Genomic DNA, 57,671 nt, shown 5'->3' on the forward strand with positions numbered 1-57,671 from the left:
CTTTCAAAAGAAGAGAAAACCTGTTGGCAGTCAACCCTTCTTTAACAAGAAAGGGTTGCACTTGTTACTTGAATCCAAGTATAATAATTCGACTTTCCCATCTATATAATTTTTATAATCCGACAGAGTAAAACGTCATTATAACTGTTTTCCTGTTTCTCTACGGCGGTAACTTCAAAGATAAATGTTTTAGTTTCAAGCCTCTCGGCTTTTTTTAGTTCAGAAAATTCGTCTATATTCTCCCATTTAAAGATCAGGGCTTTATGCGCAATATGGGCTTCATGCATCGTCGTCCAATTGTTATCTCCAGCATAACGGACCGTAGTCTGATATTTTTTACCTGCTGTTACCTGATGGGCAAGGCCATTACTGTTAATTTTCGGGTATTCATTTTCGTCGTGCATAATTTTTCTACCCATTAAATAAATCAGGATTATTAGAGGTTAGAGCCGGGACCGATTGTTCCGGGAAGGCAGGGATTTTTTATACTTTAAACAATGATCGCATAGTTTGATTGTCCTTTTCCTATCATGTTCCCGATAAAAATCCACTCTCACGATCAGTCCATATATCCACGTTTCCGCAGGAATGCCGCGTAGTGTATGAAATGTGAAAGCGCCTTAAACCCGTAGACGGGATGTTCAATATAATAGACTTCTTTTTCCCGGAAGTATTCCCTGGCGTATTCCGACACCTCCTTGAATACAACAGGTGTTATGGGCTTTTTCCCTTCACGGACAAAATCCAGGAAGGAATTGTTTATCAGGTGTGCGAAAGGATCTTCTGGGCTCTGCGGGGGGATGCAGACCGGGGCGACAATATCGATATTTTCATCTTCGAGCATGGCCCTGACCATTTCCTTCATGCCGCCCAGGAATCCCGAACCGGTTACATCGAGGGGATTGTCGGGCATGGCAAATTCCGGAAGGATCTCCCTGAGCCGGGCCTCTGTTTTTTTTGAGAGATGAGGAAGTGATATTCCTTCCGATTCGCAGAGGTCGGCATAGAGCCCGCAGAGCCCGCCTGAAAATGTGCAGATGCCGAGACCCTTGCCCCGGGGCAGTTCGCACCGGGAAAAGATGGCGGCCGTATCAACCATTTCCTCAACGGTATCAACACGGATAATGCCCGTCTGCGCGAAGAAGCCGTCCAGTATTTTATCATTGCCTGCCAGGGCCCCGGTATGCGACTGTGCCGCCTTTCGTGCCTTTTCAGAGCGCCCGACCTTGAGAAAAATGATGGGGATTCTTTTTTCCAGGGCCTGGAGCGCCAGAGCTCTCAATTTCCCCGTATCCCTGAACTGCTCGATAAAGCCCGTAATAATTCTCGTATGTTCGTCATGAATGAAATATTCGAGACAATCCTCCACCGTAAGTCGGGCCTCATTCCCCGTTGTTGCGCAGAGGGACACACCCGGCGTTTTCGCCAGCATCTTGGTCATGATCAGTTCCGTCGTGGCCCCGCTCTGTCCCACGATTCCTACGGGACCTGCCCGGAGTTTCCCTTCTACACCGCGGCCGCAGAAGACCGAAGTATCACGGGCGAGGTTCAGGAAGCCGAGACAGTTCGGCCCCATCATGATGACGTCGTTTTCTTGACAATAGGTCTTCAGTTCCTCCTGTTTCTCCCTGCCTTCCTGGCCCACTTCGGAGAAACCCGACGAGATCACGAGAATATGTTTTATGCCCCTGTTCCGGAGCTCCATGACTGTTTTAAGGACGATGCCGCTTTTTACAATGAGCACGGCGAAATCGATAAGCCCTTCGGGAAGCTCGCCAATGCTTCTATAGGCTTTGAATCCATAAAGCTCGTCCAGCTTGGGGTTGACGGGATAGAGCTTACCGGTAAACCCCGATTCCATGGCGTTCGCAAAGATATTACCAAACCATTGATTATTGGGAGTCGCTCCTATGACGGCGATATGCCGCGGTGAAAAAAAAGACTGCAGTTCATTAAGTCTGTTTTGGTCCATAATTATTTCATATCCGGGTCAGTAGAGATTTTTTCGATCGTGTTTTGGGGATATGGAGATGGCAAGTCTTTTTTATAACGCAGCCGGTCATGTTCCTGGCGAACAATATATTTAATTCTCAACAAAAAGTTCCATGGACAACTCTATCAGGCGCCGTGCTCCCCGTTTCCCGGATACACTTCCGGGGTAAGGCGGTTATAGGCCGTCACTATACCAAGGATGAAGAGCATGACCCCGGACCCGAGGGCTGCGTCATAATAGGGCGGAGCGGTAAGGGCAATGCGGATAAGCACCGTTGCCAGGGCGAACCCGGTATTGCGGAAGACTACCATGTAAGTGTGCGTATACCGTGTGGCGATTAAGACAATGAGGATGTCACTGAAAATCAGGATAGTGTAAAACAGGTTAAAAATATCAAGTGTTTCTGTACCCGTGACAAAGAGACAACAATTATAGATTATGATATAGACAAAAATACTGAGCAGGAGCAAGGACACTATCTTTTTCGCAATAATAAAATTGGACTGCTCATCGGCATCCACGGTAAAAAGATGGTTCTTTATTGACCGGTAATAAAAAACAAGCCCGATAAAAATGAAGAGAGCGCCGCTGGCGTCAGAGATAATGGGAAGAACCGATGCTGACACTTCCGTCCACTTGAGGGGTTCATGGTACAGGGAGAACTCCTTGAAAGACTGGCGAAGCAGAATAAGGGAGAATATTTCGAACTGTTTCCCCACCGATCGCGAAACAGACTGGGCAATTCCCAGAATGAGTTCGATCACCTCGATTATAAGAAGGAGGGTAAAGGCGATGCTGATGGCATGAAGGTGGTTGCGGGGAATGAACGCTCCCAGGGAGCGGGGAAGAATATCCCTCATGTTCAGATCGATAAGAACCAGTGATACAAGATATACCACAACAAGAACAATACCGAGAAACTGCCGGGTAACATTTTCTTCCCATAACTCATTGATGACGTCAAAAATTCTTGAGAGTCCCGTCAGCAGTATTCCCATATTCTTCCTTATGGCTTTATAATTAGACGTGCATACGGCATGAGCCGTTATTATTACAGTGGATTACTCCCTTCCCTGCTCTACTATTATAAATATCACTCTACCGAGGACCTTGTCAATAATTAAATCCCCCTTTGAAACTTGGCCATTCCACATAACTTTTCGGCGCCGGCTGATGTAGTGACGATCAGCCTGGGATACTCTTCTGTGGTTCCCGGACCCGATATTTTTCCTGAGAGCCTGATTGAAATGGCCGACCAGGCTCTCTATCATGCGAAAAATTCCGGGCGCAACAGAATTTCTGAATAAAATAAAAATACAGTATAATACTTTTAGATATACTCTATTGTAAATAAAAAACCGGTTCATGAGACCGAATGTCTCATAACGGATTTCCCGCGCGATTCTGATGAACAGTTCCGCCCGTGGTTCGTTCTTCTGTCCTTTTGTATCCGCTTTAGAATTTGCCTTGACTATTATGGCAATTAATTTCTATACTTTTACCGAGTTTTCCATAAAACTGTTATTGTAAGTTCGCATACGAATAATGAGTGCATACCAGAAAGTTAATTCCATTCTATTCTGAGGTGATGACATGATCTTTAAAATAAGGTACTTTGCTTTTTGTTTTATAATTATTTCAGGACTTATTTTTGCAGGATATGCTAAAAACATTATAATCAAGGGAATCTGGTCCGCTAAGGGCCATTATGATCAAATCATATCTGTTGATTTCAATTATAATAACGAGATTGTTGCAACCGGTTCAGATGTTAGAGATAAAACTGTTAAATTATGGGATTCCAAAAATGGAAAGCTTTTAAAAACAATAGAGACCGATGCAAACTGGCATGTGGCTTTTCATCCAAAAAAAAATATTCTGGTCAGTTCCGGTAATAATACAATTGTTATATGGGACGTAGACGGCTCAAAAATAATTAATAAAATTGATGATAAAATTTTTTCTGTGAGGACACTGGCATTCTCGCCTGATGGAAAATATTTTGCCACCGGAGATTTAAGCAATGTAATAAAGTTGTGGGATGGAGATACGGGAAATTTTATAAAAGAGTTTAAAACAGGCGGGGGCGATTGTTTTACTCTTGATTTTAGTCCTGACGGAAAATATGTAAGTGGCGGAGGTAATCCGGACTTTTACATCTGGGATATCAGTACCGGCAATATTGTTCATACACTAAAAACATATACGGAAGACATGAGATATGACGCGAATATCGATACTTTTTCCGTAGCATTCAGTCCCGATACTAAAATGCTCGCTTCAGGCGGCGCTGATCATAAAATAAGATTATGGGATGTTACGACAGGTCTATTATTGAAAGTCTACAAGGTTCCTCCCGCACGTATAAATAAAGTTGAATTTTCTCCAGATGGGAAAATATTGGTTTTCGGCACTTATAAAATACTTGGAGTATTAAATGTTTCTACCGGGCAAATATCTGAGATAAAGAATGCCCACAAGGGTGCGGTAACCGACCTTGATTTTAGTTCAGACGGAAAGTTTTTCGCTACCGGTGCCAAAGATAAAATATTAAAGATGTGGCGGGTTTTACCCTGACGAGAGGACAAAAATTTTATATTTTTAGAAGTATATACTTACGGGCAGGCTAAAGGATGCTTTTTTTATAGCGTTAAAAAAAGGGGCGCGGGCCGCGTCCCGGCCTCCAGGGATAATCCACTTTACCACACATTAACCCCACGATTCCGCTTCATGCTCTCTTTGCATTTCTTTAGGCAGTCATATTTCATGGACGGGTCCAGCATGCCGCAGCGCTTTTCGCATACTGCATCGTCGGGATTCTTTTTCAGGGGTTCCACGGAATCATCACTGTCGGTCGTTCCCCTGAACTTATCCAGGCAGATGCGCATACACCGCAGGTTCTCCACGCCCTCGAAGGAGGAGCATAGCTGTTCGCATTCCTCCATATGTTTCGATACCTTGCCGGCTCCGGGTGCCCGGTTTTTTTTCATGGTACGCACGCACGTTTGCACACATTGATATTTGCCCTGGCCCGTCATGGAGCTGCAGCGCTCCAGGCATATGGCATAAGGATCTTCCCCGGACAAGAGGCGCTCCGCGGGAAAAAGCAAAAATAAAGCCGAGGCGATTATTACACATATCCTTGCCATAATGGGTGATTATAAAGTGGTCCCGTGTAAATGGCAATGAATTTTTGTCTGTTCAGTTTTCTGTAGACGTATATTCCGCCATCGTTAGCTTCAGTTCCTCCATCCCAAAAGGTTCACCATGGGCGGGATAGATAACCCTTGCGCCAGAATCTGCGAGGCGCTCCCAACCTGTATAGACCTCGCCCATATCGGCAAGCCATATGGGCCGGCGTCGGCAGAAGCAGTAATTTAAAAGATTCATGGCCGCATCGCCGACAAAGGCCCGTCCGTCATCCATGACCACTGAAATCGAATCATCGGTATGCCCCGGCGTATATACGATCCTCCCTTCGACGCCCAGGGACCTGAGCACATCATTGTCGTTTCCCGGTACAATGTGGTCCTTCATGGTTATTTCAACGGGCGGGTAGGAATGATCACTGCTGTCCTTGAAAAGGGAAAAGACCCTGAATGAATAATAGGTGCAAGCATTGAGGGGGTGCATGTTCATATCGGGCTTCCCGATTTTCAGGTTATCCACAGCATTCCGGTGAAGTATGAGACGCGCCCCGCTCTCACGGCGCAGGCGGGCCGCAAACCCGCAGTGATCGTCGTGGTGATGGGTGAGCAGAATATAACTGATATCATGGACATCGATACCGAGACCCTTCAGACCGGAAAGAAATTTGTCATAGGAATGGGGATAATAGGTATCGATGAGGATATATCCGCCACGGCAGGGGAGCAGGTACATCCTGGAAAAACCGATTTCAACAAAGGCCGTATCACCGCCATGGCGCGGCTTGACAAGTACCGCGATTATAAGGCACAGTATGAGAATCCCGGCCAGAAGAAACAGAATTCTTTTATTTTTCTTTTTCATAGATCAGCTCCTGTGAAAATTGGCAGGATAACGATATGGCCTTTGCCACTATTTACTTTCAATATATGAACTTTTGTTCATATTGTCAAGAAAAACATGAACTTTAATTCATAATTTTATTGAAAAAATTCCCGATTCCTGTTACAGATACCGGCATAAAGCCCCTGCCATCAAGGGGCTCTGTCCCCTGAAAAAGGGGACTGCATCCTTATTAGAAAAGGGGGAAATATCCATGGCGTCACAAACACGGGAGCCGGTACAGGAACGGGGCATCGAGACCCGGAACAGGATAATCGAGGCGGCGAAGAAGCTTTTTTCAGAAAAGGGCTTTTACCGGACTAACACCAAGGAAATCGCAAAGGAGGCTGGCGTGGCCGTGGGGTCCTTCTACATGTATTTCGAGGATAAGAAACCCCTGTTCCTGGAAATATTCCGATCCTATTACCGGGAAATCACCGAGGAGGTTCTGAACCGGGACCTACAGCTGCTGACGGCTGAGAAGGATACAAAAATTCTTATCAATTCCCTGATAGACATGCTCTACAGAGCCCATACCCTGGCGCCGCAGTTTCACCGCGAGGCCATGGCTATGATCTACGCCGACGAAGAAGTCCGGGCAATAAACGATGAGGAAGAGGAGCGGGTGATCTCCCTGCTCATGAATTTTATTGAACTGCACCGGGACAGGGTCAGGGTCAAAGACTTTGAGGCCGCAGCCCGTGTTGTCCATAAATCCGCCGAGGAAGTGATCCATGCCATGAAAATTTTCGGTCCAAAAATCAGCGAGGGAAGAATGCTGAAGGAACTCAAGGAGATGATACACCGCTATCTTTTTGAATAAAATAATCCAGATTCTTGCCATAGATACGGGCAAAGGCCATCAGTTCAATGATGTCGATACGCCGTTCACCCGATTCACATTTTGAGATGTAGGACTGGTGCCGCTTGAGCAAATGTGCAACCTGGACCTGGGTCAGGCCCGATTCAGACCGTGCTTTCCTGAGGCGCAGCAGGAATAAACGGTATTCTTCTGTGTAAATTGACTTATTCAAGTTCTGGTAACTTATTTTTTTTTACTTGTAATTATAATAAACCTATATTATTATCCCAAACTAGGATAGAGTTAAATATTTCAAAAAATTGAATTTTTTCTCTTTTATGGCGTCTTTTTATCATAAATAAAACTATATTGCAATAAATAAATGCACTCTAAGCAGTTATGAGAATACTTGATACTTTAATACAGCGCCTTCCAAAAATCTTTCCGGCCCGGGATACTGAAACCCTGCAAAAATCGCAGGCGCTGTTAATCATTATTCTCATCCATGTTCTTTTACTGCAGCCCTTTCTGATATTACACATCATGCTGTTCGGTCTCTGCAAGTTTTTACTCTTTCCCTTCGTCATGACACTCCTGTTCCTGGCTTCCATTTACATGCTGAAGAAAGGATATTATGAAATAAGCGCCCACGGCATTATCATTTCTTTTATGGCCGTAGTCTGGATTTCATGCCTCTACAACATTATGCTCGGTGAATCTATTTGGATCATCATGACCCATTTCATGTATATCCTAACCTCCTTCGGCCTGTTTGCCCTGCATCTTTTTAAAAGGAAATACACCATCAGCCTGTATGTTGTCGTCAACCTGCTGATACTGCTCATCACCCTTAGCCTCATGGACAGCAGATACTCCCTGGCGAAAAACGAAAGATTCGCGCTTTTTGTCTATCCCGTCGTCTGTTTTTTATATGCAGGAGTAATAGCCCATCTCAACTTCAGGGCAGGACGGCACATGCTGGAGAAATACGAGTCCGCCCTTGATCAAGTCAGAATAAGCGAGGGCAGGTATCACAATCTCTACAACAATACTCTTACGGGCATGATCTGTGTGGAAACACCCACGGGAAGAATTACCTCCGCCAATGAAACGGCGGTTTTACTTCTTGGATATACAACCGAGGATGAAATACAAAACGAGATACTGTTTCAATCACTTCTCGTCGACCAGAATGCTTTCCCAAAAATACTGGCATCCCTGCGTGATAATAATTCCTATTATGTCATGGAAACCAATCTAAGGAAAAAAGACAATGGCATCTTCTGGGCGGAACTCGCACTGAAATATTGCTCGCAGAGCCGCAGAATCGATATTTGTTTCGTTGATATAACGGAAAGAAAAAATGCCGAGCAAAACCTTCACCACCTGAAGTATTTTGACCAACTGACGTCGCTTCCCAACAGACTGTCTTTCCTGCAGAGAGTTGATTCTGAAATTGAGAAGGCCGGCAGGAAAAACCGCAGTTACATCAGCGCCGTCCTCTGCGTCGGTATCGACAACTTCAGGAAGATAAACGACGTTTACGGCGCAGTCGCGGGCGACGCGGTACTCGGTGAAATGGCGTTTCGCCTCATGCAACTGATCCGTGATGATGATATCGCGTCACGTCTCAGGGGAGACATGTTTCTTGTCTTTCTCAACGAGCTTGGCGGGCACGATGAAATCAACCATGTAATGGAAAAAATAACTAAAACTGCGGGCACTCCCTTCTCCGTGGAATCAAATATAATCGATGTGACGGTTTCCATGGGGTTATGTTTTTTCCCCGATGACGGCAGGACGGCAATGGAGCTCGTGGAAAAAAGCGAATCAGCTCTCTATATCGCAAAAAGCCGGGGCAGAAACACCTGCCATGTGCATGACAGCAGGCTCAACACTCTCATGATAAATAATTTTAAACTCGAAAAGGATCTGACAAAAGCGATACGGGAAGAGGAGTTTGTTTCTTTTTATCAGGCCAAACTTGACAGGCAGGGATTCGTAAGCGGAATTGAAGTTCTTATCCGCTGGAATTCACCGGAACGCGGACTTGTTCCCCCCGGAGCATTTATTCCCCTGGCGGAAAAAAATGGCATGATACGGGATATCGGCCGTATAGTTCTCCGTCAGGCCTGCGTTCAGATGAAAGACTGGGTTGACAGGGATATCTTCACGGGATCTATTTCGGTCAACGTATCTCCATTAGAGTTCCACGACCCCGCTCTCATGGACAGTATTGAAACCATCCTGAACGCCACCGGCCTGAACCCCCGTTTCCTTGAGCTTGAAATAACCGAATCAAGCCTTGTAATCGATGAAAAGGAATGCATCGATAAGCTTACCAGGCTCCATGATATGGGTATCGCCATTGCTATCGATGACTTCGGAACCGGTTATTCATCGCTGAACAAGCTACGCGACCTCCCCATTGACACGCTGAAGATAGACAGATCCTTTGTTGAAAAACTCCCCGATGATATACGATCCTGCACCATTACTCGGGCCATAGTAGATCTTGCCCATAATCTCGGCTTTGCCATAGTTGCCGAAGGAGTAGAAACAAAAGATCAGTTCCAATACCTGAAAAATCTTGAGTGCGACAGTTTCCAGGGCTATTATTTCTCAAAGCCCGTTCCGGCGAAGGAATGCGAAAAAATACTCGCGGAACATAAAGGATCATTAAAAAACTGATATACGCCGCACCTGTTACCGGTTCTGTTTTTATCTTGCCAAAAATACAAACGGTCATGCTATAATACCCGCATGAAAAAAGTCCTTCTCGCAGCTATCAATGCCCGGTACAGCCATTCCAACCTGGCCCTGCTCTATCTCCGCGGTCATGTTTCCGATCTGCCCTTTGAAATAGAAATAGCGGAATACTCCATCAATCTTGATACAGAGAACATTCTCCGTGATATCCGTGAAAGAAATCCCCATGCTGTAGCTTTTTCCGTGTACATATGGAACACGCTTATTATTCAAAAAATAATGGCCTCCCTCCACGAAGGGGATCCCGCCTTAAAAATAATACTGGGCGGGCCCGAGGTGACCTTTAACGCGCCGTACTGGCTTAGCGTGTTCCCTTTCATCACAGCAATAATAACCGGCGGCGGTGAAACGGGTTTCCGGAAACTTCTCATTGATGATCTGTCCTGCCAGGAACAGATCATCAATGAGGTCAATCCGCCCTTTCGCGAAATTTCCTTTCCCTACCGCCATGAAGATTTCATGAAGCTGGCAAACCGGTACCTCTACTACGAAAGCAGCAGGGGATGCCCCTTCCGGTGCAGCTACTGTCTTTCGTCGCGGCACGATCACAAAACTGAATTCAGGGACATGTATCAGGTCAGGGAGGAAATTGATTTTCTTGTCAACCACGGTCCGCGCCTCGTTAAATTCGTAGACAGGACCTTCAATGCCAGGCCCGGCCGCAGCAGGGACATATGGAAATACATTATAGATGCGCATTCCCGTACAGGAACCTGTTTTCATTTTGAAATATTTCCCGCTTTTCTCACGGAAGAGGATTTTAATGTAATGGCAAAAGCGCCCCGGGGTCTCTTCCAGTTCGAGATGGGCATCCAGTCCATTCATGAAGAGACACTGCAAATGATAAACCGTTATGGAGCATGGGAGGAAACGGCTGAAAAAATACACAGGGTCCTTGCCCCGGGGAACATCCATGTTCATACGGACATAATTGCCGGCCTTCCCGGCGAGAACATTTTTACTTTCGGTAAATCCTTTGACGCCATTTACCGGCTTGGCGCCCATCACTTCCAGGTGGGCATACTCAAGGTGCTGCCCGGCACGGAGATGAGGGAGCGGACCGACGAATACGGCATGAAATACGACAGTGCCCCACCCTACACTATCATCCATAACCAATGGATAGGCCGCAATGACATGGACATCATCAAGACCATCGGTGAAGCCGTGGACAGGATATATAACCCGGGAAAATTCCAGGCCACCCTGCACGGCCTGGAAAAACTGCATGCTTCCCCTTTCAGTCTTTTTGCAGATCTTGCCCGCTTTACCGCTATTACCAGGTGCGATCTTCACGACATGCACGAATGGAAGGACATCGCCGGCATGATTCTTGAATATATTTCGCATAACTTTCCTGGAACAGCTCTCTACATCACGGATTGCCTGCGCTGGGACTGGTTTACAACGGTAAAGGACCGCCGGTATCCGTCCCTGCTGGCGGGCGATATAATCAGCAGCGGGAAAAAGCGTTTGGCCGCCCTGCTGCAGGACAGGTCCTTCAGGGAAAAGCAACTGGAAAGGGGCGTTCAGATATCGTTACATGAACTGAAAAGGGCAAAATTCTTCATTGCTGAAACCAGGGAATTCCGCGAAGAATATACGGAAGGGATGGCCTATTGCCTGACGATCCCCGGTAAAGAACTCATTTTTCTTGACAATTGTTGACAGGGTACAATGACGGGAGGCAATGCGGAAAATCTTCTGCGTGCAAATATCCTGCTACTTCCGTTCAGCCGATGCACGGCTCTTCAGGTTTTTCAATGTATTGAAGGGATAACCGGTGAGAATGCCGTCGATAACTGATCGCGACAGGTCTATGAGGGGATCAACCTTCATGGTGAGGCTAACCCTGGTGAGAGAAGGTTCAAGACGATTGAATACGAAATACCCCTCCATGTCCCTGATACGGACATAGGAACTCTTTTCCGGGGCATAGCCCAGGTCTATTGATTTCAGGAGCACCTCGCCTCTGCCCCTGGTATGGTCAAAGTTCATGGTGAGCCGCACCGTCACGTCCCGGTCGGCCACGGGCCAGGGGGAGGCAATGACATAATAGAGAATAGTCTCGTCGGCGTTAATCTCCCTGACGACCTTCACCTTCCGGGACATGGCAAACCAGTCCCTGTAATTTTCGAAATCACGCATGATGCGTTCCAGAACATCCAGGGGGGCCGGGATGAGACATTCCCCCCTGAACTGGTTCACCGAAAAGCCCGGCAGCGGCCGGGAGAACACGGTAATTTCCTGTGATTTTTTCACTACTTCCCAGGATTCACCGGCCATGACCAGCGTTGATGCAAACATCATGACCGTGGCTGCAAGGGCCATAATGCGCCTGTTCATACCATGCGCCATCACTCGGCCCCCAGGTTGGCGAATCCCGGTATGGAAAAAGGAACCTGCCTGTCGGCGTTGACGAATCGGCTCACAAACCTGCTGAAATCATCGGGGCCGAAGGCCTGGAGAAGGTTTTCCAGCATACCAACCCTGGGCCGTATAAGGGGATACCAGAGATATTTTTTGAAAAAATAGACCCGCTTAAAATACCTGATAAAACGGTCAAATTCCACCTGCGCCGCCCGGGGATCGCTCACGGCCATGGCGGCAATCTTTCCCGAGATGAGGGCGCCCAGTATGCCGAACCAGCCGAAGGGGTCCATGTAGCCGCTCACCGTTCCGCACATGATGAGATTTTTGTGAAACAGGCGGGGATTGTTCCTGCTGGCAATGGGAACCACTCCCTTCACATATTCCCAGTTGTCGTGTTCGACCCCTTCATTGCGCACCATGAAACGCTTGTACCTGTCGAGGGCCTTACGGTCCAGGGGCCTTATCGAAAAAAGAAGGTCGAAATAATAATTATTGGCCGAGCTCAGGTAGCCGTACTCGGTAATACATTCGTCCCACCAGATCCACGAATAATCGCTAAAACCGATCTCACCCCGGGAAATCCAGGCATACCAGGTGAGGCTGGGAATCTCAAGAATTGAATAGGCCGCGGGAGTGAGGCCGCAGGCGGCAATGGTCTGGGGGGGCAGCTTGTCGATGGCCTCCTTTTTCAGGGGCGATTTGAATTCGAACTTTACTCCCAGGTCCAGGGCCTGTTTATACAACAGCGTGTCAAGGCTCGTGGGCCGGTTCCCCCTTTCAACGGAATAGAGAATGTCGTGGGGCGCGTTGGACCTGGTGTCGTGAAAATAAAAGGGACACTCTACCAGGGGGTAGAACACCGACGATACGTCGATGCCTATATACTCCGAGGTCCGCTTCACGTCTATGGGGGTACAGTGGGTAGACGGGTTGTACATCGAATCACCGCCGTACTGCGCCTCTTTATCGTGGAGAGTCACTTCGTACCCGTCCCTGGCGAGGTTTATGGCCGCCACCAGCCCGGACATGCCGGCACCGTATATGGTTACTTGACTGTTTTCCTTCATGGTGTTTTCCTTCCCGTTATATTAACCTGAGAACCCTTTCCCCGGCATCGATGCCGCTCTGGGCGGCACCGTTTACCGACGGCATGTACAGGTATTCGCCGGCGAGTTGCAGGCCCCTGACATCACCAATCCCCTGCTTCTTCAGGGTGTTCACTTCTGTAAGCATCCCGGGAGGAGACAGGCACACCGCTTCCTTGTAGCGCACGATCTCCCTGTGGAGATATCCCCGTGACATGGAAGGCACGAAACGCTTCATGTCATTGAACAGGATTCCCGTGACCTTGTCGTCGGACATGCCGTTCAGCTCATGGGCATGCCTTCCAAAGGTGAAGCAGTGGATCATGCCCGCTCCGGCAGGGGCATAAAACCGTGACTTGATGGAATTGTCAGCGAAGCCGGCCATGGGTGAACCGGTATTTCGGGGAATGGCAGCGGCATACCAGCCTTCGGGGAAAATACGCTTCCCCAGGGCAAACATGGCGTGACAGCATTCACTGTACCTGACGTTCTTCAGGGGCCCCGTGATAGATTCCGGCAGATCGGGTGCAATTTTCCTTAGCGTTGTTACAGTCGTTGTGCAAATCACCCGGTCAGCCTTGATGAATCCGTTTTTGACCTCTACGCCTTTTACCTTTCCCTTCTCGATGACTATTTTTTTCACCGGTGTATTCAGCTGTATACTATCCCCGTATTTTTCCTGCATCCTTTCCGACAGGGACCCGATGCCGCGGCGCAGGGTCCACAACCCATTGATCATGTACCAGAAGAGTCCCAGGCCGTAGCCGGCAGCGATGTCCTCGGGCTCTCCCAGGGTCATGCACGAGGCTATGGGCTGGATCACGTGTTCCAGAACTTCCCGGCCGCCTTTGCGAAGGGTAAAATCCGCAAAGGATTCATGGTCCATATCAAGGCTGCTTTCATAATCAGTAAAGCGAAGGCTTCTATTGCGCGTCATGAGGGTCGGCGCCAGGGGCAGGAGCTGTGCTACGGCCTTCAGGGGCACGCCCCGGAATCCTGCCAGGTCCATGATCACCCGCGGCAGGTCCCGGGGCCGAACCGAGGCAAGGATGGGGGTGAGCCTGTTGGTTTTCCTGTTCGGAAGTGCAGCCCTGAAAGGAAATCGCACCAGCTCATCCCCCATGCCCAGCTCGCGGCAAAGGGTAAAGTAAGTATCATAATATCTGAAAAAAAACTGCGCGCCCAGATCATAGGTAAAACCGTCGATCCTTTTGCTCTGGACACGGCCTCCGGCAGTTGTGCCGGCCTCGAGACAGAGAACATCAACACCATTCTTTTTAAGCGTATGGACGGCGGCCAGTCCGGCCGTACCCGCTCCTACTACAATAACCTTCATGGCGCCGCCTCCCTATTTGGCGTCCAGCAACGTCGTTGTTATGCACGCCGTAGCCGATCGGTACTTTTCTTTTTTTACCATATCCCGCATGTTTTCAATGGTCTTATAGCCCAGCGTCTTGAAAAGCATGTTGAGAACAAAAGACGGCAGTGCAATGGATGGATCAGCCGCGATGCAGTACGTCACCTCGGTGCTGTTTTTGCCCTTCGGAACCAGGGTAAAGGACAGGTCCGTCACGGGCATACGGATAGCCTCTTTTTTCGAGCGGTAATCCGTCTTCACTCCCCGTATTTTTACATACAGATTTCCTGTAACGGCATCGATCAGGAACCGGCACTCTCCCACGGCATCGCGGTCCATGACGGGCCAGGGCATGCCGAGACGGCAGTATTCATGAAAATAGTCAACAGTGTTCTGCCGGCCCGGAAGGGAAACCTTGTAGGCGTCGGAAACCATGTGTACGTACTCCCGATGGGCCGGGACATCGCGCAGTAGCGCCTCTATCACCGGAATTGACGCCTCCACCAGTCCTACGGCATACACCTGTTTAACGCTCTTCTGTGAAGAGAGCTTTCCGTAGCTCACTATCCCGTTGCCCTGGTTAACCAGGACCCATTTCTCCGTATCATCGCCGTTCTCCGGGACGCCGCTTGCAGCGACAAGGGAAAACAGGAGAATAACTATGCCTGCATATTTCACGGTTTTCATATCATAACCCCGGGATGCCCGTCTCAATGCCGAATGCCTTTATGACCAGCCATGCCAGAACGGCTACGGCTCCAAGCCTGAAGCCCCACTTCGCCAGGAACAGGGAAGGCCGGATAAGGGGAATCAGACCCTTGCCGGGTTTGAATTCCACATTGATGGGCACTTTCTTGTTAAGCTTGTCCTGGATGACAAGCTCCGAACATTTATTGGCGTTCCAGATCGTTGCCTCCATGCCGCCGGAGCTGACATGCGTCTTGGTCCAGTCGCCCGTGAGATAAAAATTGGAATAGGGTGATCTCTGAAAAGGCCTGTGCGATTCCATGCCCGGCGTTGGTTTGTACACGTTCTGGCGCTGTCGCACAAGGGTCCATTTTTTCACCTTGGCGGTACGGGCCTCGGGGAAGAGCTTCTTGATATCCTCATGGCATTTTTCAAAGATGACATCATCGGGAAGATGACGTATTTGCTCGGCCGGGGCTATAACCATCTCCATCATGGATCCTCCCTTGAAAATGTGGGGAAGTACATTGGACAGGTCGGCATAGGTGTTGAATGTCACATCCGATGAGAAGAAGGTGACATCGATGTCGGTTATCTTTTTGTCAAACCAGATCTGGATTGAAAGAGACGCGGCTTCTTCAAAGTAGGTCAGATCTTCAAAGTAGGCATTCCTGAAAGAATCACCGGGAAGAATGCTTCTCAGCGCGTAGGGGCTCATGGCGGATACATAGACATCGGCCGTTTTCTTCTCGTTGCCGTTTACCATGACGCTTTCGATCTTTCCGTCCTTCACGTTGATGGCAGTGACGGCCTTTTTCAGTTCACATTTTCCGCCCTTCTTTTTCAGGTAGTCGATGCAGCTGTCCACCCAGATCTCGCCGAGTCCGCCGTTCGCGAAGCCGAGCCTGGAGGATTTTGCCGAAGCCGCCACCTTAAGAAGCCAGTTCATCATAACTTTTACTGAAATGGCATAGCGGTCCGTGAAAGTCAGACCATAGATAGCCGGTTCGAACATCTTGAATGCGCCTTCGGGACCGTTTTTAATTGTCCACTCGGCCCAGGAGAGCCTGTCCATTTCATCGAGTTTTTTCTGTGAAATCCCCATCATACCGGCACATTTGATCATGGCCTTTATCATGTTAATTTTGGGAATCCCTTTGTAACCCTTCATGAGATAGAAAAAGGCCACCCCTGCGTGAAGCGGTGCCGGCAGGTTGGGAATATGCATGACGGGCTGACGGCCGTCTTCCTGCGCATAATAAAAATCCTGTGACTTCCATACGATATTTTTTTCGATGCCCATTTTCTTGAAAAAATTGAGCAGATTGACATAGTAGGGAAAAAACACGTGAAGTGCATTGTCGATCATATCGCCGTCCTCATCAAGCCAGGAATTGGCCCGCCCGCCGAATATTTCATCAGCTTCAATGAGTTCCACTTCAAAACCATTGTCAATCAGATTCACGGCAGTAGCCAGTCCGGCCATTCCGCCGCCCATTACGAGTGCTTTCATGATAAATCCTCCCCGATATCCCTGTGGAATAAATGTATTTTTTATGTTAGTTATCATTAACTAACATAAAGTATTTTTGTCAATAATAAAAATTAATTTTTATCGGCCCGGAAAAGAAAAAGGGGGTTGCCCCCCTTTCATATCATCAATAAATCATTTGCAGTTATTAAAATAGCGACATTAAAAATTCGAACCAGACCGAATCGAGTCCCACGGGAATGCCGGCCAGGTAGATGGTGCCGCTGGGTGACGGATCTTCCGCCAGGTCCATGGTCAGGAGATCGAAATAGAGGGTCACATCCCTGAAGGCCAGGGGTATTTTTATGCCCAAAATGCCCGTATTCACATACAGGGGATCATCGCCGGTATTGACAACAATTTTCAGCACCGTGAGGGAATAAAATGAGGCGAAGGCTTCCATGTCACCGCTCAGTGTCTGATCAGAGATAGATCCCTGGCTCAGCAGGTAATCGTCGAAGGTAAAGGTCAGAAGCGCTCCCGGCTCAGTCATATTCAGTTCCAGGACAAGGTCGATCATCAGCCCGTCCTGGTTGTATATGTTCCCGATGGGAACGGCAAATCGCGCCGAAGTACTATCATCGCCATTCTTTATCCGATCCGCCACGTCGTCCCAGGAAACTTTTCCCAGGGCTTCGGCCAGTATCGCCAGGGCCTGTTCCATGGTAATAATTTCATCGAGAATATATTCTTTCCCGTTGATAATGATGGTTCCCTGAAAACCGGAGCCTTCGCCGGGATTTACATATACCGTAAGATCTTTAAGATCCACGGCGGCATCCTCAAGTCCCGGACCGGTAACATCGAGGGGCTGGTCCTCCATGGTATTTAAGGTCATTTGAAAGACGCCGTCATCCATGACCAGGTCTGCGTTGACAGTTCCCGATATGACGGATTTAAGAAGGCTGAATGCACATTCTTCAAGCACGATATTCAATTCGGCACCCCGGGGGTTCTCACTTACAGACAAAACGGTCACGGTCATACCCGTCATGGGGGAAAAGGAATCCCCGGCTTCCACATCGGCCGGTATTTCCTTATAAATATTCTGAGCGGTTTCAAGAATGATTTGTTTACTGTCGTCGACAGTGACACAACGGGCAGAGGCATCATCTCCCGCAGCAGGACCCTGGTCATAACAGGAAACCAGTGCCGGAGCACAGAGCATTATGGAGAGAAAAAACCGGAATATGGATTTCATTACAGCACCCCCTGTGAATCATGTAAAATACCGATTATACGGCAATCAGACATTATATTAGCAGGATATGCATCTGTCAATAATAATCCGTACGTCCGGTTTTTTATTTTAAAAAGTAATATTTTTGCATATACGGTGACAAGGACCAATTCAATCCCGAGGAAATCCCGTAAACCCGATTATGACGCTTCGATACTGCCGATGAAATTTTCAATGGCAGCCATGGCCTTGTCCCTGGTCAGAACGTTCTCCAGTCCCAGGAGGGACGCGAAACTCAGGGTAAAAGCCAGGGAAAACATCTCCCAGGCCTTGAGACTCACATCCATATCATTCTTCAGGACGCCCTGGCGGGCGCCCTCGCCGAGCAGCGCCTGGGCGAGATTAATAATGTTGAGGATAAGATCCTTCAGGTTTCCCCGCAGGTCTTCGGCAGGCGACGAACAGATAAACTCAAAAAGGACCTTGCCCGCCTCGGGATGGTTCATAAGAGACTGATACAGGGTCTCACTGGTGAGGCGGATGCTTTGCAGAACATCGCCGTCCTTGACGACATAGCTGCCGATGAGGAGCCGGCTTACATGATCCAGCGTGGCAAGAAGAATCTCCCGCCGATTATCGAAATGACGGTACAGGGCCGGCTCGGAAATGCCCACCTTTTGTGCGATGCCGCCCATGGTCATACCCGAAATACCCTTTTCAAAAATGAGGCTCATGGCCCCGGCGATTATCTGCTCTTTACGTTCCGCCGATGGAATTCTTTTCTTTTCTTTTATATTTTTCATAGTTTTTCCCTGAAAGAGCCATTTACAGAATAGGATAAGACAGTCTGTCAATAAAAAAAATATTAATTGGACTGCATGGGCTGAAAAACGGCCCGCGGCCCTCCCTTCCGGCAACCGGGAATTGTTATTATATCCCCATCATCTCCAAAAGCATGTCGTACATGAAGCGGTCACATACCGGGCACAGATCCGGCGGATTCCCGGTCATGACCATATCAACGGCATAGTCCCGGCACGAAGCAAAGCCGCAGGAGCCGCAGTTGACACCGGGCAGAGCAGCGCTTATCCGCCTGATGCGTCTTCCCCGGGGAAGCAGGTAATACTCAATCCATCTCAAGGGGCATCACTCCTTCAAAATTTTCTTCAAGACACAGGGCTCCGGAAGGACAGGCGTCAATACACAGGCCGCAGCCCTGACAGATCCCGTCCTCTACGGACACCACGGTACCGCGGGAGCTGATAGCCCCAAACGGACAGGCATCAAGGCATTTCAGACAACCCGTGCAGGACTCTTCATTGACACGGGCGGTGCGGCCCGACGATGACATGATATTTATACCCAGGCGGTTTACCAGCTCCAGCCCGACGCAGCAGCACCGGCAGCAGTTGCATATGGCGAAGAACCTGCCCGCCGCCGCTTCCTTGAACCACAGGGAGTGGACATGGCCGCGCCGGTGTTCGGCCTCGAGTATTTCCAAGGCCTCGTGGTGCGATATTCTCCGCGATATCTCGGGCCGGTGTTCAAGAACAAAATCCGTAAAGGGCTGACCCACGATCATGCAGACATCCAGGGGAAGGCAGGGATCGGGGCGCGAGGCCCGGCAGGGACAGTCCATGAGGACGATCTCCAGGGGGGAACCGATCAGGAGGTCCCGGGCTACGGGATAGGGCACTATGTTTTCTCCGACGTCGTGAAGCGGGACCTCGTGATTAAGCGTGATGATCCTGCCGACCTCTTCACCGGTAACGACTTTGCCGTGGTAGCCCGGCACAATAAATTTCTTTATGAGAAAGGGCCCCACCACGGGCACCTTCATGACGCGCAGGCCGAACGATACATATCTCTTCAGCCATCGAAAATAGACATAGCCATGCTGAAAGTAGCGGGGATAGATGAGCTCCCACAGGGAAAACTCCCCGGCAAACTTTTTTGTCGATGGAAGAATGCGGAAGCCCTTCTCTCCTTTTATCATTGCCATGACGACAAGTGCAAGGTGAAGGACCGCAATACCGCAAAGTGTCATGAGTATGTAATAAAACATGGCGGAAAGCCCCCTCCCATTCTGCCGGAAAACTGCAAGCGATCAATGATAACAGCCGTATATTACGATATAAAAAGGCTCTTCGTGGAAAAGTTTGGCTCCGTGGTCACATTGATCCCCAGTCTCCGAAGCCCCGCTTCATCGCCCGGCGTGGGGATATGAGTCATGTGCATCTCGCAGTTTTTCAGTTCCTTCAGCTTTTCCATGGCCACCTGTGCCGTGGGATTCGTGGCGGCGCTGATACTCAGGGCGATAAGGGTTTCTTCCAGGTCCAGGTTAAGGGTCTTCATGCCCAGCACACCACCCTTCATGGTCCTTATGGAATCGATTATCTGCGGCGAAAGAATGTGGATGGCGTCGGGAATCCCGGCCAGGGCCTTTATCGCGTTAAGGACAAGGCCCGAAGCGGCATGAATCAGCGGGGAATTCTTGCCCGTGACGATGGAGCCGTCAGGAAGCCTCAGGGCCGCTCCGCAATATATACCGTCGTTGCCTTTGCCGTTTTTTGCCTCTTCAGCGGCCCGGCGCGCGGGCTCCACGACTACACGGTCTTCGGGAACGGCGCCCAGCTCTTCCATCAGCAGCTCGGCACGCTGCACCGTCTCCTTTTCAACAAAACCCAGGACATACTCGCAGGAATACCGGAAATAACGGCGAACGACCTCCTGCCGTGACGCCTCCCGTACCACTTCATCATCGACAATGCCGAAGCCGGCCCGGTTGACGCCCATGTCCGTGGGTGATTTATACATGGAGGTCGTTCCCTGTATCCGTTCAAGTATTCTTTTCAGAACCGGGTAGGACTCCACGTCCCGGTTATAGTTGATGGCCTTTTCATTGTAAGCGTCGAGATGGAAGGGATCTATCAAGTTGAAATCGTTTATATCGGCCGTGGCGGCCTCATAGGCTACATTGACGGGATGCTTCAGAGGTATGCTCCATATTGGAAAAGTCTCGAATTTCGCATAACCGCTGTTAATTCCTCTTTTATGGTCATGGTAAAACTGGGACAGGCACGTTGCCAGCTTTCCGCTGCAGGGTCCCGGCCCGGTGACAACGACAATGGGTTTTTCAGTTTCTATGTATTCATTGGCGCCGTATCCCTGATCGCTGACGACAAGGTCCACGTCGGTGGGATATCCCCGTGTGAAGGGGTGCGTGTATACCCTGACGCCCTGACGTTCCAGCTTGTTCTTGAATATAACGGCTGAAGGCTGGTTTTCAAAACGCGTTATAACCACGGCCTTTATATTCAGTTCCCGATCCTTGAGATCATCGATGAGCTTCAGCGCATCGGCGTCGTAGGTTATGCCGAAATCAGCGCGCACTTTCCGCCTCTCTATATCCCCGGCGTAAATGCACAGAATGATATCGATTTTGTCCTTGAGTTTCTGGAGCAGCCTCATCTTCACATTTGGATCAAAGCCGGGAAGCACCCGGGCCGCGTGAAAGTCATACAGAAGTTTCCCCCCGAATTCCAGGTACAGCTTATCGCCAAATTTCGACAGCCGCTCGAGAATAGCCTGTGTCTGCTCCCTGAGATATTTTTCATTATCAAAACCGATTGTATTCATTCGCTCTCCTCATGATTATGGCCGGGTACGGATACCGTGCGTACGACCACGGTGCCGTAACTGTATGCAGTTGTTTAATTTGCCTGATAGAAAAACAGAATATGGAATGACGTTTACATCATGGATGATGATAAAGCAGGTGCTGAAAAAAGCAAGAAAAAGAGACATATTCCCGTGTTTTTTTTCAGCCCCCCTGATTATGCAGGGAAAAACCGGCTATCGGCGACTGCAGGGGGCATCCTTTCATGATACCCCCTTTGTTTACCGCTGAATATCAGTAATTTACGTATATGGGATTGGTGAGACACATGAGCTTGCCATAAAGCAGCCGCAGCAGCGGGTCCACATCGGTCCAGCCGTAGATCTCGGCCCTGAAGTAGGCTGTTTCACCGGCATCGATATTTTCATTACAGGTGAGCGAGGCTGCTCCGCGGGCAAGGATCCAGGCTTTATGGAGCGCTCCATTTTTATACAGGCAGAAAATTTTGATTTCCGGATCAGTAAGGGCCTGGAACACATCATCCATCTCAACCGTCCCCGCGACAAGTCCGTCCACGGCTTCTTTTGAAACAGGTATTATGGTCCCGTCGGTCCCGATCTCTCCATTCTCATCGACGTAGCGCATGGCGAGGGTCACTTCAACGTCATCATTGGCGACGAAAGTATCTCCCATCATGACATCGTCCCTGCCGTCGCCGTTTATATCAGCGGTGAAATCCAGGTATCCGGCGTCGGGCGCATAGCTGATGGTAGCATGACCGGCCTTGATACCGTTGAGGATAGCCCTGCCCTCACGCTTGGCGGCGAAGACCCAGGTAGAGGGATTTCCCTGGCCGAAAATGGAGGCCTCGATATCACCCTCCTTCAACTTGTGCGTGTCGCTGCCGCCCACGGCGCTGAGGCGTTTCCCCTTTGCCAGTTGCTTATCCCATATCAGACCGCAGGAAAAGCGGTTCAGATTGGGAAACTCATACATGGAGTTCCATACCTCCATGGAGTCGGCGCCATCGGGCACTTTCATTATCCAGGGAGTACCGATGGCCATGGGATGGTTCACGGAAAAAAGGGCGTTCTGGGCATGGGCCGCTTCAAGGGCGGCACCGGCATCGGGTATGCTGAGAAAATAATTGCTGAAAATGAATGCCGCCTCATCGGAAAAATCAGACTCATCTTCATAGGCGAAATTATGGGCCCGCCACAATTCCGAATAGTCAAAGGGAACATCGGACCAGACATTGGCGTGCCCCTTTATGGTGGTCCACTCCTGACCGTAGAGAAGAATGGTGCTGTCGGAATGAAAATCGGGATCATCCCAGTGAAGGGGGCGGATATTCTCGTATACGCCGATGGGATACATGGCCATGTCAGGAAGGAAATCATGGTCGGTGAGAGCGAAAAAATCAAAGCCCTTTTCCTCGGCCATGGCGATAACGTCTTTCACGGGGCTGTCGCCGTCACTGTAGAGTGAATGGTCATGCAGATCGCCCTTGTACCAGTCCCCGCAGGGCAGTGTGCCGGTGCAGTCCTGGACATCATCGATGTCCGTGGACGTATCGGTGCAGCGGTTCACGGCAGTTCCATCGTCGCCGGTTTGTTCGCACCCCGACATACAGACCAGGGACAGAATAACGGCAAATATCAGCGGCAGCGCTCCATATCGATATGCTCTCATACACACACCCCCCTACAATTTACTATTTTTCAACAAAGTCCTGAACAGTGGTCAATTATGGGCACCTCCAAAAATAAGGTTTTTCATTAACAATAAAATGAAAAAACCTTATTTTTCCCATGTTTGTGCCCACAAGGGAACATCCAAATAATGATTTATAGAGGTTCCCTTATAAAACAGGTGTTCAGTCTTGTCAATATAATACCGTCCGGCCGGATATGTTATTTCTGATAATATCGATTTTTCCCGTTTGATTACCAAAAATTTCATCACGTCCACGGTAAAAATATATTTTTTCATGTTTTCCTTATTATTCTTGAATGGCAGCTCTACCCGTATATAATGCTGATTTACTGCGGTGATACATTTCCCTGTTTTCACTATATATAAAGGCAAAAACCGAGAGAAAGGCGGGATGAAGGAAACAAAAAATACAGGCATGAACCAGGCCTTCAGGGCCCTGCAGCACCGAAACTTCCGCCTATTTTTCATGGGCCAGGGGGTATCCCTTATAGGCACCTGGATGCAGTCCGTGGCCGTGAGCTGGCTGGTTTACCGGCTCACCCGGTCACCCCTGGCCCTGGGCATCGTGGGTTTCTCCGGCCAGATCCCGGCCTTCATACTATCCCCCTTTGCCGGTGTCCTGAGCGACCGCCAGAGCCGGCACCGCATCCTGATCATAACACAGACACTGGCCATGGTACAGGCCGTCACCCTCACGATCATTGCAGCGACAGAGATCGTTGCGGTATGGCACATCGTGCTGCTCAGCTTTTTCCTGGGAGTTGTCAATGCCTTCGACATGCCGATACGCCAGGCCTTCGTCATTGAAATGGTGGAGGACAAAAAACACCTGGCTAATGCCATCGCACTCAACTCGTCAATATTCAACGCATCGCGCCTGGTGGGCCCGGCCCTGGCCGGAATAATCATCGCCGTTGCCGGAGAAACCGCCTGCTTCACGATCAACGCCGTCAGTTACGTGGCCTCCATCATGGCCCTGGTTTCTATGAGGATTCCTTACATAAAGCCCGGCATCCCCGAACAGAACATCCTCGCCGACATGAAAAAAGGATTCACCTATGTCCTGAATTTCACGCCTATCCGGGACCTGCTGATCATGGTAAGCATGATGAGCCTCGTTGCCATGTCATTTCCCGTACTGCTGCCGGTTTTCGCCACGGAAATCCTGCATGGCCAGTCCCATACCTACGGGTTCCTCACGGCCTCCACGGGAGTGGGGGCCCTGCTGGGAACGATCTTCCTTTCCATGAGGAAAAGCGTCCTGGGACTGGGGCGGATTATCGCGGCGAGTGTTTTCATTTTCGGCCTGGGTCTGGCGGGCCTGTCCCTGTCACGGTCCGTGCCCCTGTCCATGGTTCTGCTGGCAATCATCGGGTTCGGCATGATAGTGAACATCGCCTCGTGCAATACCATCCTCCAGACTATCGTCAGGGAAGACATCCGTGGCCGCGTCATGAGCTTTTACACCATGGCCTTCATGGGTGCGGCACCGATTGGAAGCCTTATCACGGGAAGTCTCTCCTCCAGGATAGGGGCGCCCGCCACGGTGTTTGCCGGCGGCGTCTTTATCATCCTGGCTGGGATTCTTTTCATCGGGCGGCTCCCGGCCCTGCGGCGGAGCATCAGGCCCGTTTACGTTAAACTGGGCATTCTGCCCGAGGTGGCCATGGGGCTTCAGACAGCAAGCGCCCTACGGAAACCGCCGGAGTATTCGGGAGGATGACACGCAGAGATTCCCGGTACACCACCCGGGTGAGGGTGCCCCGGAGTATCCGAGACTGGATCACGAGGAAGGGGCAACGCCGCCCCCTCCTCTCCCTGTGTCATTTTTCTTACATGCATTACAGCCGTTACATGGTCTGTAAAAAATCTTTTATATAACCGGCGGTTTCCCCGGGACGCTCAACCATCGGCGCATGACCGCAGTCTTTCAAAATGTGCGTCCGGAAGTTCTTAAGATTCTTTTCCAGTACCTGAACACATGACACATTAATTATCCTGTCTTTATCTCCCCATAGAATAAGCACCGGCATCTTCAATTTACTAAGACGATCCTGCAGCAGCACCGGTTTTCGGTTCATGTCAGACCAGACCTTTTCATTATACGTCTTATTTTTTATCGCCTGCTCTGCAAGAATCCTTTTTACCGGTCCCGGTATATATGGAGGTTTTACAAACCCGTATTCCATAAGACGATCATAATCTTCAGTGCTGTTTACAATAAGAGGATTAATTCCAGCTTCCAGTGATTTAGTAAGATCACTTTTCTCCGGCGCAATAATACCGGCAGTATCTAAAAGTATAAGCCCTGCAACCTCATCGGGATATTTCGCGGCAAAAATTCCCGAGATATTTCCACCCATGGAGTTACCTGCGATAAAAACTTTTCCTGCATTTAATTTTTTCAGAAAATAATGTATTCTATCCGCCTGACTCTCCACATCATAACTCATATCATCACGTTTTACCGATTCACCAAAACCGGGAAGATCAGGAATGATAAGATGATATTTATCCGACAGATACTTTGCCATCAAAGTCCAGTGATCCTTCTCTGCTCCGAATCCGTGAATCAAGACCAGAGTTTCACCTTTCCCGCCTTCAAGGTAAACCATTGAATAATCTGCAACCTGGACCGATTTCTGCACAAGATCTGCAGAAGAACGCTTCATGTTTTTGTAACCTGTGTACATACTTTGAGATAGTGAACAGGATAAAATAGTCAAAGATAACAGCAGTACTGATGTAAAAATTATTTTTTTATTTTTCATTTATAACCTCTCTTCATTAAACAGTTTTAAGCAGAATCTCATTTGTGGCACGAAGAGTCATATGGTCAATTGCAATCGCCGCATTAAATTTAGGATATGCAGCATCAGCATCTGACATTACAGCCCTGTTCTTCATCGCCGTTGCAAAACCTTCTCCATCCAGCGGAGTATCGATAAAAGCCCCTGCCTCAATCTCCATAATCATTTTATTGGAAACGCTCTCGGTTTTAAATTTTCGTATGCTTCTTCTTTTTTTTATTGCATCCATGAATTCCATATTTAGACACACAGGAATTTCCTCTATCAGAAAATGGCTAAGGGGACACAAGATGTCTTACTTGTGCTGTGGTTCGACAAGTGGTCAGTGAGTCAACCGATGTCGAAGCATCTGAACCTGTTCCTGGCAACCGACAGGTCAGATTATTAGCAGAAAGTTCCGGGAAGGCAAGGCTTTTTTAAATTTTGATCTTCGAAAATTGATTTCAGAACAACAGCCCCGGCTCCCGCTTTTTCAATCTCAACGATTGAGTCAGCTGTTCCGGAAAGCCCGCCGCTTGATACGACCAGGGGGTTTTTCAGCGTGAGTCCCATGTAGGTTGTTGAAAGATCTGCACTGAATACAATTGAATATAATATAGAAAAAATGTTATAATCTACTTGACTGTTTCAAAAAAATTGCTCTAAAATCGCCATGATCTTAATGGTAAAAACAACCTACTATGGAGGACTGAATGAAAAGATCTATTATTTTTAAGTATACAATTGCATTAATTTTTTCGGGACTATTTTTCCTTGCTTTAAGCGGATGCGGAGAGGGTGATAGCGGGCCAGCACCTGTTATGCATACGGTGGTCAGCGACACATCTGTGTCAGGTAACATGTTTGGCCTTGCGTTTGCAGGCACTAATGTCTGGGTTGCTTATCAAAATACAGATTCGGGTAATACAATTCGTCTGTATCGGAGCGGTGACACCGGGACTACCTTCAGCCAGGTGTTCGATACTGACCAGGACAGCAATGGTATGGTGCGGGCCGCGGTAGACAGTGCTGATACACTGTATCTTTTTTATAGACAATTCGACACCGCACATCATATTGCTGTTTCTACCATGGATGACGCCTCTGATGTCGCTTCTACCGCTCTTGATGACACCACTATCGCGTTAGGCGGCGCAACCCTTGCTTCACAATGTCTCGACATTTCCATTTCAGGAACCACAACATTTTTACCTTATACAGGTGGAGACACAGCCAGTTATTTGAGTGCTGATTTTGTTACGGCAACGGTTATGCAATCCCTCGATGGTAGCATGAATGCTGGTGGTATGGCCGGTTGTATGAATTCTACTTCTATATGGATGTCAGCTTATATTAATTATACCGATGATACTAATACTGAAGTTCGTTTCGCTCGTACAGGAAATTCAGGTGCAAACTGGACCGAGATGGTTCTTGATAATAATGATGCTGGGATTGATCAGAATGTTGACATCGCCGCAGTAGATGATAATATCGTGGTATCATATTTCAATGATGTAGACGATAAGGTGTACGCTATATGTTCAGCCGATAACGGGGTTAACTGGTCATCACCAATAGAAGTTGCTTCTGCTTATGATGACATGACAAGCCTTGCCGTATCAACCGGATACTTCAATCTCGTTTTTACGAAAAATAATGGAAGCAATAAAGAAGTTTATATCGCCCGTTCATCGGATAACGGAGCAACATGGACATTAAAAAAACTTGGAACAGTCGAATATTATGATCAATTATTTCCGGAGATACAGGCTTCGGGAAATACTATCTGTATCGCCTTTCGAACCAATACAGGAATTTACTTTTTTAGAAGCACCGATAATGGTACAACCTGGGACTGACAGAAGAAAATCTGATTTCTCTCCGGTATAGTCTATGCCGGAGAGAAGTTATGTAATAAAGAAAGAGTTGTACTGTTTTATACAGGCTTTCCCCGCAATGCGTCTGGTTATGCGCAAGTATACTGAATAATTTATCTTGAATAACTCCTCCGCCACTATTCTGATCATTAATTAAAAAGGATTGCCCTTAACTTGATACATAGTGGAATTTCCTCTATCAGAAAATGGCTAAGGGGACACAAGATGTCTTACTTGTGCTGTGGTTCGACAAGTGGTCAGTGAGGATTATTAGCAGAAAGTTCCGGGAAGGCAAGGCTTTTTAAAATCAAATCTCTTTCAAAATCCCCTGAAGTTGTCCGGTTAATACCGGTATGTCATTTATTACAGCATCCCATACAACTTTATCTTCTATTACATCATAGCCATGAGCTATAACGTTTCGGAACCCTATTATCTGACGCCAGTTGGAAATACCCGCAAGAATTGTTTCATCAATTTGCTTAATCCTGTTGAGGGCCTCTCCAATAATTTCAAATTGTCTCTCAACAGCAGCTTTGGTTCGAGAATCGTCACTGAAGGAATCATAGTTTATTGAAGAGGTGAATTCCTGAATAAGCAAACATGCCATTAATGCATCTTCAACACAAACAAGGGGGTCACGCTGCATAAATTTCTCTGGTTGTCGCAAAAATATACTTTTTGAGCCTTTGATTTGAAAGAGCCCCCGGCATAACAAGATCTACATTTCGGCCTAAAAGTTCTTCAAGCTCAAATTTTATATTCATATACCGCATCATACCATTTTCAGAACCCTCGAGTTCAAGGAGAAAATCAACATCACTTTTTTCTGAAAAATCGTCAGTCAATACAGAGCCAAATGCAACAAGTCTCAAGACCCTGTATTTTTTACAGATATGCACGATTTCGTCTTTATGTTTTTCTAAAAAATTCATGATTATATTGTTCAGGTTATTTTATGGAATATATAGTACCGACTATATTACAAAATCAAGCTCTTTTTAGAAAGTCTTTGAGAGGGGCATTCCTGGGTATTCTGGAAAGGACCTTTCATAATACCCGGCGTATGAGTTTAGGAATTTAGTAATCTCCGGGATCAAAAACCGGTTGAAGGGACACATCTGAACCTGTTCCTGGCAACCGACAGGTCAGATTATTAGCAGAAAGTTCCGGGAAGGCAAGGCTTTTTGAAATTTTACGCCTTGATCATTCTGGTTCTGGCCTTCAGCCTTAAGGCCGTGGTGGCCAATCTTCACATGGCTGAATGACTGGTAGGTGGCATTCTTGGCTAAGAAATTCAATATGACAGTGCTAATTGCACTCAATCACAACGTTCAGATATCCATTGGGGGAGCCGGGCCTTACATCGAAGTTAACTTCAGTATAGGTTCCCAGCTTCAGGAGAAGCTCGCGGGTTTTAGTAAAGTTTTCAACATTGAATTTCTCTCCGCTGCGGAAAAAGATATATTTGTTTAATTCTTCTACCGTATGTTTCAAGTTTCCTTTAATAATAACAGTATCAATATATCCAGGTTCCCTTTCCTCGATGAGGAAATGAATGGCTACAAAGAAAGTATTTACCCCAGTTGAAGAAGGCCTGGCTGAAAATTCCTTTTTACCATCAACCCTTGCGAAGATGTGGCCACTGCATCCGTACGAATAAACTATTGCCTCTCTGTCTGAGTTGTAATTGGTAATGTTAAATACATCACCCGGTTTTAAGGAAACCAGATTTGCAAGCTGATCCTCTGTAAAAAGCGGTTTTTCCAGTTCATGCTTGATTTCAAAGGTATATCCGGCGAATAAATATTTATCGCCCTTCTCAATGTAAAGGTGAATGTCTATTTCGTATGGCCCATTCTCAGAATCAAATGATTTTTTATTCGGAACGGTTACTACGGTATTGAGATAGCCTCTATCCTGAAAGTAACATTTTATTGTATTGAGGTCTTCCTCGAAAATACTGTTATTATAATTTCGATTTTCTTTCATTGACAGAGTTTTTCGAAATGCAAACTCTTCAAATGTTGATAATCCTGAAAATGTGACGGATCGTACTTTTTTATATACTCCTTCATTAATTACTACCTGCACTACCTTTTCATACTCGTGGTCATTTGCCGATGCAGTTTCAAAGGAGATGGAAGTTTTATATAGTCCCAGCTCTGCATAAAATTTACGAACATTCTCGATACAGTTATTTATGCGATATTTCCTGTAGCTCTTCCCTTCAATGTGATTAAAAAAACCGAAGACCTTTTCCTTGAATTCATCACTTACCCCTGTGATAATTAATTCCTTTATCAGGGGCGCTTCTGAAAAAAGAAACTTTAGTGTAATGCTTTCCTTTCCTGCATCGATAAGCGCTTCAATCCTGTCGAATCTGTCAGTCATATAAATATTTTTTATATCCCTGGAGACCTTTCGATGTGATAGCGGTTCTCCCTCCCGGCTGTTAAGAAGAGGGGATATCTTTTCTCTTCTGATCTTTTGCAGACCTGAAAAAAGAATCTTTTCAATTTTCATGCCTTCAAACTGATTGTATGAAGGAATAAAGTGTTCCTGCTGCTCTGAATTTTCTTCTTCCGGCAACGGTTCAGGTGTTGCCTGCTGAAGCAGGAAAAAAATTGATAATCCGCATGCTAGTGCTATTTTTTTTACAGGCAAAAGGTGTACTCTCGCAGAAATTTATTTGAAAATGATGATAGTCTTGTGATTTAGTATTGCTTTTAATTTGTCAATTTTAAAAATGCCTTGCCTTTAGCGAATATTGTTTTAATTCATTAATGTATTCCTTCTCGGAAACAGGTTAGGAAAAGAGATATCAGGCCTTATCGAAGGGTGATTGTTTGCAGAATTTCCAATTCATTGTACAATCATGGTCCCCTGGGAATGAGTGTGGTATTGTAAACAGCTCTTAGGAATTTTAGCTGACTATTACGATTTTCAGATTGGGTAAAATGAAAAAAATAATTTCCATTATTCTTGTCTCTATATTTTTATCAGGCATTACCCTGCAGGCGGAAGAAAGTGATGTTAAGCTGATAAAGCCGCTCGATGCAAAAGATATAGAATATTTGCTGGATAACCTATATCCTCTTTTTTCCGTTTCCTTCAATATTGAATATTCCTGCTCGTCAGTGCTGGATAACATCTGCAAGGATAGAAAAAATGACCATAAGCATGATATGGAAAGGGAGATCAGGGATAGAATAAATGCTTTAAATAAATCACTGAAGGACACTGATGAAGACATCGAAACATATATATCGCTTTCCGATGAGTACGATGATCTTGATAAGTATGATAAAACATCTTCAAAACTTTCGCGTGACTGCCTGCTGAAGGCTTATGCTCTTTTGAAAAACAGGGAGAAATCGGTTCCTGTTTCCAATAAAGAGAAGCTCTATGATCAGCTTGTCGAGGTTTGTAATTCATTGCAGCTTTCTTTTTTATTTGAGGATATACGAGAACAGAAAAAATATATCGAAGAGGGAATACAATATTCAAAATCGACGTTAGCTCTGGGAGAATCCGCTGAAAAATATGGAATGTATGCCATATTACTGGGTTATTCCGGTGATATTACATCCATGTATAAAATGTGTGATAAAGGCATTAAATTATGCAATAGCAACAATGATTTCATTCATGCCATGGTTACCCTGAATGTTAATATAATACCATACGCCATAATAATGGAGGATATGGATAAAAGCATATTCGAAACCGAATCCACGCATAACCTGATTTATAAAGGCATTCATTATAATTCCTGGATGAAGAGAATAAGAAAGTCACCTGAAAAGGTGCACATACAATCAGCTTTACGTTTCCAGGAACTCTATTTTATTTTCATGAAAGTCATGCTGTTTGAAGAATCCAAACTTCTGGACTTTGATGAGCAATTAACCTGTCTTAATGCTGAGGATTATAAACTTCTTGATGAAATTGAAAGCTATTATCTAAAGCAGGTCGGAATGAACCTGCTGGATAAGCATGATCTCTATGGCTGGTTAACAGCTGCTTATATATTGAAGCGTGATATGGATAAAATGTTAATCTACCAGGAACTGGAATACCGTATTAAGCCAAAAACAGAGGGGTTGTCCCTGCTGGCCTACTTTAACAAAAAGAAAAATAATAATTATGCACGGATACACGAATTAATCGATTTAAAACTCAAAAAATATCCAACTAGAGATGATTATTTAATCGAAGCATACACATATTCTTCGGAAGGGAAATTAACGGAAGCGGAAAAATCCGTGAGAGAAGCATTGCAAATAGATAGTGGCTATATCAAGTCAAAATTATTTCTGGGAATAATTTTATTAAAGCAGGGAAAAATAGAGAAAGCAAAAGCTGTTTTAAATGAAATCAGGTATTTGAAAGAAAATGATGAATATCTCTATGATGTGTATAAATCACTGGGCATTATCTGCCTGTTGGAAAATCAACCAGGAGAATCCTTTGAATTATTTCTGATTAGCCTGATGAGTGATAGAAAAAAAAATGATACAATAGTCGGAGAAATCATTGGAAAATTTTTTATCGATGGTACATTGAGAGCCAGAGATCGCCTTGAAGGATTCAAAAAATAATGGACCAAAAACTGTCTGGACCGGTACGATTAGCTGGGATATCTTAATACTGAGATCGAGAGTTGCATAGAGCGACACAGGCAAAATATCTTAACACAAGATGTCATACTTGTGCTGAGCTTGTCGAAGCATCCGAAGCTGATCCCGGCGACCATAGGTTTACTGTATTGTTAAACTATTCCGAAAAAGCAATGCTTTTAAAAATTTTCGCATGTCAACAGGGTAATTTTTTTTAGTATTTAATTTAATAATAAAAATACAAAAAAACGTTTAGTTTTGTCAAAGATATGAATAAAAAAATAATATCAACCCCCTGCCCTGCCTCCTGAATAATATTCCGTATCTTTCCGGAATTCATTCAATATGAACAGAAAGTTTCTGAATCATATACTTGTAAGATTAATATTAAAATATATGCCATTATTTCGCCAATCTGCAACTCTCCTTCATTCCAAAATTACTGCATATCAGAAAAACGTGAATAAAAGAGGCGCCGCACAATGAAAAAAATACTTTTTATCAATCCCAATATCAACAACACCGTGTTCGGAAAAATGAAAATGCTGGCCCTTCCGCCAATGGGCCTGGGCGTACTGGCAAGCAGGACGCCTGACACATATGAAGTGTCCATCGTGGATGAAATGGTGGACACCCTTAATTTTGACGTGAAGGCCAACCTTGTGGCTGTGACCGCCACAACAGGCCAGGCGCCGCGGGCATACCGGATCATGGAGGAATTCAGGAAGAGGGGGATACCAACGGTCATGGGAGGCATACACGCCTCGGTAATGACCGAAGAAGCATCACGCTACGCTGATGTAGTTGCAGTGGGTGAAGCAGACGAACTGTGGCCGCAGATCCTGAATGACTATGAAACAGGAACCCTTAAAAGAATTTACCGGGCAAACGTATTCCCCGGCCTAAAAGGGATTCCGAAAATAGACAGGAGCCTCTTTTCAAAAAAATACATGATACACTCGGTACAGACCTCAAGGGGCTGTCCATGCAACTGCAGTTTCTGCTCCGTGACAAAGTTCAACGGCGCCAGATACCGGTTCAGGTCGATAAAAGACGTGGTTGAGGAAATCGAAGAGATAAAGGAAAAACGCTTTTTCATTGCCGACGACAGCATCGTGGGCCTGGGCAAGGAGGGCATTGAACACGCCAGGACTTTGTTCAAAAACCTGAAGGGCATGGGCAAGTCCTGGGGGTCACAGGTATGTATTACTATAGCTGAACACGACGACCTGCTCCGTGCGGCAGCCGAAGCAGGGGCCAACACCTTTTACATCGGCTTTGAATCAATAGAGACGGAATCCCTGAAATTCATGGACAAGGGCGTCAATATGCGGCCAATGATAAAAAATTACAAAGACACCATAAAAAAATTCCATGAACATGGGATCGGCGTCATCGGCGGGTTCATCTTAGGTTCCGACGGCGACAACAGGGACATATTCGAGAAAACCATCGAGTTCGTCCACGAGACAGGCATAGACGGGTGCCAGTTCACCATCATGACCCCTTTCCCCGGCACCAGACTCTATGAGCAAATGCGCAACGAGGCGCGCCTCCTGTACACCAACTATCCTGAAGACTGGGTCAGGTACAATGCCTATGAAGCGGTCATCGAGCCGCGCAATATGACCATAGATGAACTGAAAACAGGATGGCGCAGTGTTTATGACGGGACCTCAACGTTTGGCTCGTCATTGAAGAGAAGCATGAAAACCTTCAAGAACACCGGGAGTTTTACCAATGCTTCCATTAACCTGTTCTGGAACTACTACAACTACAAGGCCATAAAGGATTTCAACTTCTAGTCCCGTTCCCGTTGCGCCGAAAATCAGCGGGCGATACACCGGTCATTTTCTTGAATGTGGCATGGAAGGCTGAATAGGAGTTAAACCCCACGGCAAAGGATACGGAAAGGATATGCCTGTCCGGCTCATCCATGAGCATTTTCTTGGCTTCATCGATGCGGTACCGGTTGACGAAATTGTTGAAGTTCATGTTATGGTATGTATTCAAAAACTGCGAGAGCTGGTTTTTCGTCAGGTCCAGGGCCTCGCTCAGGCGAGTCAGGGAAAGGTCCTCGTCGCAAAAGAGCTTCTCATCTTCCATGATGATTTTCAACTGCCTGTCTATGCTGTTCCGGTTAACATTGTCAAGGTACGATTTGGCATATCTCTTTTTTTTGGCCGGGATCGTACCGAACTGCATAAGGTACGGGTACCTGATGGAAATCAGGTAAAAGCTGATGACGATAAGGCTGATGATGACACTGTCCAGCATCAGGAGCCGCGGCGACAGTGTCACTGCGCCGGCAACGCCCATGATCCCCAGGAGAAGCCAGATGATAAGCAGTGTTATCAACAGGTTTAGGGGCTGGTATACGAAGTTTTCCCTGGGCCTGCGGAACCAGATATGCCATATGGAAAGGGATATGTAAAAAACCGGCACCACCACCGCGGCCATAGACGATATCAGGATTTGAATGAATTTGTAGTCTCCCTGAATGAGAAACATCTTCACCAGGCTGCTTTTCGTCTCATCCGGAGCAAAGGCGATGGGCAGTATTACGATGACGACTACCATGAGCGGGATGAAATTCACCACGTCATAATAATAAAATTTCTGCTTGTCCTTGATGAAGCTCAGTACATACAGATACAGGAGCGGGCCGATGCTGATTTCCACGGGCAGAAGAAAAAGAAAATAGTTGGGATAATCAAAAATGGCCTTGGTATGCAAAAGGTTGATGAAAAGCGTCAGGTAACCCAGCTCTGCTATGAATATGGCAAGCACAACGTTCCTGAAGCGCCATGGTCTGATGAGCAGGCCCAGTGCCATTAAGAAGCTCAGAAATATTGTGGAATGTATGAAGAGGGATATGTCCATAGTATGATATTATTGCCGGGTCCATTATTATTGATACATAGGAATTTCCGCCGCCGGAAACCAGTTCATGGGACACAAAATGTCATACTTATGCTGAGCTTGTCGAAGCATCCGAAGCTGATCCCGGCGACCTTAGATTTACTGTATTGCTAAAATATTCCGAAAAGGCAAGGCTTTTTAAAATTTTCGCATGCCAACAGGGAAATTTTTGCACTTTTTTACGCACTAACCCACTGATGAATATTAAGACATTTGCCTATTCGCATACCAAACTGTTTTTTCATGAAAAGCGAAACCTTGGTCAGGGAGGTTTTTACCAACGCCTCAATGGCCTGTTGGGCCTGGAAAGAAAACACCACATCGGATTTCATCGCAGTTCCGCATTCAGGACAGATAACAGGGTCTTTCTTGAAACAATGTTTTACTGCCTCCTGCCAGTTCTTCTTTTTGATATACGCAAACTTCCCGTCACGCCCGCTCAAATATAACAGCCGGTGCCATGGCCCCGCCCGTGCAGAGCGTTACCAGGGCGTAACGACCCTTACGGCGGCGCAGTTCATTGATGGCCGTGATAGTCAGGCGCGTGCCGCTGTTTCCCACGGGATGTCCCAGGGCCATGGCGCCGCCGTTTACATTCAGCCTGTCCATGTCGGCATCAAGTTCCTTTGCCCAGGCCAGGGGAATGGGCGCGAAGGCCTCGTTCACTTCGAAAAGGTCCATGTCCTGCATGGACAGCCCGGCCCCTTTCAGGACCTTCCGTGTAGCCGGAATGGGTCCTGTGAGCATGAGCATGGGGTCGGAACCCACAACGGCGCATGCCGCCACGCGGGCCATAGGACTGAGGTTCAATTCCCTTACCCGTTCCCCGCTCATGAGAACCACGGCCGAGGCGCCGTCGGTAACAGGGCTCGATATCCCAGCCGTGATCCACTGCGTTCCAGCCACGGGCTTGAGTGCGGCGAGCTTTTCCGCCGTGGTGTCGGGCCGTATCGTTTCATCGACGGTCTGTGTTACAGGTCTTCCATCGATGTCCAGACCGTCAAAAGGCATGATCTCGTTTTTAAAATAGCCCTTTTCCGTGGCGCTGTGCGCCTTCGCATGGCTGGACGCGGCAAAGGCCTCGCACTCCTCCCTGGTGACGCCCCACTTTTCAGCGATGGCCTGGGCCACCTGCATCTGGCTCATGGGCCTGTTCTTCACCCGCCGCAGGTAGAAGGGGGCCCAGGGATTTCCCATGGGGCTTCCGTTTGAGAGGGTGCCGTCCATGTCGGATTGTATGGGGTACTTGGTCATGATTTCACAGCCGCTGGCGATGACCGTGTCCATCATGCCCGAGGCGATCATGGCCGTGCCGATCTGCAGGGCCGTAAGGCTGCTGCCGCACTGGCGGTTCACGGACATGCCAGGTACCTCATCGGGAAATGACGAGGCCAGGATTGCCATGCGCGCCAGGGTAAATCCCTGTTCGCCGATCTGGTACACCGTTCCGTTTATCACGTCATCGATTGATGCTGGGTCCAGATCGATGCGCAGCACCACCTCGTCCAGGACCCTTCCCAGAAGCTCCGGCGCCTTCCACTCACGCAGGTATCCCTTTCGTTTTCCCACGGGGGTCCGGACAGCGCTCACTATGAATACCTCTCTCATGGCCTTCCTCCTCTGCTGTTCTTTCATTACATCGCTATAGTCCCAGGGACCGTGAAATGATGAGCTTCATGATCTCCGAGGTCCCGGCGTAAATAGTCTGGATACGCGCGTCCACATAAAAACGAGATATGGGATATTCCGTGCAGTAGCCGTACCCGCCGAAAAGCTGCAGGCACCGGTCGGCGATTTCCTTGGCAGTCTCGCAGATCCAGTACTTGGCCATGCAGGTCTCCTTCACCACATCCTTTCCCGCCATGTGATTCCTGATAAGGTCATCGACAAAGCTCCTGCCCACGGCCAGCTGCGAAGCGATTTCCGCCAGCACGAACTGCGTATTCTGGAAACGCGACAGGGGCCTGCCGAAAACCACGCGTTCCTTCACATACTGGACGGTCATTTCAAAGCACTGCTCGGCCGCGGCCTGGGAGGCCAGGGCGCAGACGAGCCGTTCGGGCTGGAGTTTCTTCATGAGGTATATGAATCCCATGCCCTCGCCGCCGATGAGATTTTCATCGGGCACGAAGCAATCATCAAAAAATAGTTCCGCCGTGTCCTGGGCCTTGAAGCCGATTTTTTTTATGGGACCGTTGCGGCTAAAACCCTTCATGCCCCGCTCAACCATGAAAAGGCTCATGGCCTGGTGCGCCGGCGTTTCGGCACCGCCGGTTTTTGCCGCCACAACAATGAGATCCGCCAGTATGCCGTTGGATATGAAGGTCTTCTGTCCGTTGAGGAGCCATCCCCCGTCGGCCTTCACGGCCTTTGTTTTCATGGAAGCGAGATCAGACCCGGCCTCGGGCTCAGTCATGGCCACGGCAAGAATATGCTCACCGGTGATGCACCGGGGAAACCATCGCTCCTTCTGTTCCTCTGAACCAAAGGAATCCACGTAGGGCGCCACGATATCGCTGTGCAGGGACACGAGGACGCCGCTGGCGCCGCTCCTGCCCAGTTCCTCGGCAATAATGACAGAGTACAGAAAATCTGCGCAGGCGCCGCCGTATTTTTCATCGGCCCAGGGGAGCAGATACCCGTTGGCTCCGAATTTCAGCCATATTTCCCTGGGTACGATCCCCTCTTCCTCCCACAGCGGGTAGTCTGGGACCACTTCCTTTTCCAGGAAGCGCCGGAACGAATTGCGGAAAATATCATGCCCTTCGGAAAACTGCAGTGAACGGTCCATAAAGGCCTCCCGTTAATTGTTCGGATAGAATTTTTTACCCGCGACTGCCATGTCTTTCAGTATCTGCGCCGGCCTGAACCGCTCGCCATATTTCTCCACGCACTGTTCCATGCGCGCCGTGACAGAGCCGATCCCCTGGCTGTCCATGTATCGGAAGGGACCTCCCGTGAAGGGCGGAAACCCCAGGCCGAAGACGGCCCCGATATCCCCGTCGCGGGGATCTGCAATGATGCCCTCCTGTAGGCAGAGAGCGGCCTCGTTTATCATCATGAGACTGACGCGCTGCTGTATCTCTTCAGCAGTAAAGTTTTTCCGGGGGCTGCCACTGAACAATGCATAGACCTCGGTGTTGACGGGACGCTTTCCTTTTTTAGAAGGAACATCGTAGCGATAGAGCCCCTTGCCGCTCTTGCGGCCCTTGAAGCCCTTTTCCACGATCTTTCCCAGGTCATAAGGCGCCGCAATGCCCCGGTCTTTGAAAATGACGGCAAGCTCCCTGGTCACATGGGTTCCCACATCGATGCCCACCTCGTCGAGGAGCGCCATGGGACCCACGGGATACCCGAATTGTTTCATGGCCCCGTCAATGGCGGGAATCTCGGCACCCTCGTAGACCAGCAAACCGCTCTCGAAAAGAAGGGGCGCCAGGATGCGCGTCGTGTAGAATCCCGGCCCGTCCTTCACCACGATGCAGGTCTTGCCCTGGCGTATGCCGAATTCCAGGACCGTGGCAGTCACCCAGGGAGCGGTCTCCTTCGTGGTGATGATCTCCAGCAGCGGCATCTTCGGCACGGGTGAAAAGTAATGCATGCCCACAACGTTTTCCCGGCGTGAGGCTTCGGCGGCAATGGCCGTAATGGGAATGGCCGAGGTGTTGGAGGCGAATATAGTCCGGTCGCCCGTTGATTCCTCCACTTCCCGGAGAACCTTTCGCTTCAGGGTAATATCCTCGAATACCGCTTCAATGACAAGGTCCGTGTTTCTGAAATTGCGGTAGTCGTCACAGGGAACGATCTTGCCGTACTGCACATCGCGCTCAAAGGGGGTCAGGGCGCCGGACCGGGACCGCTTGTCCAGGCCCTTCCATATTTCCTTCATGCCCCGGGCCGCGGCGTCGAGAGTCATGTCCTTGAGGAGGATAGTGTCGGCGAGGCCCGTGGAAACCGCGGCAATGCCGTGACCCATGAGCCCGGCACCCAGGACTGCCAGTTTTTCCACAGCCACGATCTTATCTTTCAGGGGATTTTTTTTCAGGGCCGTCATGCCGAAGAAGAGGCTCCGCAGTGCCCCGGAAACGGGACTCAGGACCAGGTCGCCCAGGAGCTGGATTTCCTTCAGAAGTCCCTTTTTCATACCCTTCCGGTAACCATAGGCGACCGAATCAATAATGGCCAGGGCTGCCGGATAGTGCCCCCGGGTCTGGCGCATGACCATCTTCCTGGCCTGGCTGAAAATAATACGGCGGCCCAGGAAATTACCCTCGAGAATTTTTTCCATGAAGGAACGCTTTCTCATATTACGCTTCAGCCGACCCGAGGCCAGGTCCTTAGCCTTGGCGATGGCGATATCCTCCATGCCGTAGGGCGACACGATCTCGTCGATGAGGCCGATCTTCTTCGCCTGCTTCGGCCGGAAGCTCGTTCCCTGGAGCATGGCGGACAGGGCCTTCTGGATGCCGATGAGGCGCGGCAGGCGCTGCGTCCCTCCCCCGGCCGGGATCAGGCCCAGTTTCACTTCGGGAAGTCCCATCTGCGTTTTGGGCGAGTCCGAGGCGATGCGGTACCGGGCCGTGAGCGTCAGTTCCATGCCGCCGCCCAGGCAGCTGCCGTGTATGGCGCAGACCACGGGTATGGAAAGTGACTCGAGCTTATTGAGCACGACGTGGGCCTTGCTGATATAGTCGATAACCTCCTCCCGGGTTGTTTTCCGGTTCAGCTCGTCGATATCGGCGCCCACGATAAAACTGTCCTTCTTGCCGCTCACAATGACCAGTCCCTCGATCTCCTGGTCATTTTCAAATTCCGGCATGAGGGCCGTAATCTCATCGAGGAGCCCGCTGGACACGGCATTGACCTTGGTGCCGGGACAATTCACGGTTATGACGGCCACATGGTCTTTCACTTTCACTTCAATATATTTCTTTTTTATCGTTGAATTCATCACGCTCCCCCTATGCGGCGTTTTCCAGAATAATGGCGCTGCCGATAGCCCCGGCAGCACACCCGGCAACGAGACCGAACTGTTTCCCCTCGTCGATCATGCGGTTACAGCACGTGGTGATGAGGCGCCCGCCCGTGGCGCCGAAGGGATGCCCGATGGACAGGGAACCGCCGTACAGGTTGAGGCGATCCTGGTCCACCTCCCCGATGCGGTCCGGCAGGTTGAATTTATCGCGGGCGAATTCTTTTGAACCGATACATTTCATGACGGCCAGCATCTGGGCCGAGAAGGCCTCGTGGATCTCCAGAACGCCCAGATCCGCGAAGGCAAGGCCGGCCTTTTTCAGGGCCGGGACCATGGAAAAGACGGGCCCCAGGAGAAGCTCCTCCAGGACATTCTGTCCCGAATAGGCGAACGATCGTATATAGGCCTTGGGCTTCAGACCCAGTTCCCGGGCCCGGCTCTCGCGCATGAGGAGAACGGCCGAGGCGCCGTCCGTAAGGAATGAAGAGTTGGCCGCCGTTACCGTGCCGTATTTGCGGTCAAAGGCCCCCTTGAGTTTGCCGATGTTTTCCACGCGGGTCTCCTCTCGGGGTCCGTTATCAGCGGTAATGGCCGCTGACTGACCCGGCAGCACCACGGGCACAACCTCGCGGTCAAACACTCCTTTTCCCCACGCAACTACGGCCCTCTGGTGCGAAAGCTCGGCGAATTCATCCTGTTCACGGCGCGTGATACCCAGGCGCCGGGCCAGCCTGTCGGCGTTCTCTCCCATGATGAGGCCCGTTGAGTACTCGCCCAGGGCGGGCTTTTCCGGGACGATGAAATCCATGAATTTCATGCGCCGCAGGAGTTTCATTTTTCCTGCCAGGGTTTTGGGCCGCTTGAACATGGTCATGTCGAGAATGAATTCCCGGTATTTTTTCGATACCTTGATGTCTGGATCGGAAAAGGTTTCCACGCCGCCGGCGATAACCGCATCGGCATATCCCGTGGCGATGAGATCGGCACCATTGGTCACGGCCATGTTGGCCGATATGCACGCCACTGTGCAGGTATGGGCCGGAATGGTTTCCGGAAGCCCGGCACCCAGGGCGATCTCCCTGGCCACATTGGTGGTGCGGATGTCCGTGGCCACGCATCCCATGATCACATGGTTTATTTCCCGGGCTGAAACACCGGTTTTCGCCATGAGCCCCTTGACGGCATACCGGCCGATTTCCCATCCCATGAGGGAGCGGTACCCCGTTCCGGACCGCAGGAAAGGCGTCCTGCACCCGTCAATTACGGCGACACGTTCAATCGTTCCTGTCATACTGGCCTCCCCTTACACGTCCGTTTCCCGGCATAATCTGTTTGACATTGCCTATCCTCTTTGTTATATTGTCTTACAATATAACAAATATATTGCACTATAAAGTGCCGGTCAATACTTTTTTACGGATTTCCGTCCCGTCAGTCCGGTATTATTAAAAGATTGACGGATGGGACATATCATAAATTGTAGTCTTCAAGAGGCATGACCTGTACATGCAGCGCTACTGACGGAGTGTCATTATGAAGCACGAAAATACCTTATCGGATATATCCCTCAATCGAATACAGAAAACCCCCGACATCCCCAACCTCGTGGCGGGCCAGATAATAGAAAGAATAGCCCGGGGAATCCTGAAACCCGGCGACAAGCTGCCCTCGGAATTCGAGATGACCAAGAGCTTCGGTATCAGCAGGCTCTCCCTGCGCGAAGCCATGAAACTTCTCGAGGCCAAGGGCTATATCGAATCACAGGGCAGGAAGGGAAAGTTCATCCAGGACAGTTCAGAACATCAGCTGGAGACCAGGATTGAAGGAATTCTTCATGTAGACCATAAAAAGATATGGGAACTCCTGGCCGTGAGAAGAATCGTCGATTCCGAAGCGGCCCGCATGGCGGCCGAAAAGGCCACGAAAGCGCAGATTGCCAACCTGAAAAATTTCCACACCGATGTGGATAAAATCGGCATAGACAACCTCCTGAATGTACGTGAAGGGGGGAAGCTCTATGCCCGCTTCTACAGCGACCTGGCCGATGCCACGAACAACACCATCTACGCCCAGCTCATGAAGACCATCTCCAGCATCATCAGGGGCGCACTGCCCTATAGCAGGGACAAGCTCCAGGACGTAAAAAGCGTGGGACGCATATTCTACGACCATCACATAAAGATCATCGAAACGATCGAGAGCCACGACGGCAAGGCTGCCAAGCAGGCTGTGCTTGACCACCTGGACTGGCTGGAAAAAACCCTGAAGAAGATCCTGGAGTAGAAGGACGGTATAGCGATGGCAGGCAGGAAGGATTTATTTAAAAATATCCTCACCGAAGAAGAAAAAGCCCGTCCCTACGCCTCATTGTACGGCAAGGCCATGTCGCCCGTATCACCGGACATCCTGGACATTATCGAAACGGGTCCCATGGACCCCCGTAACACCCTCCCCTTTGAAAACATAAACGATCTTTTAAATCCCGGGTACCATGCGGTGGAAACGGGATACTGCCGAATGCCAGACAACAGCTGTTATGTTTCAGTCCTGACAAAGATGCCCGGGTTGACCGGCAAAATGATCGACTGGTGGTTCGCCTGGCATCCCCTGGAAAGCCTGCGCTACAAAATGTGGTATCCCGGGGCCCATTTCGGCAATTCAGTTCAGGATATTGCCAGGGCATCGGATACGCGGTTATCACTGCGGGAACGCTACTATCACAATACCAATTACGCCGTTGAGGATATCGGCATCGGCCCGGACATCATGGCCATTACCTTTTTTCCTCCCGAAGAATACGGCTTCGATACGTCACGCTTTGAAAAGGCCGATGTCGCCACGGTCATCTGCGCCCTGTGCGGCTCTGCCACGAAAAAAGTCACCCACACCAACATGATTCATTTCGTGCGCAGCACAAAAGACGGTGTAGAGATGCGCAGCCGATTCTGGATCGGCCGAAAGCTCAAACTGGATTTTCTTTCCGGGAACTCCATCATCAACAAACTGGCCGACACGAAACCGGTGCGCGGTCTCGCCATCCCGAAACAAACACCCCATCTCATGGCCCGGCACTGCGCCTTCGAATACAGCAACCTGGCCGCTATTCTGCCCGGCCTGTACCGGGAATACGGAAAAGCCTGACGCTAAATCCCGCGACGGAAAAAAAGAGAATCACCTCATTTCCCAAGGAAAAAAATGTTGGAATTTCCCCCGCCGGGGACTATAGTAGAAGTACGGAAAGCTTTAAAATCCATCAACAGGCACAGGAGGAACACAGCCATGAAAAACGATGACCGCCTTCAAAACCTGGAAATCAAAATCGCTTTCCTTGAAAAAACCATCGAGGACCTGAGCGAGGCCATGGTTGAACAGGACAGGGTCCTGGATGACATCAGAAAAGAAATCGCCGACATGCGAAAAAGCCTGGACAAAGATGAAATAGAGCTTGAACCCTATGAACCTACGAGGGAGTGAAGTGTTGGGCCTTGCCCGGCTTTTCAATAAACTTCGTCATGACTTCCAATATCAATTGGAATTATCATGTCATCATCAATAATGAAATCAATGGAAATTCGGTAAGAAATATTTATAGACACGGAATATAGTTCTGAAAGTTTTCCTTTTAATTTATGCAATTTAAGAGAAGGATGCTGTGGATTAATTTCTAATAGCTTCAAAGTTTTTTCATACTGAGAAAGTAAATCAGGATGTTTTTTGATAAATTTTTTTGCTCGTTTATTATAACTTTCAGTGTAAATAATTTCAGCCACGAGTAATTCTCTTTATATGTTTTTCAACTGACTCTTTAAAGACTTTTCCTTCTTTAATATCTTTTCTTGATTCATGTAATGCTGCTTCTAATTCACATTCTCTTAAATAATTGTACTTTTCCATTGGAAGAATAACATATTTGTTTTTCCCTCTTACGGTTATGATAACTTCATCGCCTTCAGAAGTTTCCTCATTTAAAATGGATATTCCTTTAGTTTTCAGGTCATTTGCTGTTATTGTTAGTGTCATTTTTATAATCCTTATATTAGTACTGTTTACAGTACTAATATAAGGTACATTTGTCAAGTTTTTACAGAAAGTTGAGAAAAATTTTTCGCATAACGTCCGATTCATTTTAAAACAAAGTGAGCTCCGCGTGTTCGCTGTTCAACGAAGTATTTCAGGAATACCGGAATATAGTAGTTTTTGTATAGGGGATGCATTCCGGCTCAGAGAATCGGAGGAAGTAGCGGTTTAACGATTAAAGTTCAATGTTTAAAAGGATTCCGGTCCTGAATCTCCCATAATGAAGCGTGACAGGACGTCACGCGTGTGCGAGGACGGCACAGGAGGTGCCATCCGCAGTGTTATCATTGGTTCATACTGCACAGTGGTTCACCATATCCCATTCTATTAATTAATCAGATGTAAGCTAATAATTCTCACAATCCGATGATAAGTCCCAGCGGCGCATGAGCGACGCTACAGGACGTAGCAAGTGTCGAACGCTGACAGGATGTCAAAAAAACGTTCGACCTGCCAAGCCGCTCTGGCGTTTGAGCGAGCGCGACCAACAGGATGTTGGAAGTGCCGGCGTAGGCACGGATGCCGTGAGCCGGCCCGGGGAGGTCGAGGAGGGGGCGGCGCAACTCCCTCCTCGCGTTCCAGTCCCGGACGCCTCGGGACTCACTCCCCGACCGGGGAACCCGGTTAAACTCAAGCCATAAAGATGATAACCCCTGTGAGGGTTATACAATAAAACTCAATCCGATTCAAACGCGCCAATAGACCAGGGAACGGTCCGCGTGTTTCCATTAATATCCGTAGTAAACAGTGCAGACAGATTTTTTCCTCCCTGTTTTACGGACAGGGGCGTTGAAGAGGTGCATGCAAGTGTAGATACATTTACATAGGGGTTCACATTCAAATTCCCGTGCCCCGTGGGACGTATCATGGGGCCGCCATCGGCATTGACAAAATTCCCGCCTGCAACCGAGGTCATATACGCATCATAAAAAATATAATCATCATCCCGGTACAGAGCCGTTGCGCAATTATAGACCGCGTTATTGTCAACGGAAAGCGGATCGCTGTCGGAGAATTCCTCACATATCCCGAAACTGTTCATAGCGGAACCGCCGGTAAGAAATATTATGTTATTGTTAATATACACATGACCTTCGGTTAAGGTGATCCCGGAAGCCCCCAGGTCCCCGTCACCGCCGTCTATCGAGTTATTATAGATATAGCAGGTGATGTTATCGACCTGCGATGTCTGGTTTGCGATACCACAAGTCTTCATCGCATCGAAACCGCTCGTTTTTATTACATTATTGACGATATACGTCGCCGATCCCGTGAGAGTGATTCCGTATATTACACCGTCCGTGGAAAATTCATCTATGATATTATTCATTATCAAAGATGCAGAGTAATACTCATCAATTCCATAGGCAGCGGTAGTGCCTCCTCCCCCGTGAATATGATTGCCGATTATCCGGGCGCTTGTGTAATGGGTATTGATCCCCCTGGTATACACAGGGCCGTCCCCGCCATGGATATCATTATTCTCGATAACCGGCGAGCCCTCCCATGTCGTTATACCATAATTCTCCGAGCCTGTGCTGCTGCCGCCGTAAATAACATTGTTCGTAATGGTGGCGGAAGCGCCGTCCATGAAAATTCCCGAGTTATATTCACCGGCTCCGCCTCTTATGGTGAAACCGTCTATACAGGCAGACGAGGTTATATTCGGACCCAGATATATCACCCTGTTAGGATAGGAAAAAGAACCGGAGTCTACGGTGGTGGCGTCCCTTATCGTCGTGGTATAGACCGCAGGATTTCTCATACTCCAGGAGGTTGAATATCCGCCGTAAAGAGAGACATCTTTTTTGATGCAAACTCCGCTGGAAGTATGATCGCCGATCCGGTCTGCCCCATCCACGCTATAGACGCCCTGCGACACATGTATTTCACTGAAATTGTGCGAAGCAGCGATATTCACGGCGAATTGAATGGTCTTAAAGGGTTTTGATTGTGTCCCGGTGTACGAATCGCTTCCCGCAACACTCACATAGAGAACATCATCTTCGCCGTAACTTATCGTATTGCTGCCGCCGGGATCATCCGTTGATGTACCGCTATCTGACGGAGCAGATACATCGCATGCCATTGCAATTACAAGCGCCAGGAGAATTAATGCAGATATCATACCTTTTTTCATCATACAGATCACCTTACCCATCAATAAAAAGATTTCATTTCCATAATTCAACGGGGTGACATTTCAGCGACGCCCGGTGTGCCCTGTCATGGAACAGCTTAATGCATGATAGATAAAAGTCGACGATTTAGTCAATATCTATTTTGCTCTTTTTAAGCGTCTCGGCTTGCATGCCGCAAAAGTGCGAAGCAATGATATCGGGCGTACCCCTGCGCATTGCCGTTTAGATATTCAGGAAATTGCGCCGCCGGAAACCAGTCCATGAAACACAACGCGGGTTATCGGAATCCGTTCCTGATACCCAACAGGTCAAATTATCAGCAGAAAGTTCCGGACAGGCAAGGGTTTTTAAATTTGACGAGTCGTGGAAAATTCATGCACAGGGAGATCACGCGCTGCAGGGCTGTACTCTGTCCGGTTTACATGAACAGGCTGGAACAGTAATTTCGGAGATACTCCCGCCGCCCTGGCCCGCAGGAATATCTCCTCTCAGGAAACGCGCACTGAATCGATCAATACATGGCTTCTATTTGTTCCCGGTACTTGTCCATCACGACTCTTCGCTTCAGTTTCATGGTCTGTGTGAGCATGCCGTTCTCAAGGGTGAAGTCTTCGCTGATAAAACTGAATTTCCTGGGAATTTCATATCCGCCGTATTTCTTCTGCAGCAACGCTTTGATTTCATCGATGATCATTTTCTGGATTTCGGCATTCGATACCAGTTCATCGGGGTCCGTAGAGATATTTTTTTCCCTGGCATATTTTTCCAGGACGACGAAATCGGGAACCACTATGCACGTATTGTATTCCCTTCCCTCCCCGTAGATCATTGCGTTGGCCACTACGGGGATCAGGCGGATATCCTCTTCCAGCGACGCGGGAAAGACATATTTGCCGTTCTCCAGCTTGTACTGTTCCTTGATACGCCCGGTGATGTGCAGGTACCCGTCCTCGTCAATCCGGCCCCTGTCGCCGGTACAGAATCCGCCGTCGTCGGTCATGACAGCCTTCGTAGCCTCGGGCTTGTTATGATAACACTTCATAACGTTAGGCCCATAGACAACAATCTCTCCGTCACCGATCACCGGATCTCCCTTGCTCGTATCAATGACCACGCGCACATCCTCCATGGCGCGGCCGACGCTGCCGATACGATAGGCCGATGGGCAGCTCATCGTGACGCCCGGCGAGGTTTCGCTCAGGCCGTAGCAGTCGTAAACGGGAATGCCGATATCGAAGAAGAAATTGGATATCTCGGGATTCATGGTCGCGCTGGCGGTCATGGCCCCCTCGAGTCTTCCGCCGAAGCCCCGGCGGATTTTACTGAACACGATTTTATTGGCAATGTAAAATGCAATATTGGTTATGAGGCTGGATTTACCATCTTTCGCGAGCAGCCGTTTTTTCCTGGCGCTATCAACACCCATGACGAACAATTTTTTCGGCAGGCCTCCGGTTTCATTCATTCGAGCCCAGAGCCCGTCATATATCTTATTGAATACGCGGGGCACGGCGACGATAACCGTGGGCTTGCTGATGGCGATATCTTCACCAAGAGTTTTCACCGACCGCATGAACACGATCGATCCGCCGAATTGAAAAAAATTATAGAGCTCCGCCGTCTGTCCGAAAGAATGGGCCCAGGGCAGTATTGACACGCTCCTCGCGTCCTCACGTCCCTGATCGGGATAAAGAAGAAATCCTCCGCGTGCGTTGCTGGTAAAATTTCCGTGGGTGAGCTCAACACCCTTGGGCTCACCGGTCGTACCGGATGTATAGACAAGGGCCGCCACATCATAGGGATCGGGCTTTATGGACGCCACGGGTTTTTCTTTTCCGGCTTTCTCCAGCGCGGCCATGCTGTTATCCTCGTCGCTGTCGATTACAATAATGTGTCGCAATGAGGGGATTTCCGCCGTAAAGTCCTTAACCATATCATGAATTTTTTTATTCGCAACGATGAGCACTTTCACCGCGCTGTCGCCGATAATATATTTCCAGGTCGACTGCAATTCCGCTTCATACATAAGAATATATGTCGCACCCAGGCCATAGGCGGCAAAAGCACCAACGGCCCATTCGGGACGGTTATCGGCAATAATGCCCACAGCGTCATTTTTAGTGACACCAAGCTGGGCAAGCCCAGACCTGAAGTTGTCGACTCTCTCGCCGATCTGGCTATATGTCAGCCAGTCGATGGCGCCGGCTTTATTGATTTTTCCGAAAAGATTGTTCTCCGGCCATTTCCTGACAGCATCTTCAAAGAGATCCACAAGATTATCCGGTTTGTGATATTTATACATAATTACCTCCGACTGACAAGTTTTTCATAAAAGAGTTTTTATATTTAGTTAAATTTGAAATACCTTGCTTTTTCGTCAACCCATAAAAAACCGTATCTCTGCCTTTTTATTCCTTTTTATTCACTCCCGGAGTTGCTTCAGCACATACACCGCAGACAACAGAAAAGACTTTCCCGGGGAATGTTTATGCGGATTTACTTCACCCGTGCACATAGCCGTCAAACTGCTTTTCCAGCATGATCTTCAGAACAGTGCGGTCCATCTCGATCATTCCTTCCGTACTTATGGTTCCAATGTTCTTCATAGTCCCCTCGGGAGTAAGGGCGATAATGCCGTCAGTGGGCTGCACTCCCACACCGTGAAGAGAGAAGAGAGCAGACTGCACAGCCGTACCCGCCGCCGTCGCCAGCTTCAGGGAACAGGCCGCTTTGGCGCCGTCGCATATGACGCCGGCTAGGTCGCTCACCAGGTTTTTAATGGCCGAGGCCATATGGCGCACCGAGCCGCCCATGAGATAAGTGATCCCGGCGGTTGCTCCGGCCCCCGCAGCCACCGAACAGCCGCACAGGGCGGAGAGGCGGCCCGTATGGGCCTTTATATAGGCAGTGACCAGGTGGCTCAGAGCAATGGCCTTCATGACGCGGTCCCCGTCCTCAACCTCTATGAAGGACTTTACGGCCCAGATTGGAAGAATTGCCGTGAGACCGTGATTGCCGCTTCCTGCGGAACTCATGGCAGGAAGTTTCACTCCCCCCATGCGGGCGTCCGAAGCACCTGATGTGAGAATCCGTGCGGCAAGGACCATGTCCTTTTTCAAAAGACCCTCGCACACCAGACGCTCAAAGGCGGCTCCCACGCCCATTCCGGAAGCAAAAGCAAGGCCGTGTTCCGCCAGGCGTGTGTTGAAACGCACTCCTTCCATAAGAAAAGCCTCGTCCTCTTCATCCAGTTCCTGCAAAAGGGACACGAGTCCTTCCAGGGTGAGCGTGCGCAGCCATTCCTCGATTTTTTCAGGGTTCGCGCTGCTTTCACTCCCTATGCAAAGGAGTTTGTGGTCCGGGAGGAGAGAGCCGTCGAGCTTAAGGAAAGTAATACGGTCATGAAGGTTCTCAATGACTGCTTCGGCCTCTTCATTCGAAGTACGGATACGCGCCCGGATGTAGAGTTTACCAGTCGCGGGCCTCACCTCAACGCTGACTGCCCTCCGGTTTCTGAGAACTTCCGCCTTCCGGATATGTTCTCCGCTCACCGGCTCCAGCACTTCCAGCTTTCTGTATGGATCGCCCCCTATGGCTCCCAGAAGGGCCGCCATATCGATTCCGCACAATCCGTTGCATCCCGGAATTGCCACTGCCATCCCGTTTTTAAAAATGTTCGGGTCTACAAGTATCTCCAATGACTGAAGGCCGTCCTTTTCCTTCAGAAGACTCGCCGCGGCCGCAGCGCAGAGGGCAACAGCGCTGGGTTCAGTACAGCCCAGAGCAGGAGCTACTTCAAAACGCAGGATGTCCTTGATACTGTATGTCATAAATTACCTCTACCCTATGGATACATAAGGGAAAAACCTGTCAAGAACATAATAGAATTCGAGCTCAGTTTCTTTTTTTATTGACTTTTCTGCCATAGCCCGTTAAATGGAGAGAAATATGCGGAGTTATCCATACCCAGTCAGTAAAGGAGAAATAGTTATGATGGAAGAAAGGAAAAAGAAGCCGGTTCAGGAACGGTCCATCGCTACCAGGGAAAAAATCATAGTCACTGCGGAAGAGCTTTTCGCCCATCACGGTTTTGAGGCCACCACCACTAATATGATCGCCAGGGAGGCGGGAGTCTCCATAGGAAGCCTGTATTCCCATTTCAGGGACAAATGGGAGATATTCCTCATCATCCTGGACCGGCATTCAGACCTGGTGTACCGGTACGCGGATTCCGCCCTGGCAAAGCTTCTTGAGAAGGACCAGAGTCTTGCGGAGGCGGTGAAAATTCTCATACCCGGCCTCTATTCCATCAATAAACGTCACGGCAAGCTCAACAGCGAACTGGAACGCTTCATACACGTTGACGAACGCGCCGCCGGCCTTGATGAGGAATGGGAAAAGAAGGAGGACGAACTCATTATCCGCTTCCTTGGGCATTTCCGCTCCTCCATCCGCATCGGCAGCCTGCCCGCCACTGCGCGGCTCATAAACCTTCAGCTGCGTGTGCTTTTCAACTATCTCTTTAAAAACCAGTCAAGCCTTGACGTCAATGAATACCTCGACGCGTATACAGAGTTGCTTCTTAATTCAATAGATAAATCCAGTTAAAGGATGGAGGAAATGAGATGAAAAACGATCTTGAAAGGGAAAGAAAAAAGGGCCTCAGCATATGGTATCTGAAGGATGTGCTGTTTCACCGGAAACGCATCGGAAGCAGGCACCACACTCCCGGGTTCGGTCTGGCGGCCCAACTTTTTTCAGTCATGTGCAAACACATTCTCAAAGCCATGGGGCCTGAGAAGGGAGAAGAGCTGATTAAAAACGCGGTGGAGGAGTTCGGACTCGAAAGGGGCCGCCGCATTGCCGGAGTAGTAAAGGGACTGGGAAAGCCCCTCTCCTTCAAAAACTGGCTCATTTATACCGACGTGGACGGCGGCAACTTCCCGGCAAAGGTGTCGATAGAAGACGGATCTCTGGTGGCCTGTGTGGGGAACTGCTCCTTCGACAAGGCCGCCAAAGACTGGGGCCTGGAAGAGTGCGCCCGGCACTACTGCACCCATGTGGACTTCGCCATCCTTAAGGGATACAATCCCGATATCCGGCTGGACCTTGACCAGCGGTGGCGCACCGGCGAGAATTATTGCCGCTTCAAATACGGCATCAGGGAGAAGTGAATATTTTTAAACCATCCTTCCCTTGGGGCTATCTAAAATCTAAGCCACGACAAGCAATTGGCGCAATAGGTTTGAGCTAGCCCCTATCAGCAAATTATACAGCTTCTTTAAATTATGGACCATGCTTATAAGACCGAATTCACCATTTATTTTTTAAATTCCCCTCAGATTGAATCTTTTAAAATTCATATTCCGCTTTATATTTCCAAAGACACTTTCCACCTCAATACTACGCCTTTTTCGCAAAAAAATGCCCTTCTGTGAATCAAGAAGCATCCATCACAACTTTCGCATTCATAGCGCCCTATGGTATAATAAAAACCATGGGCATCTATGAGTTCATGGCGCTCATCCTTTTTTTCCTGGCAGGAATCCCAGGAACAAATTGTATCATCCAAAAAAACAATTTGACTATACTCTATTAATATGTTTTAAATTTATTAGTATAATTTTATATATAATCCCGGGAGTTGTGATATGAACCAAATAAAATCAATTTTAATACTTGTGGTAGTTCTATGTTCACCATTTCTGTTTTCAGGATGCAATTCAGGCAGCAGTGACAATTCTGACTACAAGATAGAATTTACTTTAGACGGGACACTGTATACACTTACAGGCGGGTATGATGACCCGTCAGGGGTTGCTGAAGGATGTATGCGGGATGACGGAGATACCTTTATTGCCGCAAGTGATGCTGACGATACCGGCATAACATTATATCTGAGATTTAAAACAACTACCCCGGTGGCAGGCACCTACAATGAAGAGGAAACTAATAGATGCTTTAATTATGAGAATGATGGCACTATATACTATGATAATAGTAATCTTGATGATTTCACCTTTACTATAACTGAATACGGAAATGTCGGAGGCGTAATAAAGGGAACCTTTGAAGGAGATGTTCAAAATCCTGGCGCTTATGGTATTACAAACGGCTTTTTTGAGGTTAAGCGAAAGCCTGATAATACAGTCAGTTCAGATGGCTGACAATAATATTCTGTATCAGCCTGTTTTACTGCATTGAGCCTGATGCAACTGGCGTACAGGATCAGCGGGCCTTTCATCCGGCTCTGATATTTTTGTGCCGGCCTGAAATATTTTTAAACACTTCAGGCCGGTGTTGATTCCCTGCTGAATATTTTAGCAGAAAGTACCGGACAGGCAAGGTTTTTTTAAATTTTTTATAGTATACCGGCGACAGAGATTCCCCTGTATCTAAATATATGGATCAAGGTAATCGGTATACTTCATCGTAGATTTGCTTTGTTTTCTTCATGAAATACCTCCTGATCTATTGACAGGTGACATCCTATATATTCCCTGTGAAAAATTAATAGTATTTTTTACCTATAAAATTAATCTGCTACCGCCGCAAGCCCCGCAGGGAATGAATTTTGTGCTTTACTGATTTGCCTGTTTCCCTCCATTTTGTTTTAAGCCGGTAAAACCAATTTGCGACAAACCTGCCGAGATACGGAGAACCTGATTTACTATTGCATGAAGCAGCAATTGGATCGGGAGGACTACTTCACCTTTTTAAAACCCTGTGCCCCCGTGTCCCTGTGGTGCTCTTTGATTTTCCTGTAAAATATGTCCCGGCACTATTATTTGAGGCATCGTGCAATAATGAAAAAGAAAAAAAAGAAAGTATTCAGAGAGCTGGCCGATAAATACCGCTGCGACGGAACCACGCCGCGCTGCGCCCATTTCGGGCTCTGCGGCGGATGCATGTTCCAGGACATCCCCTACGGGAACCAGCTCCTGCTGAAAAAAGAATACATCAACAATCTCCTCGAGGGACTGGCGGTCATAGACAAGGTGAGTCCCGGCGAACCCTACGATTATCGGAACCGCATGGACATGGTGACGGCCTTCGGGAAGGTAGGCCTGCGGGAGCCTGGCAATTACAAGTCCGTGGTGGACATTGATTCCTGCGAGATCATGCAGGAGAATTCCCGTGACCTGTATAAAAAAATAGCTCCCCTGGCACGGAACATCGAGGGATACAACTATCTCTCCCACAAAGGGTTCCTGCGTTATGCGGTGATCCGCCAGGCCCGGTTCACGGGGCAGGTTATGGCCGGCCTGGTCGTGGCCCAGAATGACGACCGCCGGACCCTCGACGGGCTCATAGAGGCCGTCATTGACGATACGGACTCCCTCTCCATCATTACCCAGGGGGGTCTCGCGGACCTGAGCTTCGGCGAGATCACGGAAACCCTGAAGGGCGGCTTCATTGAGGAAGATTTCGACGGAGTTCGGTTCCGCATAACGCCCAATTCGTTTTTCCAGTCGAATTCCGCCGTGGCCCTGGAAATGTACCGCGAGATAAAAAAGGAGACCGAAGGCCGGGTCCTGGACCTCTATTCCGGTGTGGGGACCATTTCGCTTTTTGTCGCAGGCCAGGCCGAACATGTCACGGGCATTGAAATGATAAGCGAGTCCGTTGATAACGCCGGTATAAACCGTGAGCTGAACGGCATATCCAACGTGGAATTCATCTGCGCCGACACGCGCCCCTTCCTGAAAGAGCACCAGGGCGCGTACGACACCCTCATCATGGACCCGCCGCGTTCGGGAATGCACCCGAAAGTGACAAAGGCCGTGAACGAGATGAACACGGAAAAGATTATCTACATGTCGTGCAACCCCGCCACCTTCAGGGACGACCTGCTCATCCTGGAGAATTACCGGTTAGAGTCCTTCCGGGCCTGGGACATGTTTCCCCAGACGCCCCACGTAGAGACCCTGGCGGTACTGAAGAGGAAACAATAAGAATTCACAGGAAGATCGAGAAGGAAACAAAAAAAAACATGCCACGGAGACACGGGGGCACAGAGAGCTAGAGTGAGCGATTATGACTCTTCAATAGAAAATTAAATAAAATTTATGGATAAAAATTATAATGGAGGAAAATAGTACTAACAATGCGCCGATTCTGGTGAGCGCCTGTCTTCTGGGCGTGCGGTGCAAGTACAATGGCGACAGCAACACGAACCGCCGCGTCCTGGAATACGTGAAGGACCGGCCCTTCATCCCCGTGTGCCCTGAACAGCTGGGCGGACTTCCCATACCCCGGGAACCGGCCGAGATCAGGGGCGGCTTCGTGGTGAACCGGAAGGGTGATGACGTCACGGAACAGTTCATGCGGGGAGCGGAAGAGACCCTGCGCATCGCCGGCCTTACCGGGACCCGGTGCGCCATCCTGAAAAACGGCTCGCCTTCGTGCGGTTCAACGAGAATTTATGACGGGACATTTACGGGAAAGCGTATTGAAGGTGCGGGACTGGCAACGCGGCTCCTGCGGGAAAACGGCATTGAAGTCATGTCCGAAGAGGATCTGGTTCCCTGAAGTGACGGCCGAGGAATGACGGTCCAAAGTTCAAGGTTCAAGGTTCAATAATCCTGACCGGAATTTTTTTGAACCTTGAACTTTATTTAAGGAACCACGATGCAATATCCAAAAATTTTTATTTTTCCAGGTGACTACAAAGCGATTACTGCCACTGTGCAATCATTTAAAACTATTCTTTTGTAAAGCCTCTTGTAATATCATATGATGTATATCTGCGGGCTGCAGTCGATCCCAGTAACGAATCATTGCTCCATTTATTGCAATTACCATCGCCCATATATAAAATATCATTCTCAACTTTGATGATATCATACCAGTTATCATTCACATATGAAGTAATATTTTTACGCACATTAACCACCCAGGTAGTAATTTCAGCACCATCAACACAGTCACCATAAGAATTACATTCTTCTACCAGACTATTCGTATATAAAGTCATATAAGCGGAAACAGTAGATAGATCCATCAGCATGCCACCGTTATATTCACCACCTGATGAAAGCTCCATTATCCATTCTTCTTTTTCACTAACAACACCGTCAATAGAACGCCATTCTTTGATAAACGTAATTTGATCCCCGGTAATTATTAATGTCTGTTTACGATATTCATCAGTAAAATCTTCATCATAAATCCATGTTCCTGCATAAATACTAAGAGTTGTTACTATTTGCGGGGCATACAATGATTTGTTGCCGCTGCTATCCTGAACGAGAACAGCGAAATAATATGAGGTACTTTCAGCAAGCTCATTTACAACATATGAATTACAATTTACAGTCCAGTCCATGACAAGACTGGTCCCGGTTACAGCATCTGCTTCGGCAATTGTATCTATTTCCTCGGCAGTTGCCGCCATCACAAGCTTGTAACTCAGTTGATTCTGCAAAGTGCTATTGTCAGCAGCGTAACCCCAACCGACTGCTACTGAATTTGATGTAATATCTTCGAATGATATTTCATCACCCGATGCCGGCACTGTTATATCCGGCGTACTGACCATTGTAGGGGAATAAATCGACTTGTTGCCATTGCTATCCTGAACGAGTACAGCGAAATAATAATTCATGCCGTCTGTAAGTCCCGTTACATCACAGGAAATGGTATTTACCGCCCAGTCTAAAATTAATGCGTCTCCTGATATTGCATCAGCTTCATCAATAGTATCTATCTCTTGCGAAGTAGCTGCCATTACAAGCTTATAACTCAATTCATCTTGCGCGGTGCTCTCATCTTCTGCCGGCCACCATGTAACTGTAATCGAGTTTGCCGTAATATTGTTGAAATCTATCTCAGCACCGGGTGTCGGTGCGGTTGCATCCATGGTTTTTACCGTTTGAGGAGAATAAATTGACGCGTTACCGCTATTATCCTTAACCAGAATCGCAAAATAATATGATGTATTGTCATTCAAACCTGTTACATCATCGGTAATAGTATTTACCGCCCAGTCTAAAATTAACGCATCTCCTGATAATGCATCAGCTTCATCAATAGTATCTATCTCTTCCGCAGTTGCAGCCATTACAAGCTTATAGCTCAATTCATCCTGCGCGGTGCTGTCATCTGTCGCAATTCCCCAGCTAACCGTAACCGAGTCAGATGCAATATTAGTGAATGTAATATCCGTACCGGGTGTTGGAGCTGATAAATCTGCGTCGTCTCCCGGGCCTGAATCAACTTCGCATGAAACAAAAAATAACATTGCCAAAAATAATACTACAGCTGAAACCTTGAATCTGTTTTTCATTGTTTACCTCTAAATATTCTAAGCTAATTTTGTTATTCAGGAATTTCCGCCTCAACAAGTCTGAAGGTAAGCGGACATAAATAGCGTCCGACCATCATGGCAATTCATCTCATCGCATTAGCGAAGCTGATAAGGGGTCCATCGGTCACAAAATAATGATTGCGACAATATATACATTTCCTGCATATTTTACTTTGTTCATATATTATATTAGTGTTTATTTGTCAAATAAAATACTATAATTGCAGTCTGGATTTAATGCAAAGCAAATTTCACCGCCAGAGACCAGCTACTGGCAGGAAATTCAGGGCAGGCAGGGCTTTTTAAATTCTTACCGGGAAGTCAAACAATAGATATTAAAAATAGTAAATCTTTCAGTGTCTGCAGCATTAAACCTGATTTGTTTTCATAACACATAATATTTTATTAAAAACAGCAGTCCAATCCCCATACTTACCAGAATCACTATGAGCCCCAGGAGTTTTCTTGTGTCAGGTATTATCGGTGCCACATGGGTGCCCTGTGAAAAATATGCCATAGAGCCGGTAAAAATGGAAATGATAAAAATAACAGTCTGGACAACAAGAGAGCCTATGGTGAAGTAACGGTGGCTGCTCATGAGCTCACCCAGTGATCCGGACATAAATCCGGCAATATAGATTACTGGAAAGATTACGATTATTGAGATAATCCCGGCCATAAATGAATCAATCTTATCAGTCGATACGGAATATTTCCTTTTTACAAAAAGGATAAAAGTAATAATGCATACTGCGTATAGAAAAATGATTTCATGGAACAGGGTTATGGGTTTAAAAAGAACAGTATAATTCATT

At 48.2% G+C, this 57,671-nt stretch carries 55 protein-coding genes; 19 read left to right on the forward strand and 36 right to left on the reverse strand.

Features of this window, described 5'->3' with window-relative positions; translation table 11 throughout:
* Nucleotides 1-101: 101 nt before the first annotated feature.
* The 3 genes from CVV44_10320 to CVV44_10330 all read right to left on the reverse strand — a co-directional run bounded on the left by CVV44_10320 (nt 102) and on the right by CVV44_10330 (nt 2,991).
* Nucleotides 102-419 (reverse strand): hypothetical protein, encoded by a 318-nt coding sequence (locus CVV44_10320; protein ID PKL38276.1) that lies wholly within the window; start codon nt 417-419, stop codon nt 102-104.
* 140 nt (nt 420-559) lie between these two features.
* Entirely contained in the window at nt 560-1,972 is a 1,413-nt protein-coding gene (locus tag CVV44_10325) for a hypothetical protein (protein PKL38277.1), read from the reverse strand.
* Between the two features lie 146 nt (nt 1,973-2,118).
* Complete coding sequence (locus CVV44_10330) at nt 2,119-2,991, reverse strand: hypothetical protein (protein ID PKL38278.1); 873 nt, start codon at nt 2,989-2,991, stop codon at nt 2,119-2,121.
* Nucleotides 2,992-3,132: 141 nt separating this feature from the next.
* On the opposite strand from CVV44_10330, the gene CVV44_10335 reads away from it, so the two are divergent.
* Nucleotides 3,133-3,300, forward strand: coding sequence for a hypothetical protein (locus CVV44_10335; protein ID PKL38279.1), 168 nt, complete (start codon nt 3,133-3,135; stop codon nt 3,298-3,300).
* Between the two features lie 286 nt (nt 3,301-3,586).
* Nucleotides 3,587-4,570, forward strand: coding sequence for a hypothetical protein (locus CVV44_10340; GenBank protein ID PKL38280.1), 984 nt, complete (start codon nt 3,587-3,589; stop codon nt 4,568-4,570).
* A gap of 122 nt (nt 4,571-4,692) precedes the next feature.
* On the opposite strand, the gene CVV44_10345 is transcribed toward CVV44_10340, so the two are convergent.
* Nucleotides 4,693-5,079: a hypothetical protein gene (locus CVV44_10345; GenBank protein ID PKL38281.1), complete on the reverse strand. Its 387-nt coding sequence runs from the start codon at nt 5,077-5,079 to the stop codon at nt 4,693-4,695.
* A 115-nt stretch (nt 5,080-5,194) separates the two neighbouring features.
* Complete coding sequence (locus CVV44_10350; GenBank protein ID PKL38282.1) at nt 5,195-6,004, reverse strand: hypothetical protein; 810 nt, start codon at nt 6,002-6,004, stop codon at nt 5,195-5,197.
* A gap of 232 nt (nt 6,005-6,236) precedes the next feature.
* Between CVV44_10350 and CVV44_10355 the strand changes: the two genes are divergently transcribed.
* A complete protein-coding gene (locus CVV44_10355; GenBank protein PKL38283.1) occupies nt 6,237-6,845 on the forward strand; it encodes a hypothetical protein in 609 nt (202 codons plus the stop codon).
* Here CVV44_10355 and CVV44_10360 read toward each other — a convergent pair.
* A complete protein-coding gene (locus tag CVV44_10360) occupies nt 6,811-7,056 on the reverse strand; it encodes a hypothetical protein (protein ID PKL38284.1) in 246 nt (81 codons plus the stop codon). The two genes, CVV44_10355 and CVV44_10360, sit on opposite strands and share 35 nt — an antisense overlap.
* Nucleotides 7,057-7,223: 167 nt before the next feature.
* Here CVV44_10360 and CVV44_10365 point away from each other — a divergent pair, with 167 nt between their 5' ends.
* Nucleotides 7,224-9,515, forward strand: a complete 2,292-nt coding sequence (locus CVV44_10365; protein ID PKL38285.1) for a hypothetical protein — start codon at nt 7,224-7,226, stop codon at nt 9,513-9,515.
* Between the two features lie 72 nt (nt 9,516-9,587).
* A complete protein-coding gene (locus CVV44_10370; GenBank protein PKL38286.1) occupies nt 9,588-11,261 on the forward strand; it encodes a B12-binding domain-containing radical SAM protein in 1,674 nt (557 codons plus the stop codon).
* 54 nt (nt 11,262-11,315) lie between these two features.
* On the opposite strand, the gene CVV44_10375 is transcribed toward CVV44_10370, so the two are convergent.
* The 12 genes from CVV44_10375 to CVV44_10430 form a co-directional block, all read right to left on the reverse strand.
* Nucleotides 11,316-11,951 (reverse strand): hypothetical protein, encoded by a 636-nt coding sequence (locus CVV44_10375; GenBank protein ID PKL38287.1) that lies wholly within the window; start codon nt 11,949-11,951, stop codon nt 11,316-11,318.
* Nucleotides 11,951-13,033, reverse strand: coding sequence for a hypothetical protein (locus CVV44_10380; protein ID PKL38288.1), 1,083 nt, complete (start codon nt 13,031-13,033; stop codon nt 11,951-11,953). The genes CVV44_10375 and CVV44_10380 overlap by 1 nt, the downstream gene beginning before the upstream one ends.
* A gap of 16 nt (nt 13,034-13,049) precedes the next feature.
* Nucleotides 13,050-14,387, reverse strand: a complete 1,338-nt coding sequence (locus CVV44_10385) for a hypothetical protein (GenBank protein ID PKL38289.1) — start codon at nt 14,385-14,387, stop codon at nt 13,050-13,052.
* 12 nt (nt 14,388-14,399) lie between these two features.
* On the reverse strand, nt 14,400-15,095 hold the full coding sequence (locus CVV44_10390; protein PKL38290.1) for a hypothetical protein: 696 nt from the start codon (nt 15,093-15,095) through the stop codon (nt 14,400-14,402).
* 1 nt (nt 15,096) lies between these two features.
* The gene (locus CVV44_10395) at nt 15,097-16,665 is read right to left on the reverse strand and encodes a hypothetical protein (protein PKL38291.1); all 1,569 of its coding nucleotides are present in this window, start codon (nt 16,663-16,665) and stop codon (nt 15,097-15,099) included.
* Nucleotides 16,666-16,774: 109 nt separating this feature from the next.
* Nucleotides 16,775-17,827: a hypothetical protein gene (locus CVV44_10400; protein ID PKL38292.1), complete on the reverse strand. Its 1,053-nt coding sequence runs from the start codon at nt 17,825-17,827 to the stop codon at nt 16,775-16,777.
* Between the two features lie 179 nt (nt 17,828-18,006).
* On the reverse strand, nt 18,007-18,609 hold the full coding sequence (locus CVV44_10405; GenBank protein PKL38293.1) for a hypothetical protein: 603 nt from the start codon (nt 18,607-18,609) through the stop codon (nt 18,007-18,009).
* A 127-nt stretch (nt 18,610-18,736) separates the two neighbouring features.
* Nucleotides 18,737-18,946 carry a hypothetical protein gene (locus tag CVV44_10410; GenBank protein PKL38294.1) on the reverse strand — a complete coding sequence of 70 codons (210 nt, stop codon included), beginning with the start codon at nt 18,944-18,946 and terminating at the stop codon, nt 18,737-18,739.
* Complete coding sequence (locus CVV44_10415; GenBank protein ID PKL38295.1) at nt 18,933-19,871, reverse strand: 4Fe-4S ferredoxin; 939 nt, start codon at nt 19,869-19,871, stop codon at nt 18,933-18,935. The genes CVV44_10410 and CVV44_10415 overlap by 14 nt, the downstream gene beginning before the upstream one ends.
* A gap of 62 nt (nt 19,872-19,933) precedes the next feature.
* Complete coding sequence (locus tag CVV44_10420; protein ID PKL38296.1) at nt 19,934-21,445, reverse strand: hypothetical protein; 1,512 nt, start codon at nt 21,443-21,445, stop codon at nt 19,934-19,936.
* 274 nt (nt 21,446-21,719) lie between these two features.
* Complete coding sequence (locus CVV44_10425) at nt 21,720-23,117, reverse strand: hypothetical protein (GenBank protein ID PKL38297.1); 1,398 nt, start codon at nt 23,115-23,117, stop codon at nt 21,720-21,722.
* Between the two features lie 108 nt (nt 23,118-23,225).
* Nucleotides 23,226-23,558: a hypothetical protein gene (locus tag CVV44_10430; GenBank protein PKL38298.1), complete on the reverse strand. Its 333-nt coding sequence runs from the start codon at nt 23,556-23,558 to the stop codon at nt 23,226-23,228.
* On the opposite strand from CVV44_10430, the gene CVV44_10435 reads away from it, so the two are divergent.
* On the forward strand, nt 23,533-24,864 hold the full coding sequence (locus tag CVV44_10435) for an MFS transporter (protein ID PKL38299.1): 1,332 nt from the start codon (nt 23,533-23,535) through the stop codon (nt 24,862-24,864). The two genes, CVV44_10430 and CVV44_10435, sit on opposite strands and share 26 nt — an antisense overlap.
* Before the next feature lie 127 nt (nt 24,865-24,991).
* Here the strand turns inward: CVV44_10435 and CVV44_10440 are convergent, their stop codons facing one another.
* Entirely contained in the window at nt 24,992-25,912 is a 921-nt protein-coding gene (locus tag CVV44_10440; protein ID PKL38300.1) for an alpha/beta hydrolase, read from the reverse strand.
* Between the two features lie 16 nt (nt 25,913-25,928).
* Nucleotides 25,929-26,189 carry a hypothetical protein gene (locus CVV44_10445; GenBank protein ID PKL38301.1) on the reverse strand — a complete coding sequence of 87 codons (261 nt, stop codon included), beginning with the start codon at nt 26,187-26,189 and terminating at the stop codon, nt 25,929-25,931.
* 454 nt (nt 26,190-26,643) lie between these two features.
* On the opposite strand from CVV44_10445, the gene CVV44_10450 reads away from it, so the two are divergent.
* Nucleotides 26,644-27,792, forward strand: coding sequence for a hypothetical protein (locus CVV44_10450; protein PKL38302.1), 1,149 nt, complete (start codon nt 26,644-26,646; stop codon nt 27,790-27,792).
* Between the two features lie 325 nt (nt 27,793-28,117).
* Here the strand turns inward: CVV44_10450 and CVV44_10455 are convergent, their stop codons facing one another.
* The 3 genes from CVV44_10455 to CVV44_10465 all read right to left on the reverse strand — a co-directional run bounded on the left by CVV44_10455 (nt 28,118) and on the right by CVV44_10465 (nt 30,402).
* Nucleotides 28,118-28,459 carry a hypothetical protein gene (locus CVV44_10455; protein ID PKL38303.1) on the reverse strand — a complete coding sequence of 114 codons (342 nt, stop codon included), beginning with the start codon at nt 28,457-28,459 and terminating at the stop codon, nt 28,118-28,120.
* On the reverse strand, nt 28,449-28,745 hold the full coding sequence (locus CVV44_10460; protein PKL38304.1) for a nucleotidyltransferase: 297 nt from the start codon (nt 28,743-28,745) through the stop codon (nt 28,449-28,451). Before CVV44_10460 ends, CVV44_10455 begins: the two co-directional genes overlap by 11 nt.
* 376 nt (nt 28,746-29,121) lie before the next feature.
* Nucleotides 29,122-30,402 (reverse strand): hypothetical protein, encoded by a 1,281-nt coding sequence (locus CVV44_10465; protein ID PKL38305.1) that lies wholly within the window; start codon nt 30,400-30,402, stop codon nt 29,122-29,124.
* 368 nt (nt 30,403-30,770) lie between these two features.
* Between CVV44_10465 and CVV44_10470 the strand changes: the two genes are divergently transcribed.
* Both CVV44_10470 and CVV44_10475 read left to right on the forward strand, forming a co-directional pair.
* Nucleotides 30,771-32,414 carry a hypothetical protein gene (locus tag CVV44_10470; GenBank protein PKL38306.1) on the forward strand — a complete coding sequence of 548 codons (1,644 nt, stop codon included), beginning with the start codon at nt 30,771-30,773 and terminating at the stop codon, nt 32,412-32,414.
* 500 nt (nt 32,415-32,914) lie between these two features.
* A complete protein-coding gene (locus tag CVV44_10475) occupies nt 32,915-34,237 on the forward strand; it encodes a B12-binding domain-containing radical SAM protein (GenBank protein ID PKL38307.1) in 1,323 nt (440 codons plus the stop codon).
* On the opposite strand, the gene CVV44_10480 is transcribed toward CVV44_10475, so the two are convergent.
* Nucleotides 34,227-35,315: a hypothetical protein gene (locus CVV44_10480; protein ID PKL38308.1), complete on the reverse strand. Its 1,089-nt coding sequence runs from the start codon at nt 35,313-35,315 to the stop codon at nt 34,227-34,229. The genes CVV44_10475 and CVV44_10480 overlap by 11 nt on opposite strands.
* 236 nt (nt 35,316-35,551) lie before the next feature.
* Between CVV44_10480 and CVV44_10485 the strand changes: the two genes are divergently transcribed.
* Nucleotides 35,552-35,803, forward strand: a complete 252-nt coding sequence (locus tag CVV44_10485; protein ID PKL38309.1) for a hypothetical protein — start codon at nt 35,552-35,554, stop codon at nt 35,801-35,803.
* Here the strand turns inward: CVV44_10485 and CVV44_10490 are convergent.
* The 4 genes from CVV44_10490 to CVV44_10505 are packed head-to-tail and all read right to left on the reverse strand — an operon-like array spanning nt 35,784 to nt 41,620.
* Nucleotides 35,784-36,962 carry an acetyl-CoA C-acyltransferase gene (locus CVV44_10490; GenBank protein ID PKL38310.1) on the reverse strand — a complete coding sequence of 393 codons (1,179 nt, stop codon included), beginning with the start codon at nt 36,960-36,962 and terminating at the stop codon, nt 35,784-35,786. The two genes, CVV44_10485 and CVV44_10490, sit on opposite strands and share 20 nt — an antisense overlap.
* 34 nt (nt 36,963-36,996) lie before the next feature.
* Nucleotides 36,997-38,145: an acyl-CoA dehydrogenase gene (locus tag CVV44_10495; GenBank protein PKL38311.1), complete on the reverse strand. Its 1,149-nt coding sequence runs from the start codon at nt 38,143-38,145 to the stop codon at nt 36,997-36,999.
* 12 nt (nt 38,146-38,157) lie between these two features.
* Nucleotides 38,158-40,305 (reverse strand): fatty acid oxidation complex subunit alpha FadJ, encoded by a 2,148-nt coding sequence (locus CVV44_10500; protein ID PKL38312.1) that lies wholly within the window; start codon nt 40,303-40,305, stop codon nt 38,158-38,160.
* 10 nt (nt 40,306-40,315) lie between these two features.
* Nucleotides 40,316-41,620 (reverse strand): acetyl-CoA C-acyltransferase, encoded by a 1,305-nt coding sequence (locus tag CVV44_10505; GenBank protein ID PKL38313.1) that lies wholly within the window; start codon nt 41,618-41,620, stop codon nt 40,316-40,318.
* Nucleotides 41,621-41,862: 242 nt separating this feature from the next.
* On the opposite strand from CVV44_10505, the gene CVV44_10510 reads away from it, so the two are divergent.
* Genes CVV44_10510 through CVV44_10520 form a run of 3 tightly spaced genes read left to right on the forward strand, consistent with a single transcriptional unit; the run spans nt 41,863 to nt 43,803 of the window.
* A complete protein-coding gene (locus tag CVV44_10510) occupies nt 41,863-42,612 on the forward strand; it encodes a hypothetical protein (protein ID PKL38314.1) in 750 nt (249 codons plus the stop codon).
* A gap of 15 nt (nt 42,613-42,627) precedes the next feature.
* Nucleotides 42,628-43,470 (forward strand): hydrolase, encoded by an 843-nt coding sequence (locus CVV44_10515; GenBank protein ID PKL38315.1) that lies wholly within the window; start codon nt 42,628-42,630, stop codon nt 43,468-43,470.
* Nucleotides 43,471-43,524: 54 nt separating this feature from the next.
* Complete coding sequence (locus CVV44_10520; protein ID PKL38316.1) at nt 43,525-43,803, forward strand: hypothetical protein; 279 nt, start codon at nt 43,525-43,527, stop codon at nt 43,801-43,803.
* A gap of 23 nt (nt 43,804-43,826) precedes the next feature.
* Here CVV44_10520 and CVV44_10525 read toward each other — a convergent pair whose 3' ends face one another.
* The 3 genes from CVV44_10525 to CVV44_10535 form a co-directional block, all read right to left on the reverse strand.
* Nucleotides 43,827-44,099 (reverse strand): plasmid stabilization protein, encoded by a 273-nt coding sequence (locus CVV44_10525; protein ID PKL38317.1) that lies wholly within the window; start codon nt 44,097-44,099, stop codon nt 43,827-43,829.
* A complete protein-coding gene (locus CVV44_10530) occupies nt 44,092-44,349 on the reverse strand; it encodes a prevent-host-death protein (GenBank protein ID PKL38318.1) in 258 nt (85 codons plus the stop codon). The genes CVV44_10525 and CVV44_10530 overlap by 8 nt, the downstream gene beginning before the upstream one ends.
* 733 nt (nt 44,350-45,082) lie before the next feature.
* Complete coding sequence (locus CVV44_10535; GenBank protein PKL38319.1) at nt 45,083-46,567, reverse strand: hypothetical protein; 1,485 nt, start codon at nt 46,565-46,567, stop codon at nt 45,083-45,085.
* 240 nt (nt 46,568-46,807) lie between these two features.
* On the opposite strand from CVV44_10535, the gene CVV44_10540 reads away from it, so the two are divergent.
* On the forward strand, nt 46,808-46,990 hold the full coding sequence (locus CVV44_10540) for a hypothetical protein (protein ID PKL38320.1): 183 nt from the start codon (nt 46,808-46,810) through the stop codon (nt 46,988-46,990).
* A 68-nt stretch (nt 46,991-47,058) separates the two neighbouring features.
* Here CVV44_10540 and CVV44_10545 read toward each other — a convergent pair whose 3' ends face one another.
* Nucleotides 47,059-48,849, reverse strand: coding sequence for a long-chain fatty acid--CoA ligase (locus CVV44_10545; GenBank protein ID PKL38321.1), 1,791 nt, complete (start codon nt 48,847-48,849; stop codon nt 47,059-47,061).
* Nucleotides 48,850-49,048: 199 nt separating this feature from the next.
* Nucleotides 49,049-50,377 (reverse strand): serine dehydratase subunit alpha family protein, encoded by a 1,329-nt coding sequence (locus CVV44_10550; protein ID PKL38322.1) that lies wholly within the window; start codon nt 50,375-50,377, stop codon nt 49,049-49,051.
* A gap of 106 nt (nt 50,378-50,483) precedes the next feature.
* On the opposite strand from CVV44_10550, the gene CVV44_10555 reads away from it, so the two are divergent.
* Nucleotides 50,484-51,155, forward strand: coding sequence for a hypothetical protein (locus CVV44_10555; GenBank protein ID PKL38323.1), 672 nt, complete (start codon nt 50,484-50,486; stop codon nt 51,153-51,155).
* A gap of 17 nt (nt 51,156-51,172) precedes the next feature.
* Nucleotides 51,173-51,721 (forward strand): hypothetical protein, encoded by a 549-nt coding sequence (locus CVV44_10560; GenBank protein PKL38324.1) that lies wholly within the window; start codon nt 51,173-51,175, stop codon nt 51,719-51,721.
* Between the two features lie 153 nt (nt 51,722-51,874).
* Here the strand turns inward: CVV44_10560 and CVV44_10565 are convergent, their stop codons facing one another.
* Complete coding sequence (locus CVV44_10565) at nt 51,875-51,997, reverse strand: hypothetical protein (protein PKL38325.1); 123 nt, start codon at nt 51,995-51,997, stop codon at nt 51,875-51,877.
* A 381-nt stretch (nt 51,998-52,378) separates the two neighbouring features.
* Here CVV44_10565 and CVV44_10570 point away from each other — a divergent pair, with 381 nt between their 5' ends.
* The 3 genes from CVV44_10570 (at nt 52,379) to CVV44_10580 (ending at nt 55,079) form a co-directional block, all read left to right on the forward strand.
* Complete coding sequence (locus CVV44_10570; protein PKL38326.1) at nt 52,379-52,714, forward strand: hypothetical protein; 336 nt, start codon at nt 52,379-52,381, stop codon at nt 52,712-52,714.
* A 603-nt stretch (nt 52,715-53,317) separates the two neighbouring features.
* Complete coding sequence (locus CVV44_10575; protein PKL38327.1) at nt 53,318-54,502, forward strand: 23S rRNA (uracil(1939)-C(5))-methyltransferase RlmD; 1,185 nt, start codon at nt 53,318-53,320, stop codon at nt 54,500-54,502.
* Nucleotides 54,503-54,632: 130 nt separating this feature from the next.
* A complete protein-coding gene (locus CVV44_10580) occupies nt 54,633-55,079 on the forward strand; it encodes a DUF523 domain-containing protein (protein ID PKL38328.1) in 447 nt (148 codons plus the stop codon).
* Nucleotides 55,080-55,251: 172 nt separating this feature from the next.
* Here CVV44_10580 and CVV44_10585 read toward each other — a convergent pair whose 3' ends face one another.
* Both CVV44_10585 and CVV44_10590 read right to left on the reverse strand, forming a co-directional pair.
* Nucleotides 55,252-56,835, reverse strand: coding sequence for a hypothetical protein (locus tag CVV44_10585; protein ID PKL38329.1), 1,584 nt, complete (start codon nt 56,833-56,835; stop codon nt 55,252-55,254).
* A gap of 406 nt (nt 56,836-57,241) precedes the next feature.
* The gene (locus CVV44_10590) at nt 57,242-57,670 is read right to left on the reverse strand and encodes a hypothetical protein (protein PKL38330.1); all 429 of its coding nucleotides are present in this window, start codon (nt 57,668-57,670) and stop codon (nt 57,242-57,244) included.
* Between the last annotated feature and the right edge of the window lies 1 nt (nt 57,671).

Source organism: Spirochaetae bacterium HGW-Spirochaetae-1 (assembly GCA_002839375.1).
Classification (GTDB): domain Bacteria; phylum Spirochaetota; class UBA4802; order UBA4802; family UBA5550; genus PGXY01.

Excerpts from the sequence above, each read along its gene's own strand:
- CVV44_10460 (PKL38304.1), bottom strand. The coding sequence starts at position 28,745 with ATGAATTTTTTAGAAAAACATAAAGACGAAATCGTGCATATCTGTAAA.
- CVV44_10500 (PKL38312.1), bottom strand. The coding sequence starts at position 40,305 with ATGAATTCAACGATAAAAAAGAAATATATTGAAGTGAAAGTGAAAGAC.
- CVV44_10420 (PKL38296.1), bottom strand. The coding sequence starts at position 21,445 with ATGAATACAATCGGTTTTGATAATGAAAAATATCTCAGGGAGCAGACA.
- CVV44_10350 (PKL38282.1), bottom strand. The coding sequence starts at position 6,004 with ATGAAAAAGAAAAATAAAAGAATTCTGTTTCTTCTGGCCGGGATTCTC.
- CVV44_10560 (PKL38324.1), top strand. The coding sequence starts at position 51,173 with ATGAAAAACGATCTTGAAAGGGAAAGAAAAAAGGGCCTCAGCATATGG.
- CVV44_10425 (PKL38297.1), bottom strand. The coding sequence starts at position 23,117 with ATGAGAGCATATCGATATGGAGCGCTGCCGCTGATATTTGCCGTTATT.
- CVV44_10320 (PKL38276.1), bottom strand. The coding sequence starts at position 419 with ATGGGTAGAAAAATTATGCACGACGAAAATGAATACCCGAAAATTAAC.
- CVV44_10390 (PKL38290.1), bottom strand. The coding sequence starts at position 15,095 with ATGAAAACCGTGAAATATGCAGGCATAGTTATTCTCCTGTTTTCCCTT.
- CVV44_10440 (PKL38300.1), bottom strand. The coding sequence starts at position 25,912 with ATGAAAAATAAAAAAATAATTTTTACATCAGTACTGCTGTTATCTTTG.
- CVV44_10520 (PKL38316.1), top strand. The coding sequence starts at position 43,525 with ATGTTGGAATTTCCCCCGCCGGGGACTATAGTAGAAGTACGGAAAGCT.
- CVV44_10325 (PKL38277.1), bottom strand. The coding sequence starts at position 1,972 with ATGGACCAAAACAGACTTAATGAACTGCAGTCTTTTTTTTCACCGCGG.
- CVV44_10485 (PKL38309.1), top strand. The coding sequence starts at position 35,552 with ATGAATATTAAGACATTTGCCTATTCGCATACCAAACTGTTTTTTCAT.
- CVV44_10545 (PKL38321.1), bottom strand. The coding sequence starts at position 48,849 with ATGTATAAATATCACAAACCGGATAATCTTGTGGATCTCTTTGAAGAT.
- CVV44_10375 (PKL38287.1), bottom strand. The coding sequence starts at position 11,951 with ATGGCGCATGGTATGAACAGGCGCATTATGGCCCTTGCAGCCACGGTC.
- CVV44_10570 (PKL38326.1), top strand. The coding sequence starts at position 52,379 with ATGCGGGATGACGGAGATACCTTTATTGCCGCAAGTGATGCTGACGAT.
- CVV44_10355 (PKL38283.1), top strand. The coding sequence starts at position 6,237 with ATGGCGTCACAAACACGGGAGCCGGTACAGGAACGGGGCATCGAGACC.
- CVV44_10535 (PKL38319.1), bottom strand. The coding sequence starts at position 46,567 with ATGGGTAAGGTGATCTGTATGATGAAAAAAGGTATGATATCTGCATTA.
- CVV44_10555 (PKL38323.1), top strand. The coding sequence starts at position 50,484 with ATGGAGAGAAATATGCGGAGTTATCCATACCCAGTCAGTAAAGGAGAA.
- CVV44_10385 (PKL38289.1), bottom strand. The coding sequence starts at position 14,387 with ATGAAGGTTATTGTAGTAGGAGCGGGTACGGCCGGACTGGCCGCCGTC.
- CVV44_10395 (PKL38291.1), bottom strand. The coding sequence starts at position 16,665 with ATGATAACTAACATAAAAAATACATTTATTCCACAGGGATATCGGGGA.
- CVV44_10495 (PKL38311.1), bottom strand. The coding sequence starts at position 38,145 with ATGGACCGTTCACTGCAGTTTTCCGAAGGGCATGATATTTTCCGCAAT.
- CVV44_10540 (PKL38320.1), top strand. The coding sequence starts at position 46,808 with ATGAAACACAACGCGGGTTATCGGAATCCGTTCCTGATACCCAACAGG.
- CVV44_10565 (PKL38325.1), bottom strand. The coding sequence starts at position 51,997 with ATGCTTCTTGATTCACAGAAGGGCATTTTTTTGCGAAAAAGGCGTAGT.
- CVV44_10435 (PKL38299.1), top strand. The coding sequence starts at position 23,533 with ATGAAGGAAACAAAAAATACAGGCATGAACCAGGCCTTCAGGGCCCTG.
- CVV44_10580 (PKL38328.1), top strand. The coding sequence starts at position 54,633 with ATGGAGGAAAATAGTACTAACAATGCGCCGATTCTGGTGAGCGCCTGT.
- CVV44_10380 (PKL38288.1), bottom strand. The coding sequence starts at position 13,033 with ATGAAGGAAAACAGTCAAGTAACCATATACGGTGCCGGCATGTCCGGG.
- CVV44_10480 (PKL38308.1), bottom strand. The coding sequence starts at position 35,315 with ATGGACATATCCCTCTTCATACATTCCACAATATTTCTGAGCTTCTTA.
- CVV44_10575 (PKL38327.1), top strand. The coding sequence starts at position 53,318 with ATGTCCCGGCACTATTATTTGAGGCATCGTGCAATAATGAAAAAGAAA.
- CVV44_10415 (PKL38295.1), bottom strand. The coding sequence starts at position 19,871 with ATGTTTTATTACATACTCATGACACTTTGCGGTATTGCGGTCCTTCAC.
- CVV44_10400 (PKL38292.1), bottom strand. The coding sequence starts at position 17,827 with ATGAAATCCATATTCCGGTTTTTTCTCTCCATAATGCTCTGTGCTCCG.
- CVV44_10405 (PKL38293.1), bottom strand. The coding sequence starts at position 18,609 with ATGAAAAATATAAAAGAAAAGAAAAGAATTCCATCGGCGGAACGTAAA.
- CVV44_10330 (PKL38278.1), bottom strand. The coding sequence starts at position 2,991 with ATGGGAATACTGCTGACGGGACTCTCAAGAATTTTTGACGTCATCAAT.
- CVV44_10585 (PKL38329.1), bottom strand. The coding sequence starts at position 56,835 with ATGAAAAACAGATTCAAGGTTTCAGCTGTAGTATTATTTTTGGCAATG.
- CVV44_10475 (PKL38307.1), top strand. The coding sequence starts at position 32,915 with ATGAAAAAAATACTTTTTATCAATCCCAATATCAACAACACCGTGTTC.
- CVV44_10430 (PKL38298.1), bottom strand. The coding sequence starts at position 23,558 with ATGCCTGTATTTTTTGTTTCCTTCATCCCGCCTTTCTCTCGGTTTTTG.
- CVV44_10550 (PKL38322.1), bottom strand. The coding sequence starts at position 50,377 with ATGACATACAGTATCAAGGACATCCTGCGTTTTGAAGTAGCTCCTGCT.
- CVV44_10445 (PKL38301.1), bottom strand. The coding sequence starts at position 26,189 with ATGGAATTCATGGATGCAATAAAAAAAAGAAGAAGCATACGAAAATTT.
- CVV44_10490 (PKL38310.1), bottom strand. The coding sequence starts at position 36,962 with ATGAGAGAGGTATTCATAGTGAGCGCTGTCCGGACCCCCGTGGGAAAA.
- CVV44_10505 (PKL38313.1), bottom strand. The coding sequence starts at position 41,620 with ATGACAGGAACGATTGAACGTGTCGCCGTAATTGACGGGTGCAGGACG.
- CVV44_10450 (PKL38302.1), top strand. The coding sequence starts at position 26,644 with ATGAAAAGATCTATTATTTTTAAGTATACAATTGCATTAATTTTTTCG.
- CVV44_10530 (PKL38318.1), bottom strand. The coding sequence starts at position 44,349 with ATGACACTAACAATAACAGCAAATGACCTGAAAACTAAAGGAATATCC.
- CVV44_10340 (PKL38280.1), top strand. The coding sequence starts at position 3,587 with ATGATCTTTAAAATAAGGTACTTTGCTTTTTGTTTTATAATTATTTCA.
- CVV44_10370 (PKL38286.1), top strand. The coding sequence starts at position 9,588 with ATGAAAAAAGTCCTTCTCGCAGCTATCAATGCCCGGTACAGCCATTCC.
- CVV44_10515 (PKL38315.1), top strand. The coding sequence starts at position 42,628 with ATGGCAGGCAGGAAGGATTTATTTAAAAATATCCTCACCGAAGAAGAA.
- CVV44_10365 (PKL38285.1), top strand. The coding sequence starts at position 7,224 with ATGAGAATACTTGATACTTTAATACAGCGCCTTCCAAAAATCTTTCCG.
- CVV44_10590 (PKL38330.1), bottom strand. The coding sequence starts at position 57,670 with ATGAATTATACTGTTCTTTTTAAACCCATAACCCTGTTCCATGAAATC.
- CVV44_10470 (PKL38306.1), top strand. The coding sequence starts at position 30,771 with ATGAAAAAAATAATTTCCATTATTCTTGTCTCTATATTTTTATCAGGC.
- CVV44_10510 (PKL38314.1), top strand. The coding sequence starts at position 41,863 with ATGAAGCACGAAAATACCTTATCGGATATATCCCTCAATCGAATACAG.
- CVV44_10455 (PKL38303.1), bottom strand. The coding sequence starts at position 28,459 with ATGCAGCGTGACCCCCTTGTTTGTGTTGAAGATGCATTAATGGCATGT.